Source organism: Mycobacterium neglectum, from assembly GCF_002591975.1.
GTDB classification, from domain to species: Bacteria; Actinomycetota; Actinomycetes; order Mycobacteriales; family Mycobacteriaceae; genus Mycobacterium; species Mycobacterium neglectum.
Window position 1 is genome coordinate 55,552 of the sequence record NZ_NVQE01000005.1, and the last position, 55,846, is coordinate 111,397.

At 65.7% G+C, this 55,846-nt stretch carries 63 protein-coding genes (2 of these 63 running past the window's edge); 15 read left to right on the forward strand and 48 right to left on the reverse strand.

The window, feature by feature from the left end; genetic code table 11:
• From CSQ99_RS06065 to CSQ99_RS06100, 8 genes are all read right to left on the reverse strand, one after another.
• Window positions 1-420, reverse strand: the 5' portion of a protein-coding gene (locus tag CSQ99_RS06065) for a DUF3093 family protein (RefSeq protein WP_099038155.1). The gene continues 72 nt to the left of window position 1, outside the view; 420 of the gene's 492 nt are visible here — the first part of the coding sequence; the start codon lies at window positions 418-420; the stop codon falls past the left edge of the window.
• Entirely contained in the window at window positions 417-800 is a 384-nt protein-coding gene (locus CSQ99_RS06070) for a hypothetical protein (RefSeq protein ID WP_099038156.1), read from the reverse strand. The genes CSQ99_RS06065 and CSQ99_RS06070 overlap by 4 nt, the downstream gene beginning before the upstream one ends.
• 21 nt (window positions 801-821) lie before the next feature.
• Window positions 822-1,238, reverse strand: a complete 417-nt coding sequence (locus CSQ99_RS06075) for a hypothetical protein (RefSeq protein ID WP_099038157.1) — start codon at window positions 1,236-1,238, stop codon at window positions 822-824.
• Window positions 1,235-2,215, reverse strand: a complete 981-nt coding sequence (gene hemB, locus CSQ99_RS06080; protein ID WP_099038158.1) for a porphobilinogen synthase — start codon at window positions 2,213-2,215, stop codon at window positions 1,235-1,237. Before hemB ends, CSQ99_RS06075 begins: the two co-directional genes overlap by 4 nt.
• 29 nt (window positions 2,216-2,244) lie before the next feature.
• Window positions 2,245-3,945 (reverse strand): bifunctional uroporphyrinogen-III C-methyltransferase/uroporphyrinogen-III synthase, encoded by a 1,701-nt coding sequence (locus tag CSQ99_RS06085; RefSeq protein ID WP_099038159.1) that lies wholly within the window; start codon window positions 3,943-3,945, stop codon window positions 2,245-2,247.
• Window positions 3,946-3,972: 27 nt separating this feature from the next.
• On the reverse strand, window positions 3,973-4,905 hold the full coding sequence (gene hemC, locus CSQ99_RS06090) for a hydroxymethylbilane synthase (protein WP_099038160.1): 933 nt from the start codon (window positions 4,903-4,905) through the stop codon (window positions 3,973-3,975).
• A 3-nt stretch (window positions 4,906-4,908) separates the two neighbouring features.
• Window positions 4,909-6,252 (reverse strand): glutamyl-tRNA reductase, encoded by a 1,344-nt coding sequence (locus CSQ99_RS06095; RefSeq protein ID WP_099038161.1) that lies wholly within the window; start codon window positions 6,250-6,252, stop codon window positions 4,909-4,911.
• A gap of 65 nt (window positions 6,253-6,317) precedes the next feature.
• Window positions 6,318-6,575: a glutaredoxin family protein gene (locus CSQ99_RS06100; RefSeq protein ID WP_099038162.1), complete on the reverse strand. Its 258-nt coding sequence runs from the start codon at window positions 6,573-6,575 to the stop codon at window positions 6,318-6,320.
• A gap of 38 nt (window positions 6,576-6,613) precedes the next feature.
• Here CSQ99_RS06100 and CSQ99_RS06105 point away from each other — a divergent pair, with 38 nt between their 5' ends.
• The gene (locus CSQ99_RS06105; protein ID WP_176560893.1) at window positions 6,614-7,525 is read left to right on the forward strand and encodes an HAD family hydrolase; all 912 of its coding nucleotides are present in this window, start codon (window positions 6,614-6,616) and stop codon (window positions 7,523-7,525) included.
• Between the two features lie 66 nt (window positions 7,526-7,591).
• Window positions 7,592-8,128 carry an FAS1-like dehydratase domain-containing protein gene (locus CSQ99_RS06110; RefSeq protein ID WP_099038163.1) on the forward strand — a complete coding sequence of 179 codons (537 nt, stop codon included), beginning with the start codon at window positions 7,592-7,594 and terminating at the stop codon, window positions 8,126-8,128.
• 62 nt (window positions 8,129-8,190) lie between these two features.
• Here CSQ99_RS06110 and CSQ99_RS06115 read toward each other — a convergent pair whose 3' ends face one another.
• The 9 genes from CSQ99_RS06115 to CSQ99_RS06155 all read right to left on the reverse strand — a co-directional run bounded on the left by CSQ99_RS06115 (window position 8,191) and on the right by CSQ99_RS06155 (window position 15,925).
• Window positions 8,191-9,261, reverse strand: coding sequence for a lysophospholipid acyltransferase family protein (locus CSQ99_RS06115; protein ID WP_099038164.1), 1,071 nt, complete (start codon window positions 9,259-9,261; stop codon window positions 8,191-8,193).
• A gap of 38 nt (window positions 9,262-9,299) precedes the next feature.
• Entirely contained in the window at window positions 9,300-10,376 is a 1,077-nt protein-coding gene (locus CSQ99_RS06120; protein WP_099038165.1) for an SDR family oxidoreductase, read from the reverse strand.
• 29 nt (window positions 10,377-10,405) lie between these two features.
• Window positions 10,406-10,507 carry a 30S ribosomal protein bS22 gene (locus CSQ99_RS06125; protein ID WP_003402602.1) on the reverse strand — a complete coding sequence of 34 codons (102 nt, stop codon included), beginning with the start codon at window positions 10,505-10,507 and terminating at the stop codon, window positions 10,406-10,408.
• Between the two features lie 188 nt (window positions 10,508-10,695).
• Window positions 10,696-10,953, reverse strand: a complete 258-nt coding sequence (locus CSQ99_RS06130; protein ID WP_083124197.1) for a helix-turn-helix domain-containing protein — start codon at window positions 10,951-10,953, stop codon at window positions 10,696-10,698.
• A 139-nt stretch (window positions 10,954-11,092) separates the two neighbouring features.
• Complete coding sequence (gene proC / locus CSQ99_RS06135; RefSeq protein WP_176560894.1) at window positions 11,093-11,965, reverse strand: pyrroline-5-carboxylate reductase; 873 nt, start codon at window positions 11,963-11,965, stop codon at window positions 11,093-11,095.
• A gap of 55 nt (window positions 11,966-12,020) precedes the next feature.
• Window positions 12,021-12,887, reverse strand: a complete 867-nt coding sequence (locus CSQ99_RS06140) for a thioesterase family protein (protein ID WP_099038167.1) — start codon at window positions 12,885-12,887, stop codon at window positions 12,021-12,023.
• An 18-nt stretch (window positions 12,888-12,905) separates the two neighbouring features.
• Window positions 12,906-13,751: a sugar phosphate isomerase/epimerase family protein gene (locus CSQ99_RS06145; protein ID WP_099038168.1), complete on the reverse strand. Its 846-nt coding sequence runs from the start codon at window positions 13,749-13,751 to the stop codon at window positions 12,906-12,908.
• Between the two features lie 28 nt (window positions 13,752-13,779).
• Window positions 13,780-14,904, reverse strand: coding sequence for a midas domain-containing protein (locus CSQ99_RS06150; RefSeq protein ID WP_099038169.1), 1,125 nt, complete (start codon window positions 14,902-14,904; stop codon window positions 13,780-13,782).
• Between the two features lie 55 nt (window positions 14,905-14,959).
• Window positions 14,960-15,925 carry a Ppx/GppA family phosphatase gene (locus CSQ99_RS06155; protein WP_176560895.1) on the reverse strand — a complete coding sequence of 322 codons (966 nt, stop codon included), beginning with the start codon at window positions 15,923-15,925 and terminating at the stop codon, window positions 14,960-14,962.
• Between the two features lie 24 nt (window positions 15,926-15,949).
• Here CSQ99_RS06155 and CSQ99_RS06160 point away from each other — a divergent pair, with 24 nt between their 5' ends.
• Window positions 15,950-16,735 carry a DUF3109 family protein gene (locus tag CSQ99_RS06160; RefSeq protein WP_099038300.1) on the forward strand — a complete coding sequence of 262 codons (786 nt, stop codon included), beginning with the start codon at window positions 15,950-15,952 and terminating at the stop codon, window positions 16,733-16,735.
• A 145-nt stretch (window positions 16,736-16,880) separates the two neighbouring features.
• Entirely contained in the window at window positions 16,881-17,045 is a 165-nt protein-coding gene (locus CSQ99_RS31245) for a YciI family protein (protein WP_245908742.1), read from the forward strand.
• A 54-nt stretch (window positions 17,046-17,099) separates the two neighbouring features.
• Here the strand turns inward: CSQ99_RS31245 and regX are convergent, their stop codons facing one another.
• The 6 genes from regX to CSQ99_RS06195 form a co-directional block, all read right to left on the reverse strand.
• The gene (gene regX / locus CSQ99_RS06170; protein WP_099038171.1) at window positions 17,100-17,786 is read right to left on the reverse strand and encodes a two-component sensory transduction protein RegX; all 687 of its coding nucleotides are present in this window, start codon (window positions 17,784-17,786) and stop codon (window positions 17,100-17,102) included.
• A 7-nt stretch (window positions 17,787-17,793) separates the two neighbouring features.
• Window positions 17,794-18,981 carry a sensor histidine kinase gene (locus tag CSQ99_RS06175; RefSeq protein ID WP_099038172.1) on the reverse strand — a complete coding sequence of 396 codons (1,188 nt, stop codon included), beginning with the start codon at window positions 18,979-18,981 and terminating at the stop codon, window positions 17,794-17,796.
• Window positions 18,982-19,122: 141 nt separating this feature from the next.
• Window positions 19,123-19,869: a phosphoglyceromutase gene (locus CSQ99_RS06180; protein WP_099038173.1), complete on the reverse strand. Its 747-nt coding sequence runs from the start codon at window positions 19,867-19,869 to the stop codon at window positions 19,123-19,125.
• A 10-nt stretch (window positions 19,870-19,879) separates the two neighbouring features.
• A complete protein-coding gene (locus CSQ99_RS06185; RefSeq protein ID WP_099038174.1) occupies window positions 19,880-20,395 on the reverse strand; it encodes a type III secretion system chaperone family protein in 516 nt (171 codons plus the stop codon).
• Entirely contained in the window at window positions 20,392-21,732 is a 1,341-nt protein-coding gene (gene mshA, locus CSQ99_RS06190; RefSeq protein ID WP_099038175.1) for a D-inositol-3-phosphate glycosyltransferase, read from the reverse strand. Before mshA ends, CSQ99_RS06185 begins: the two co-directional genes overlap by 4 nt.
• Before the next feature lie 36 nt (window positions 21,733-21,768).
• Window positions 21,769-23,010 carry an ROK family transcriptional regulator gene (locus CSQ99_RS06195; protein WP_099038301.1) on the reverse strand — a complete coding sequence of 414 codons (1,242 nt, stop codon included), beginning with the start codon at window positions 23,008-23,010 and terminating at the stop codon, window positions 21,769-21,771.
• Between the two features lie 170 nt (window positions 23,011-23,180).
• Here CSQ99_RS06195 and CSQ99_RS06200 point away from each other — a divergent pair, with 170 nt between their 5' ends.
• On the forward strand, window positions 23,181-23,945 hold the full coding sequence (locus CSQ99_RS06200; protein ID WP_099038176.1) for an SDR family oxidoreductase: 765 nt from the start codon (window positions 23,181-23,183) through the stop codon (window positions 23,943-23,945).
• Between the two features lie 17 nt (window positions 23,946-23,962).
• Here the strand turns inward: CSQ99_RS06200 and CSQ99_RS06205 are convergent, their stop codons facing one another.
• Window positions 23,963-25,246, reverse strand: a complete 1,284-nt coding sequence (locus CSQ99_RS06205; RefSeq protein ID WP_099038177.1) for a L,D-transpeptidase — start codon at window positions 25,244-25,246, stop codon at window positions 23,963-23,965.
• A 15-nt stretch (window positions 25,247-25,261) separates the two neighbouring features.
• On the reverse strand, window positions 25,262-26,317 hold the full coding sequence (locus CSQ99_RS06210) for a UDP-N-acetylmuramate dehydrogenase (RefSeq protein ID WP_099038178.1): 1,056 nt from the start codon (window positions 26,315-26,317) through the stop codon (window positions 25,262-25,264).
• Between the two features lie 26 nt (window positions 26,318-26,343).
• On the opposite strand from CSQ99_RS06210, the gene CSQ99_RS06215 reads away from it, so the two are divergent.
• The 4 genes from CSQ99_RS06215 to CSQ99_RS06230 all read left to right on the forward strand — a co-directional run bounded on the left by CSQ99_RS06215 (window position 26,344) and on the right by CSQ99_RS06230 (window position 29,520).
• On the forward strand, window positions 26,344-26,856 hold the full coding sequence (locus tag CSQ99_RS06215; RefSeq protein ID WP_099038179.1) for a DUF2505 domain-containing protein: 513 nt from the start codon (window positions 26,344-26,346) through the stop codon (window positions 26,854-26,856).
• 66 nt (window positions 26,857-26,922) lie between these two features.
• On the forward strand, window positions 26,923-27,711 hold the full coding sequence (locus tag CSQ99_RS06220; protein ID WP_176560896.1) for a class I SAM-dependent methyltransferase: 789 nt from the start codon (window positions 26,923-26,925) through the stop codon (window positions 27,709-27,711).
• A 34-nt stretch (window positions 27,712-27,745) separates the two neighbouring features.
• Entirely contained in the window at window positions 27,746-28,582 is an 837-nt protein-coding gene (locus CSQ99_RS06225; protein WP_099038180.1) for a carbon-nitrogen hydrolase family protein, read from the forward strand.
• Window positions 28,579-29,520: an LmeA family phospholipid-binding protein gene (locus tag CSQ99_RS06230; protein WP_099038181.1), complete on the forward strand. Its 942-nt coding sequence runs from the start codon at window positions 28,579-28,581 to the stop codon at window positions 29,518-29,520. Before CSQ99_RS06225 ends, CSQ99_RS06230 begins: the two co-directional genes overlap by 4 nt.
• Window positions 29,521-29,522: 2 nt before the next feature.
• On the opposite strand, the gene CSQ99_RS06235 is transcribed toward CSQ99_RS06230, so the two are convergent.
• From CSQ99_RS06235 to CSQ99_RS06270, 8 genes are all read right to left on the reverse strand, one after another.
• Complete coding sequence (locus CSQ99_RS06235) at window positions 29,523-31,322, reverse strand: zinc ribbon domain-containing protein (RefSeq protein WP_245908743.1); 1,800 nt, start codon at window positions 31,320-31,322, stop codon at window positions 29,523-29,525.
• Window positions 31,319-32,968, reverse strand: coding sequence for a S53 family peptidase (locus CSQ99_RS06240; RefSeq protein ID WP_099038304.1), 1,650 nt, complete (start codon window positions 32,966-32,968; stop codon window positions 31,319-31,321). Before CSQ99_RS06240 ends, CSQ99_RS06235 begins: the two co-directional genes overlap by 4 nt.
• 36 nt (window positions 32,969-33,004) lie before the next feature.
• Window positions 33,005-33,697, reverse strand: a complete 693-nt coding sequence (deoC, locus tag CSQ99_RS06245; RefSeq protein WP_099038182.1) for a deoxyribose-phosphate aldolase — start codon at window positions 33,695-33,697, stop codon at window positions 33,005-33,007.
• A complete protein-coding gene (locus CSQ99_RS06250) occupies window positions 33,697-34,107 on the reverse strand; it encodes a DUF2599 domain-containing protein (protein WP_176560897.1) in 411 nt (136 codons plus the stop codon). The genes deoC and CSQ99_RS06250 overlap by 1 nt, the downstream gene beginning before the upstream one ends.
• Window positions 34,108-34,113: 6 nt before the next feature.
• Entirely contained in the window at window positions 34,114-34,410 is a 297-nt protein-coding gene (locus CSQ99_RS06255; protein WP_099038183.1) for a DUF2516 family protein, read from the reverse strand.
• 73 nt (window positions 34,411-34,483) lie between these two features.
• Window positions 34,484-35,116 (reverse strand): heparin-binding hemagglutinin, encoded by a 633-nt coding sequence (locus CSQ99_RS31820; protein ID WP_099038184.1) that lies wholly within the window; start codon window positions 35,114-35,116, stop codon window positions 34,484-34,486.
• 77 nt (window positions 35,117-35,193) lie between these two features.
• Window positions 35,194-35,628 carry a helix-turn-helix domain-containing protein gene (locus CSQ99_RS06265; protein ID WP_099038185.1) on the reverse strand — a complete coding sequence of 145 codons (435 nt, stop codon included), beginning with the start codon at window positions 35,626-35,628 and terminating at the stop codon, window positions 35,194-35,196.
• A 91-nt stretch (window positions 35,629-35,719) separates the two neighbouring features.
• Window positions 35,720-37,057, reverse strand: coding sequence for a DUF445 domain-containing protein (locus CSQ99_RS06270; RefSeq protein WP_099038186.1), 1,338 nt, complete (start codon window positions 37,055-37,057; stop codon window positions 35,720-35,722).
• 138 nt (window positions 37,058-37,195) lie between these two features.
• Between CSQ99_RS06270 and CSQ99_RS06275 the strand changes: the two genes are divergently transcribed.
• Window positions 37,196-37,900 carry a TetR/AcrR family transcriptional regulator gene (locus CSQ99_RS06275; protein WP_099038187.1) on the forward strand — a complete coding sequence of 235 codons (705 nt, stop codon included), beginning with the start codon at window positions 37,196-37,198 and terminating at the stop codon, window positions 37,898-37,900.
• Window positions 37,901-37,904: 4 nt separating this feature from the next.
• Complete coding sequence (locus CSQ99_RS06280; RefSeq protein WP_099038188.1) at window positions 37,905-38,768, forward strand: polyphosphate kinase 2 family protein; 864 nt, start codon at window positions 37,905-37,907, stop codon at window positions 38,766-38,768.
• A gap of 46 nt (window positions 38,769-38,814) precedes the next feature.
• Here CSQ99_RS06280 and CSQ99_RS06285 read toward each other — a convergent pair whose 3' ends face one another.
• The 3 genes from CSQ99_RS06285 to CSQ99_RS06295 form a co-directional block, all read right to left on the reverse strand.
• Entirely contained in the window at window positions 38,815-39,669 is an 855-nt protein-coding gene (locus tag CSQ99_RS06285; RefSeq protein WP_099038189.1) for a 3-hydroxybutyryl-CoA dehydrogenase, read from the reverse strand.
• A gap of 170 nt (window positions 39,670-39,839) precedes the next feature.
• Complete coding sequence (aceA, locus tag CSQ99_RS06290; protein ID WP_006244614.1) at window positions 39,840-41,126, reverse strand: isocitrate lyase; 1,287 nt, start codon at window positions 41,124-41,126, stop codon at window positions 39,840-39,842.
• Between the two features lie 260 nt (window positions 41,127-41,386).
• The gene (locus CSQ99_RS06295; protein ID WP_425437785.1) at window positions 41,387-42,193 is read right to left on the reverse strand and encodes an acyl-ACP thioesterase domain-containing protein; all 807 of its coding nucleotides are present in this window, start codon (window positions 42,191-42,193) and stop codon (window positions 41,387-41,389) included.
• A gap of 88 nt (window positions 42,194-42,281) precedes the next feature.
• Here CSQ99_RS06295 and ramB point away from each other — a divergent pair, with 88 nt between their 5' ends.
• Both ramB and CSQ99_RS06305 read left to right on the forward strand, forming a co-directional pair.
• Window positions 42,282-43,697: an acetate metabolism transcriptional regulator RamB gene (ramB, locus tag CSQ99_RS06300; protein WP_099038191.1), complete on the forward strand. Its 1,416-nt coding sequence runs from the start codon at window positions 42,282-42,284 to the stop codon at window positions 43,695-43,697.
• A 13-nt stretch (window positions 43,698-43,710) separates the two neighbouring features.
• Window positions 43,711-44,262 carry a carboxymuconolactone decarboxylase family protein gene (locus CSQ99_RS06305; protein WP_099038192.1) on the forward strand — a complete coding sequence of 184 codons (552 nt, stop codon included), beginning with the start codon at window positions 43,711-43,713 and terminating at the stop codon, window positions 44,260-44,262.
• Window positions 44,263-44,272: 10 nt separating this feature from the next.
• Here CSQ99_RS06305 and CSQ99_RS06310 read toward each other — a convergent pair whose 3' ends face one another.
• From CSQ99_RS06310 to CSQ99_RS06320, 3 genes are all read right to left on the reverse strand, one after another.
• Window positions 44,273-45,205, reverse strand: coding sequence for a transketolase family protein (locus CSQ99_RS06310; RefSeq protein WP_176560908.1), 933 nt, complete (start codon window positions 45,203-45,205; stop codon window positions 44,273-44,275).
• 5 nt (window positions 45,206-45,210) lie between these two features.
• Window positions 45,211-46,104, reverse strand: a complete 894-nt coding sequence (locus CSQ99_RS06315; RefSeq protein WP_099038194.1) for a transketolase — start codon at window positions 46,102-46,104, stop codon at window positions 45,211-45,213.
• Window positions 46,105-46,227: 123 nt separating this feature from the next.
• Window positions 46,228-46,638 (reverse strand): acyl-CoA thioesterase, encoded by a 411-nt coding sequence (locus tag CSQ99_RS06320; protein ID WP_099038195.1) that lies wholly within the window; start codon window positions 46,636-46,638, stop codon window positions 46,228-46,230.
• 138 nt (window positions 46,639-46,776) lie between these two features.
• Between CSQ99_RS06320 and CSQ99_RS06325 the strand changes: the two genes are divergently transcribed.
• Window positions 46,777-47,622: a transketolase gene (locus CSQ99_RS06325; protein WP_099038196.1), complete on the forward strand. Its 846-nt coding sequence runs from the start codon at window positions 46,777-46,779 to the stop codon at window positions 47,620-47,622.
• Window positions 47,619-48,644, forward strand: a complete 1,026-nt coding sequence (locus CSQ99_RS06330; RefSeq protein ID WP_099038197.1) for a transketolase family protein — start codon at window positions 47,619-47,621, stop codon at window positions 48,642-48,644. Before CSQ99_RS06325 ends, CSQ99_RS06330 begins: the two co-directional genes overlap by 4 nt.
• Here the strand turns inward: CSQ99_RS06330 and CSQ99_RS06335 are convergent.
• From CSQ99_RS06335 to CSQ99_RS06375, 9 genes are all read right to left on the reverse strand, one after another.
• Window positions 48,620-49,396: an IclR family transcriptional regulator gene (locus tag CSQ99_RS06335; RefSeq protein WP_176560898.1), complete on the reverse strand. Its 777-nt coding sequence runs from the start codon at window positions 49,394-49,396 to the stop codon at window positions 48,620-48,622. The genes CSQ99_RS06330 and CSQ99_RS06335 overlap by 25 nt on opposite strands.
• A gap of 44 nt (window positions 49,397-49,440) precedes the next feature.
• Entirely contained in the window at window positions 49,441-50,436 is a 996-nt protein-coding gene (locus CSQ99_RS06340) for an alcohol dehydrogenase catalytic domain-containing protein (RefSeq protein ID WP_099038199.1), read from the reverse strand.
• Between the two features lie 103 nt (window positions 50,437-50,539).
• The gene (locus tag CSQ99_RS06345; protein ID WP_099038200.1) at window positions 50,540-51,439 is read right to left on the reverse strand and encodes a cyclase family protein; all 900 of its coding nucleotides are present in this window, start codon (window positions 51,437-51,439) and stop codon (window positions 50,540-50,542) included.
• Entirely contained in the window at window positions 51,436-52,155 is a 720-nt protein-coding gene (locus CSQ99_RS06350; protein WP_099038201.1) for an alpha/beta fold hydrolase, read from the reverse strand. Before CSQ99_RS06350 ends, CSQ99_RS06345 begins: the two co-directional genes overlap by 4 nt.
• On the reverse strand, window positions 52,152-52,490 hold the full coding sequence (locus tag CSQ99_RS06355; RefSeq protein ID WP_099038202.1) for a DUF4286 family protein: 339 nt from the start codon (window positions 52,488-52,490) through the stop codon (window positions 52,152-52,154). Before CSQ99_RS06355 ends, CSQ99_RS06350 begins: the two co-directional genes overlap by 4 nt.
• A 29-nt stretch (window positions 52,491-52,519) precedes the next feature.
• Complete coding sequence (locus CSQ99_RS06360) at window positions 52,520-54,016, reverse strand: tripartite tricarboxylate transporter permease (protein ID WP_099038203.1); 1,497 nt, start codon at window positions 54,014-54,016, stop codon at window positions 52,520-52,522.
• A gap of 4 nt (window positions 54,017-54,020) precedes the next feature.
• Window positions 54,021-54,602 (reverse strand): tripartite tricarboxylate transporter TctB family protein, encoded by a 582-nt coding sequence (locus tag CSQ99_RS06365; protein ID WP_099038204.1) that lies wholly within the window; start codon window positions 54,600-54,602, stop codon window positions 54,021-54,023.
• Window positions 54,599-55,621, reverse strand: coding sequence for a tripartite tricarboxylate transporter substrate binding protein (locus CSQ99_RS06370; RefSeq protein WP_099038205.1), 1,023 nt, complete (start codon window positions 55,619-55,621; stop codon window positions 54,599-54,601). The genes CSQ99_RS06365 and CSQ99_RS06370 overlap by 4 nt, the downstream gene beginning before the upstream one ends.
• 138 nt (window positions 55,622-55,759) lie before the next feature.
• A protein-coding gene (locus tag CSQ99_RS06375; RefSeq protein ID WP_099038206.1) for a MaoC family dehydratase crosses the window boundary here: on the reverse strand, window positions 55,760-55,846 show its end. 396 nt of this gene lie beyond the right edge of the window; 87 of the gene's 483 nt are visible here — the last part of the coding sequence; its start codon lies off the right edge, out of view; it ends in the stop codon at window positions 55,760-55,762.

A 55,846-nucleotide genomic window follows, 5' to 3' on the forward strand; every position in this document is an offset into this window, starting at 1 on the left:
GCGTGCCCAGGCCTGGGCGGCGCGATCGTTGGTGAGCTTGAGGCCGATGCCCTTGCGCCCGCGCGGCACGCCGGTGAGTTCACCGAGTGCGCGCGAGGACTGCCATTTCTGCGTTTCGGCGCCGCTGGCCTCGGGATAGATCCGCACGATGTCGTCGATGCTGATGCGTTCTTCGCCCTGGCGCAGATGATCCGGCGTCAGTTCCACCGAGGTGTGGATCCGGGCCGCCTTGATCTGGATCCACAGGAATCCCGTCACGAGAACGAAGAAGATGCAAGGCACCATCCACTGGATGCCGTAACCGGCCGAAAGCTGGATCAACGCCATCGCTATCCCAGCGGCGGGGCCCGCCAGGATCCACCACCAGGTGGCACCCGGCTCGTAGTACAGGATCTGGGGCGGCGAACCGGTGTCCGTCATTTCAATTCCTCGTTGTCGAACCACTGCTGCGCGGGCGGCCGCATCATCAGGACAGCGCCGACCATGGTCAGAATCATGATGAGCAGCCACACCGGCCCGCGGCTGTACAGGGCAAAGAGCGCAAGGATGACCACGACCGCCAGGGACAGCGCTATTGCCGCCCGCCGAAAGCTTGCATCGCCGAGGCGGGCCCGCCCGGCCAGAAAGCCGAGGCCCAGACCCGACGCGGCGAACAACGCCCCCATCCCGCGGAACAGGGTCGGCAGGCTCTCCGGCGAGAACGCGAGCAGTAGGCCGAATGCCACCAGCAGCACCGACGCGGCCGCCCAGCACCAGAATCCGGCGCTGACGACACGCGGTCGCGACTGTGGGGCTGTCATGGTCCGGGCCAGCCTAGCGCCTCACCTCGTGAAGAACGCGTGGGCGTCCTTGCGGTGCAACAGGAACACACCGCCGGCGATCAGCACCGATCCGAGGATGCCGCTGACCGCGTAGATCACCGCCGCGGTGGTGGGTCGTTCGACCGTGAAAAGATTCGTCGCGACGTACACGATCGTCGCCACACCACCGCCGGTCAGCAGCGTGCGCGCCCAGCGATAACCGTGACGCATCAGGATCTGGAAGGTCAGCACGACCGACGCCAGGATCACCACGAAGAGCACCGACATCGCGAGCACGGCGGTCGGCAACCGATCGTTGACGGTGGCGACCAGGTCGACGATCTGGCCGGCGGCCAGCAGCGGCAGTGAGGACACCCATAGCCAGAATGCGGTGTCGACGTCCACCGGCCGGGCTTTCGGCTCGACGGACTCGGTCACGCCAGCCAGGCGGCGACGTCAGCCGCCCAGTACGTCAGGACGATGTCGGCACCGGCCCTGCGGATGCCGATCAACGTCTCCAGCGCCACGGTCGGCAGGTCGATCCAGCCATTGGCCGCCGCTGCGCAGATCATGGAGTACTCACCGGAGACCTGGTAGGCGGCCACCGGTACCGGCGAGATGTCGGCCGCCGCACGAACCAGATCGAGATAGGCCATCGCGGGCTTGACCATCACGATGTCGGCGCCCTCCTCGATGTCGAGTTCGATTTCATGGAGCGCTTCGCGGGCGTTGCCCGGATCCTGTTGGTAGGTCCGTCGATCGCCACTGAGGCTGGATGCGACCGCGTCACGGAACGGGCCGTAGAAGCCCGATGCGAATTTGGCGGCATACGCCAGGATCACCGTGTCGGTGTGCCCGGCCGCGTCCAGGCCGCCTCGGATAGCCGCGACCTGACCGTCCATCATGCCGCTCGGACCGACGACGTGCGCACCGGAATCAGCCTGTGCCACAGCAAGTTCGACGTACCGGCGGTTAGTAGCGTCGTTGTCGACCCTGCCGGTGGCATCAAGTACGCCGCAGTGGCCGTGGTCGGTGAACTCGTCGAGGCACGTGTCGGCCATCAGCACCGTGTCCTCACCGAGGTCCTTGGCGAGGTCCCGCAGCGCGACGTTGAGGATGCCGTCGGAGGATACGGCGGCGCTGGCGACGGGATCTTTGTCGGCGTCGCGTGGCACGCCGAACAACATCAGACCGCCCACGCCAGCGGTCACCGCGTCGGCGGCGGCCCTGCGCAACGAGTCACGGGTGTGCTGAACGACTCCGGGCATGGAGGGGACGGCTCGAGGTTCCTGCAAGCCGTCGGCGACGAACATCGGCAGAACCAGATGCCTTGGCTCCAGCGAGGTTTGCGCCACCAGCCGACGAAGAGCAGGTGTCGACCGGAGCCGACGGGGACGGTGACTCGGATAGGACATGTATTGCCATTCCTACATGACGTTCGCGGCTAGCGGCGACGACTCTTCTTACGCGGCGGCGGCAACGCACCTTCGGCGCGCAACCGGGCGGCGTGCTCGGCGAGCGCCTCGACCAGTGGACCGACTGCGGCGACCTCCGGCTGCACGTCGACGCGCAGCCCGAATTCCGCTGCGGTTTCTGCGGTCTTGGGACCGATGCACGCCACAATAGTGCGCGCATGCGGCTTACCCGCGATGCCGACGAGATTGCGCACTGTCGAGCTCGAGGTGAAGCACACCGCGTCGAAGCCACCGGTCTTGATCATCTCGCGCGTCTGCGCCGGCGGCGGTGCCGCACGCACCGTGCGGTACGCGGTGACATCCTCGATCTCCCAGCCGCGTTCACGCAGCCCCTCGGCCAAGGTCTCGGTCGCGATGTCAGCGCGCGGCAGCAGCACCCTGTTCACCGGGTCGAAAACGTCGTCATACGGTGGGAACTCGTCGAGCAGGCCGATCGAGGACTGCTCGCCAGCCGGCACCAGTTCGGGGTTGATACCGAAGGCACGCACCCGATCCGCGGTGGCCTGACCGACGCAGGCGATCTTCACTCCGGAGAACGCGCGGGCGTCAAGGCCGAACTCGTTGAACTTCTCCCACACCGCACGCACCGCGTTGGTGGAGGTGAACACGACCCACTGGAACCGGCCGTCGACGAGACCCTTGACCGCACGCTCCATCTGCGCGGGGCTGCGCGGCGGCTCGACGGCGATGGTCGGCACCTCGATCGGCAATGCGCCGTGGGACACCAGCTTTTCGCTCATCTCGCCGGCCTGGTCCTTGGTGCGCGGCACCAGCACGGTCCACCCGTACAGCGCGCGACTCTCCCACCAGTTCAGCTTGGCGCGGTTGGCGACGGTCTTTCCGATGGTGACCACCAGGGGTCCGGCCACAGTTCCTGCCGGTTCCGAACCGAGCAGGGTGGCCTTGTCCAGCAGCCCGGCGAGCGTCGTCTCGATCGAACGCTGTTGGCACGTGGTGCCGTTCGCGGTCACCACGGTCTGGGTGTTGTCGGCCAGCCCGTACTCGATCAGCGTGCGCGCCGCGTCGGGCAGATGAGATGCGGTGGCATGCAGGATCAGCGGACCCGGTGCCGCGGCCAGCGACTCCCAGTCGACATCGCCACGGACGTCGGCCACGGTGTGCGCCGACCCCAGCGGCAGGCCCGCATACGTGGGCACCGCCGTGGTGTCGGGCAGTCCCGGCACGATCTCGAAATCCAGGTGCGTCTTCGCCAGCGCCGTCACCTCGGTGATGACTGAATCCACCGAAAGTGGATCGCCGGCCACGAGGCGCACCACATCGGCACCGGTGCGGGCCTCGGCCGCCAGCGTCTTGGCGACCTCGGTCGGATCACCCAGCGCGGGCCGGATGTCGGGACCGCCTGGGCCCCCACGCAAGTTGGGGACGATGGGCGCGGACGGGCTCGCACCCGCGTCGGCATCGGTTCCATCGGCGTCCGTGTTGGCTTGCGGCGGCTCGGCAGGTTCGGGCCCCGACGGCGCCGGCAGATCGGAACCCGCAAGCGCGAGTACCGCTTCGGGCACGTCGGGGTCGGTGAACACCAGGGCGGCGTTGCCTAGCACGGTGCGGGCCCGCGTCGTCAGCAGGCCGGGGTCACCAGGACCCGAACCGACGAACGTGATGCGGCCCGGCTTCGGCTTGCGCCCTCGCCCGCTCCCTTGGGCTGTCATCTATCACTCACCTCTATGTCTTCATGCTCATTGCGTTTCCGCCATGAGCTCGCGCGCCCCGAGTTCGAACAACTCCTCGGCCACCGAGAGCCCTAGCTCTCGTGCCCGATCGGTCATCCCGACTCCGGACGCACGGATCACGTCGGATCCGTCCAGCGTCGCCACGCATCCGCGCAACGACACCTCTTCGAAGACACGGCCGTCCTCATCGATGGACTCGACCACGTCGGCGATCGCGCCCACCGGTGCGGAACAACCCGCCTCCAGTGCGGCGAGCAGGGCCCGCTCGGCGGTGACTGCGACGCGAGTGTCGGCGTCGTCCAACTCCGACAGCAGCGCGGCGAGCCCGGTGTCGCTGGCGCGGCACTCGACCGCAAGCGCACCTTGCGCCGGTGCTGGCAGCATCTGCACCGGCTCCAGAGTCTCGGTGACATCGGCCAATCGTCCGATACGGGCCAGACCCGCACGGGCGACGACGACGCCGTCGAGATCACCATTGCTTACCCTGTTCAACCTGGTGTCAAGGTTGCCTCGTAGGGGGCGAATTTCCAAACCGAGACCCAATGCTCTAAGCTGCGCGGCCCGTCGCGGGCTCGAGGTGCCGATGACCGACCCGGCAGGCAACTCCCCCAGCACCAGGCCGTCGCGGGCCACCAGAGCGTCGCGCGCGTCCCCTCGCGGGGGTATCGCAGCGATCGTGAATCGATCATCGGGTGCGGTCGGCAAATCCTTGTAGGAGTGCACCGCCATGTCCACCCGACCGTCGTGGATGGCCTCCCGCAGGGCGGCGGTGAACACGCCGATGCCGATATCGGCGACCGGGGCGTCGGAACGATCACCCTCGGTCGAGATGATGACCAACTCTGCGGCGTGACCTCTTGCCTCGAGCGCGTCTTTGATGAGGCCGGCCTGGGTGGTCGCCAACAGGCTGCCCCGGGTGCCTATCCGGATTACGGTCAAGCTCTACTCGGCCTTGTCGAGATCGGTTGTCAATAAAGGTAATTCGCTCGCTGCCACGGCATCGACGGCCTGCTGGTCGAGCTCGAAGAGCTCACGCAGCGCCTCGGCGTAGCTGTCGCCGCCCGGCGCGCTGGCCAGCTGCTTGACCCGCACTGTCGGGGCGTGCAGCAGCTTGTCGACCACCCGTCGCACGGTCTTGGCGACCTCGTCACGATGGGCTGCCTCCAGGCCTGGCAGCCGGTTGTCCAGCCGCAGCAGCTCGGCCTCGACCACGTCGGCAGCCCGTTGTCGCAGCGCGGTGACGGTGGGGGTGACCTCGGCCATCCGCTGTCCGGACAGGTAGTTGGCCACCTCCGCGGCGACGATGGTGCGGGCGGCCTCGGTGTCGGACGCAGCGGCCCGCGCCGACGGCTCGCGCTGGATGCGGTCCATATCGACCACGTAGACGTCTGGCAGGCCAGCGACGGCAGGATCGACGTTGCGGGGCATGCCGAGGTCGCAGATGACCTGCTGCTTGGTTGTCTGGCCGTGCGCCAGCCCCCGATGCACGTCAGCCAGCGACACCACCGGACGAACGGCACCGGTACAGCTCACGACGACGTCGGCGTCGGTCAGCGTAGGAGTCAGATGGTCGAGCGGGAACGCGTCGGCCGTGACGCCGAGCTCGCGGACCTTCTCGGCGAGCCGCTTCGCACGCGGCAGCGACCTGTTCACGATATGGATGCGCTCAACACCCGATCTGACCAGGTATTTAGCCGCCAGCGAGCCCATTGAGCCCGCACCGATGACGACCGCGCTGCGGCCTGCCAACGAGCCGAGCTTGGCTTCGGCCATGTCGAGTGCCACCGACACCACCGACGCGCCCGCGGAGTCGATACCGGTCTCGGAATGCACCCGTTTGCCGACCGAGAGGGCGCGCTGGGAGAGTTCGTGCAGCGTGCGGCCGACGGTGTGGTTCGCCTCGGCGGTCGCGTACGCACGACGCACCTGCCCGAGCACCTGCTGCTCGCCGATCACCGCGGAATCCAGCCCGCTGGCCACCGCAAACAGGTGCTCGACGGCCGCCTCTGCATAGCGCACGTAGGCGTATTTGGTGAGATCGCCCAGGCCCATACCGGAGTGCTCCGAGAGCACCTGCCCGATCACCGAGAGCCCGCCGTGGAAGGCCTCGACGACTGCGTAGACCTCGACGCGGTTGCAGGTGGACAGCACCATGGCCTCGGTCACCAGCGACGACTGCAGGACCTTCTCGACGATCTTGGCCTGTTCGGCCTCGTCGGTGCTCAACTGCTCCAGGACTGACACCGGCGCGCTGCGGTGCGAAACTCCGAAAAGCAGCACGCTCACGGCTTCATCACCACGTCATCCAAGGTAGCCGTTGACCAGCTGGCCTACCAAATTTGCTCAACTCTTTATCGATCCCTCAGATCAGCCCGCAACCTGGGCTCATCGACTTCCCAGTAGCTGTGCTCCGCCCCATCGAGCAGCACCACCGGCAGCCGATCGCCGAACTCCGCCCGCAGCACCGGGTCACCGGTGGCCGCGGCGGCGTCGACATCGGTGATCGTCAGCGCGAAGCCCAGCTCGTCGGCGAGTTCGGCAAGCCGCGTGGCGGCCCCGGTGCAGATCGTGCAGCCCGCACGTGTGAGCAATTCCACCTGCCTATCCATCACGCAAGTATCTCCGCACGGTGACTTAGGCTGAATTCGTGTCCGATTCCGACGTCATCGAGCCTGCGGAGCCGTCCCTGGGTGCAGACGCCGATGATCAGCAGCTTGCGGGTGAGGCCAGCGCGGGTGCGGCAGTCTTCGACCTGGGCGAGCCCAGCGCAGCAGGCGCCCCGCCACCCGATCTGACCGCGGCGGCCTTCTTCGACGTCGACAACACACTCGTGCATGGGTCGTCGCTGGTGCACTTCGCCCGCGGACTGGCCTCCCGCAAGTACTTCACGTACGGCGATCTCGGCCGATTCGCCTACGCGCAGGCCAAGTTTCAGCTTCTCGGTCGCGAAAACAGCGATGACGTGGCCGAGGGAAAGCGCAAAGCGCTCGCGTTCATCGAGGGGCGGTCGACCGCGGAATTGATGGCCCTGGGCGAGGAGATCTACGACCAGATCATCGCCGACAAGATCTGGCCGGGTACCCGCACGTTGACGCAGATGCACCTCGATGCCGGCCAACAGGTGTGGCTGGTCACCGCTACGCCCTATGAGCTGGCAGCCACCATTGCCAAACGACTGGGACTGACCGGCGCGCTCGGCACCGTCGCCGAGTCGGTCGACGGCGTGTTCACCGGCCGGCTCGTCGGCGACATCCTGCACGGCGCGGGCAAAGCGCATGCGGTGCGGGCGCTGGCCATCCGCGAAGGCCTCAACCTGCGGCGGTGCACGGCATACTCGGACAGCTTCAACGACGTGCCGATGCTGTCGCTGGTCGGCACGGCCGTAGCGATCAATCCGGACGCCGACCTGCGTGATCTCGCACGAGAGCGCGGGTGGGAGATTCGTGATTTCCGCACCGCACGCAAGGCCGCGCGGATCGGCGTGCCGTCAGCTCTGGCGTTGGGCGCCGCCGGCGGCGCGTTGGCGGCAATCGTGTCGCGGCGCCAGGACGGCCGTTGAGAATCACGGTGCGCATACCAGCGCTGATAGGCTCGCGCCCGCAGATCACGAGATGAAGAGAACGCTATGGCTATCGCTGAAGAGATCATCGGAACCCACTACCGGTACCCCGACTACTTCGAAGTCGGCCGGGAGAAGATCCGTGAGTTCGCGCGGGCCGTCAAGGACGAGCATCCGGCGCACTTCACCGAGGACGCCGCAAAAGAATGCGGCCACGACGACCTCGTCGCGTCACTGACGTTCGTCGCGGTGGCGGGGCGGCGGGTGCAGAACGAGATCTTCAATCAGTTCGACGTGCCGGTCAACATGGAGCGGGTACTGCACCGCGACCAGAAGCTGATCTTCCACAAGCCGATCATCTCCGGCGACAAACTGTGGTTCGACTCATACCTTGATTCGGTCATCGAGTCGCACGGCGCCATTCTCACCGAGATCCGCGGCGAGGTCACCGACGACGAGGGCAACCCCGTGCTCACCAGCATCGTGACCATCCTCGGCGAGGCCGAGCAGGATGAGGCCGATGAAGTCACCGCACAGATCGCCGCCGCGCGCGACGCGGCCATCGCCAAAATGATCGCTGGGCAAAGCAATAAGAACAGCTAGGCTTTCCCCGGTCCCCAACTTCGTGGGGGCCCATCGCGTGGGCCCAGGTCGCGCCGAAATCGCTATCCGAAGAACGGATTTCGCCGGTTGGCCAACAACTGGTAGAGCGTCTGCTGGATGGTCTCGCGCACCTGGTCGGTCAGCTCGAAGGTGATCATCGGATCGTCGGCCGCTGCTTCGTCGTAATCAGCCGTGTAAATCGGTTCGCCGAACTGGATGTGCCACTTCGAGGGCAACGGCACCAACCCGACAGGTCCGGCCAACGGGAACAGCGGGGTGACGGGGAAATACGGCAGCCCGAGCAGGCGGGCCAACAGCTTGATGTCGGCGATCATCGGGTAAATCTCTTCGGAGCCGACGATCGAGCACGGCACGATCGGCGCCTTGGTCCGCAGCGCCGCCGCGACGAACCCACCGCGCCCGAACCGCTGCAGCTTGTAGCGGTCCTTGAAGTGCTTGCCGAGTCCCTTGTAGCCCTCGGGGAAAACGGCGGTCAGCTCACCGGCGGCCAACAGCCGGTGCGCGTCGGACGTGCAGGCCATGGTGTGACCGGCCTTGCGCGCGGCCTGGCCCAGCACGGGCATGTCGAACACCATGTCGGCGGCGAGCAGCCGTAGGTCGCGATTGGTCGGGTGGTTGTCGTGAACCGCCACCGACGTCATCAGTCCGTCGAAGGGCAACACCCCGGCATGGTTGGCGACCACCAAGGCGGCACCGGTCTCGGGCAAGTTCTCGATGCCGCTGACCTCAACCCGGAACCACGACTTGAAAAACACTCGCAGCAAAGGCAAGAAGATTGCGTCGTTGAGGTGGGAGTCGAACCCGAACTCGTCGACGGTGTAGTCGCCCATCATCCGCTTGCGAATGAATTCAGCGCCTGCGCCGATGCGCATGGCGAGTTCGGTCGGTGTCTCGTCGGCGCCGGCGGCGCCTAGCGCAGCGCCGCGGACCTGGTCGATCTCGCGAACGACAGCAGCGATCTGCTCGGCAGATGCGTGGGTGCCGCCGTCGGACTGCAGGGAAGGATGTCGACGCGAACTGTCCGCCCGCGCCGCAGCGGCCCGCCGCTGGGCCGCCGATCGGCCCGAATTTGAGTGCAGCGGAATGACTTTAGCCTTTGACTCGCCCGCCACCTTGATACCTTCTCCCCACCCGATACGAACTGTTGCTGCTATCTTCCCCACCGCTGCGCCGCGGACACGGCACGGCTCTCCACTGAGCGTACCCATTTTGGGTCAATGATCGGAGTCAACCCGCGACCCCGGACGTAGTCGTCGAAGGCTTCCACCGTTGTCCACTTCGGGCTGTAGCCAAGGTCATTACGCATACGTGTCGTATCCATGACCCGGCCGTAACTCAAGTAGTCGAGCTGTTCTCGATCGACCTCAGTGTAGCGAGTCGCGCGCCATAGCGAATCCACCGCCGAGAGCGCCGATCGCGGCACCGGCAGCGGCACCCGGCCCGAACGGCGGATGGCCTGGCTCATCATCATGATTCCCGCAGCGCCGACGTTGAACGCGCCCGACTTGCCTGCCATCGTCGCGCGCTCCAACGCGCCGAGGGCGTCCTGTTCGTGCAACAGCTGCAGTCGGGCGTCGTGACCGAAGACCGTGGGCACCACCGGCCCCGCGAGATACCGCGAGAGCGCGGTGTCCATCGCGGGTCCGATCATGTTGGCCAGACGCAGCACGGTGACCGTGATGTCGGGACGGCGGCGACCAAGCCCGCGCGCGTAACCCTCGATATCGATGCTGTCGCGGGCGAAGCCATCGCCCGGCGGCCGCCGTGCGCTGCTGTCCTCGGTGAACAGGACGGGATCGTGCGGGTGGGAACCGTAGATCTCCGACGTCGACTTCACGATCACCCGGCGTACCGTCGGCGCCTTCTGGCAAGCGGCGAACAGCTGGATCGCACCCATCACGTTGAGTTCCTTGAGCGCAGCCTTCCCCCCGGCACGCGGCGCGCAGGACGCCGCGGCGGCGTGCACGACAGTGTCGACGTCCCCGTTGCGGATGACCTTCGCGATGAAGGGGTTGCGGATATCTGCGCGAACGAATTCGGCGCGGCCCATCCGGCGCAGCATGTCCTTGCTCGGCGCGATCGCGTCGACGGCGATGACGTGATTGATCAACGGGTTCTGAGCCAGCCGAGCCGTCAGATACCCGCCGAGAAATCGGCATGCGCCGGTGACCAGCACAACCTTGGGGTAATGGACGGTGTCGTCTGGTGAACGACCCTCAGAATCCATCCGGTCAGCCTAGCGACCAAACGACAGGACTACTTGCCGAGTTTTCTGCGCTGAACCCTGGTGCGACGAAGCAGCTTGCGATGCTTCTTCTTCGACATGCGCTTACGCCGCTTCTTAATGACTGAACCCATGAACTCCGCTACCTAGATGTATATATGCACTTCTGTGCAGCACGCCCTGCCTGTGCACTCCGCGCACGTGACTCGACCAGCCACCTTACCTGGGAGGCCCAGGTAAACGAAAAGCGCGTGACGCAGCCGGAAGGCCGGCGACATCGGGCTCGGTGGTCAGGCGCCGCAGGGTGACGTGAGCCGACCAATCAGCCTGCGTCGAAGTACGAGCTTTCGAGCATGTCGTGCACGGCCTTGGCGTGCACACGGAATGAGCGGCCGACACGCACGGCGGGCAACTCTCCGTTGTGTACCAATCGATATACGGTCATCTTGCTGACACGCATCAGACTCGCCACTTCCGCGACGGTGAGAAATTGAGCACGAGGCGGCTGGCCGTCGGACGCGCTGCTGTCTCGCTTGCCGCTCGCCGAATCACGACCCGATGGCCCGTTCATAGACGTCATCGCAACCCATTCAGTTCAGGCACGAGCAGTTCCAGCAGCTTCCCCACCGCTGGCACCAACCCGTGCTTACACGAGGAGAATAGCGTGGCGGATGGGGTTACTGCGACGGGTGTGGGCTAATCAATTTGAATTGATTGAATTACTGAGATGTAATTCCTAGCTGCTCAGACCGTGTTTTTGCGGCCTCCACCGCCGATGCGACGGCGGCCCGCAAACCGCCCTTTTCGAGTTCTCGCAGACCAGCGGCGGTGGTACCCCCGGGCGAGGTAACTGTCGCGCGCAGCTGCGCGGCCGTGGTGTCGATCGCTGTCCCCAGCGCCACATCCCCGGATGGCTGGGCCTCATCGAGGCGCTCCAGCAGCATCGCGGCCGAACCCGCCATTGTTTGCACGACAAGATCGGTCGCGACCGACCGGGGCAGACCCGCCGCCACACCTGCGTCCACCAAGGCTTCGACCATCAGGAAGAAGTAGGCCGGGCCCGACCCGGACACGGCGGTGACGGCGTCGAGCTGGGACTCGGGCACGGTCAGGACACCGCCGACCGCGTCGAAGATCACCGACACCTCTTTGAGGTGCTCGGCGGTCGCGAAGCGGCCCGGCGCCAGCGCACTCACCCCTCCGCCGACGACGACCGGGGCGTTGGGCATGACCCGCACGACAGGTGACCCCGCAGGCAACTTGTTCTCGTAGAACGCTGCCGTGACGCCGGCCGCAACGGTCACGAAAACCTTTTCGGCGGTATCGGTTTCGGCCCTGGCTGCAGCCTCGGCGATCTCAGCGACCAGTCCCTCGACGTCGAACGGCTTCACCGCCACAATGACGTACGTCGCGGTGTCGACCGCGTCGCCCACCGTCGTGACCAACACCGAATACTTCTCGGATAGGTACTTCGCGCGGCCCGGGTCCTTCTCTGCGACCACCAGGTCCTTGACCTGCCGACCGGCGCGCAGCATGCCCGACAGCAGCGCCTCACCCATACTTCCGCCGCCGATAATCCCGATTCTGGCCATGCGGGAAAGCATTGCAGACGCGGCGGGGGGCCGGTGTCATCGCCCGCCTTCGGCCCTACTGCGTCGGCGGCACCATCGCCAGCTGGCGGCTCTGCACCACGATGTGGCCCTCACAGTCGACGACGATGTGGTCCTCGTCGAACCAGTCCTGGCCGATCTGCACCGTCGTACACAGCACCCGCAGCCAGCCGTCGGCGGGCAAAGCCCGCAGATAGGCCGTGAGTTGCACGGTGGGCGCCCAGCCGAACCGATTGACCCCGAACGTGACCGGAGCCGACACATCGCCGCACAGCAGGGCGAAAAGCACGTCGGGAGCGACGCCCTTCGGTCGCACCCAGTACTCGATGACCGGCGGGCCGCCGTCGGACCGCGGTTCCATGGTGGTCAGCGACGGTCGGATGTCGCAGCCGTGCGCCAGATGGACGATGTCGGCCATCCGATGGCCCGGCCCGATCGGCTCGAGCCCGGGCGGCGGTTCCGGCTGCATCAGCGGGATCACGGGGTTGACCGACAACAGCGGCGGTACGTGGTGTTCGGGCTCGCCGAGCGTGACCGATGCGCGCACGGCAACCCGGTCCCGCTGTCTCAGCTCGACGTCGATCAGGCTGACGCGACGGCCGCGCTTGAGTACGGAAGTGTGCACCCGCATCGGGCCGGGATCGGGCGCCCACAGGAAGTTCCCCGAGATCGCGATCGGCTGCACGTCTCCCCCTACGTCCCCTGCGCTACGCGCGTGGGCCCAGCGCGTGGGAGGTGCCCCCACGGCATGCTCCGTACGCGCGGCGTTCGCGCACAGCGCCAGCATCGCCCCGCCGTGCACCTTCTCGCCGATCGTCCAATGTTCGTTCAGCTCACCGTCATACACGCCGTCGCCGGCACTGTTGAGCATCATGGCGTCGGTGAACAGGGTCGAGCTCGGCATGGGCTTCCTAACCTCGGGTCAGCGCAACAGATTTGCGCGGGCGAACTGCAGCGACTCGGCCAGCAGCGCCTCACGCTCACCGGCCGACCGCGCCCCCGACGTCGTCACCTCGAGGATCACATGACCGGAGAAGTTGCTCGCCGCCAGCATTTCGCAGACCTCGACGGTCGGCTGGGTGCCGCGGCCAGGCACCAGATGTTCGTCCGCCGACGCGCCGCTGCCGTCGCACAGATGCAGGTGCACCAGGCCCTCGCCCATCCTGTGCGCCATGTCGAGGGCGTCGGTGCCCGCGGTCGCGGTGTGGGACAGGTCAAGCGTGTAGTGCGCGTGGTTGCCGTCCAGCGGGTCGTAGGACGGCGCGAACGCTGAGATACCCGGTCCCGGCTTACCCCCGCGCTTGCGCATGCGCTCGATCGACGTCTGGCCCGCACCGAAGAACCGGTCGGCCCGGAATGGAAACATGTTCTCCACTGCCACCAGCACATCGCTGGACGCCTCGAGTTCGGCAACCTGGTCGCTGAATCCTTCGGCATATCTGCGCTGCCACCGGAACGGCGGATGGACCACCACGGTCTGAGCGCCGAGCTGCTCGGCGGCCCGTACGCTGCGCTCCAATTTCGGAATCGGATTTGCGCCCCACACCCGCTGCGAGATCAGCAGACAGGGTGCATGCACCGAAAGCACGGGCATCTCGTACCGCTCGGACAGCTCGGCGATGGCATCGATGTCCTGGGAGACCGTCTCGGCCCACACCATCAGCTCGACACCGTCGTAGCCGAGCGTCGCGGCGTACTCGAAGGCGGCCTCGGTCCTCAGCGGGTATACCGAGGCCGTCGAAAGACCGACCTTGATTGCGGGGCGCACGTTGTCTATTCGGCGGCAGTAGTCGCCGTCAACCCGATTGCAGCAGCGCCAGCGGGCCCAACGTGACCAGCGCTCCCACCGCGACGGCGATCAGCGTGCTGCCGATGTCCTCGGTCTTGCGCACGACCCGCACCCCTACCACCAGGCCGAGAATCACCAAGACGGACAGCACCAGCGCGACGATGTTGTTCCACTTCCACAGCTGGTCGAAAGCGACGAACAAACCGGCGCCGAAGGCGACCGCCAGGACGCACTGCCCGACGATCCATACGCCGTGCATGAACGACGACATGGCTTTCGGCTGTGTCGTTTCGGCGGCATCGGCGATTCCGCTGTCCGCCGGGGCCGGCGATGTGCCGCCGCGGGCCATGTCGTCGGCGACGGTTTGACCGCCGAACAGCGTGCCCGAGGTGGTGCGTAGATAAGGACGGGTGCGGTCGGGATCCTTGGCGTCATCGTCGACGTCGCCGACCGTGGCCAAGGCGACGACCTCATCGTCGATCTCCGCGGCATCGGACGCCGACCAGTCGAGGGCGGTGTCGTCCTCGACCGGATCCGGGTCGGGGCTCATCTCCTCGGCGTCTCCGCCGAGCGCGTCGAATCGCGGCGAGGCGTAGCTCGACCGACGTGGCGGCGCGAAGAAGTCCATGTCGACGTCGGCCTGCCGCTGTTCGATATGGGCGGCGTAGTCGGAAACTGCGCCTGCGTAGTCGTCATCCGACTCGTCGACGTCCTCGTGCGCGTCGACGTCCTCGTGCGCGTCGGCGACCTCGTCCTCGTCGGCGACCTCGTCGGCGTCGACGTCCTCGTCGGCGACCTCGTCGACCGATTCGGTTTCGGTCTCCTCGTGTTCGACCGCACCATTGCTGGTCGCGGCACTGTTCAGCTGGTCGGGCTCGGCGTCGGCGAGGGCCTCGGCGGGCTGGGTTTCCGGCTCCTCGACAACCTCGTCGGCGACGGCCTGATCGGCCACGCCGTGATCGGTCACGATCGGGATCTCGCCGGTCAGCTCGGCGACGGAGATCGAGTCGGTGTCACCGCGACGGCGCCTGCGTCGACCACCGTGCGGAGGGGCACCGATGGTGCCATTACGCGCCAGCAACTCCGCGACCGAGATCGGTCGCGTGCTCTGGCTGTCTTCTGGTCCTGTCATCGTCTCTCGCCTCTGGGCCCTTGGTTCGGCGCCGTGTGAGCTTCTGCCTTGCTGGTCAGCGTCGCTGTACGGATGTCTCCACCAAGGCTGTGCCATCAGCCTCGCTGTCGAGTTTCCGCAGAATCAGCCCTTCCCGCAATGCCCAGGGACAGATATCTACGCTTTCGACATCAAGGGCCTTCATGCTCGCCTCAGCTACCAAGGCGCCGGCCACGATCTGCGGCGCCCGCTCGGCACTCACCCCTTCCAACTCCGCACGGTCAGCCGCGGTCATCCTAGAGATGAATGCTATGAGCTGCCTTAAGCCGGTGGCTGTGAGCGTCCGCTTGACCCTCGGACCTGCCCCGGAGGGGGCGGCGCCGGTCAGCCGCGCCAGCGAACGGAAGGTCTTGGACGTCGCCACCGCCAGGTCTGGGTTTCCGGCCTTGAGCATCTCGGCGCCCGCGTCGGCCAGCTCGGTCGCCAACCAGTCGCGCAGCATGGCGACGCGGCGACGACCGGGCGGATCGTCGGGCAGCCACTCGCGGGTCAGCCTGCCCGCGCCGAACGGCAGCGAGAGCGCCACCTCGGGCTCCTCGTCGACACCGTTCGACAACTCCAGGGAGCCGCCGCCGATGTCGATGTTGATGATGCGGCCGGCGCTCCAGCCGTACCAGCGACGCACCGCGAGGAACGTCAGCCTTGATTCGTCGACCCCGCTGAGCACCTGCAGTGCCACCCCGGTCTCGGCGTGCACCCTGGCGAGCAATTCTTCGGAGTTCTTGGCGTCGCGCACTGCGGAGGTCGCGAACGCCATCAACTCGGCGCAGCCCGAACTCGCGGCGATCTTGGAGAACTCGTCGAGGGTGTCGATCAATTTGTCGGCGCCCTTGCGGGTGAGCTTGCCGTTGCCGTCGATGGCTTCGGCGAGGCGCAACGAGGCCTTGGTGGAACTCATCGGCGTCGGATGGCCACCACGACGCGCGTCCACCACCAGGAGATGGACGGTATTGCTGCCGACATCCAGCACGCCTAATCGCACACATACAACGTAGTGGGTTTACCGTTGAATACTGTGAGCGCATCGCATCCCGGTGAGGTTGAACTCGACTTTGCCCGTGAGTGGGTTGAGTTTTATGACCCCGACAACCCTGAGCACTTGATCGCGGCGGACATGACGTGGCTGCTGTCACGGTGGACGTGCGTGTTCGGCACGCCCGCCTGTCAGGGCACGGTGGAAAACAGACCCGACGACGGATGCTGCTCGCACGGCGCGTTCATGTCCGACAAGAACGACATCGCCCAGCTCGATGAGGCCGTCAAACTGCTGACCGATGAGGATTGGCAGTTCCGGGACAAGGGACTCGGCAAAAAGGGCTACCTCGAGATGGACGAGTATGACGACAAGCCCAACATGCGCACCCGAAAGTACAAGGGCGCCTGTATTTTTCTGAACCGTCCCGGCTTCCCAGGGGGCATCGGATGCGCCCTGCACAGCAAGGCTCTCAAGATCGGCGTCGAGCCGTTGACGCTCAAGCCCGAGGTCTGCTGGCAGCTGCCGATCCGCCGCACCCAGGAATGGGTGGAACGACCGGACGGCACCGAGGTGCTCAAGACGTGGATCACCGAGTACGACCGCCGGGGCTGGGGCGAGGGCGGCGAGGATCTGCACTGGTACTGCACGGGCGATCCGAATGCACACGTCGGCAAGAAGCAGGTGTGGGAGTCCTACGCCCCCGAGCTCACCGAATTGCTTGGCGACAAGGCCTACGCCGAGCTCGCCGCAATGTGTAAGCGACGCAGTGGGTTAGGTTTGATCGCAGTTCACCCCGCGACGCGCGCCGCCGAATGAGCCTGTTCTTCTTCCGCCTGACGCCCCCGCGGGCGGACTTCGCTCAGACCATGACGCCCGCCGAACAGCAGGCGATGGCCGCCCACCAGGAGTACTGGCAGCTGGGCCCCCGCGAAGCTGGGGACTGCTGCGCGACGGCCGAGTGGTGGTCTACGGTCCCGTCGCCGACCCCGAGGGAGCGTGGGGTATGGGCGTGCTGCGCGCCGCCGACCGTGCCGAGGTGCTGGCCATCGCCGAGAAGGACCCGTCAGTCACAGCCGGTGTCAACACCTTTGAGGTGTACGAGATCATGGACGGCGTCACGGGTTAACGGTGATTTGGGTGCGCAAACAGTCGCTCGGCGAATGTTTGCGCACCGAAATCGCTATCCCTCCAGTTTGTAGCCCAGGCCGCGGACGGTGACCAGGTGCACCGGGTTGGCAGGGTCGGACTCGATCTTCGACCTCAGCCGCTTCACATGCACGTCAAGGGTTTTCGTGTCACCGACGTAGTCGGCACCCCATACGCGGTCGATGAGCTGACCACGCGTGAGCACCCGACCGCTATTGCGCATCAGATACTCGAGCAGGTCGAACTCCTTGAGCGGCAAGGTGATCAGATCTCCGTTGACCGACACAACGTGCCGCTCCACATCCATCCGCACCGGGCCGGCCTCGAGTACACCATCGCCGATCCCCGCGTCGTCGTTGTCGGTGCCGCGACGCAAAACCGCGCGGATCCGGGCGATCAGTTCCCGGGCCGAGTACGGCTTCGTGACGTAGTCGTCGGCCCCGAGCTCGAGCCCAACCACCTTGTCGATCTCGCTGTCACGCGCCGTCACCATAATGACGGGAACGCTTGAGCGCGAACGCAATTGCTTGCATACATCGGTGCCGCTCATCCCCGGAAGCATCAGGTCCAGCAGGACGATGTCGGCACCGGACCGCTCGAACTCCGCCAGGGCCGACGGCCCGTCGGCCACCACGGTGGCCTCAAAGCCCTCCTTGCGCAGGAGAAAGGCCAGGGGATCGGCCAAGGACTCCTCGTCCTCCACGATCAACACGCTGGTCATCTGCTAGCTAGTCCTCTCGTTCGACGTGCACTTCTAGGTCATCGTCACCCTGGGGGTATGCCGGAATCGACAGGGTGAAAGTCGATCCCGTTCCTTGTTGGCTCCACAGCCGGATGGATCCGTTGTGGTTGGCGGCGACGTGTTTGACGATCGCCAACCCGAGTCCGGTCCCGCCGGTGGCCCGGGACCGCGCCTTGTCGACGCGGAAAAATCTTTCGAACACCCTCTCCTGATCTGCGCGGGCGATGCCGATTCCTCGGTCGGTGACGGCGATCTCAATGTTGTCGCCGCGGCGGCGCCTACTGATCGACACCGCGGACCCGTTGGGTGAGTAGGCGATCGCGTTGGACACCAGGTTGGCGATCGCCGTGACCAACAACGTCTGGTCACCGAGCACGCGGAAGCCGGTCGGTGCGTCTGTGGTGATCGCGATGTCGGCGTTGTCGGCGGCCACCTTGTAGCGCGACAGTGCCTCGGCCACCACGGTGTCGACGTCGACGGATTCCAGGTCGGGCAGCGGTTCGGCGCCCTGCAACCGCGACAGCTCGATCAATTCGCCGACCATGTTGGCCAGCCGGCTGGATTCGGTCAGCATCTTGCCTGCGAACCGGCGCACCGTCTCGGGGTCGTCCGCCGACGCCAGCACCGCCTCCGCGAGCACACCCACCGCACCGACCGGGGTTTTGAGTTCGTGGCTGACGTTGGCGACGAAGTCGCGGCGGGTCGCCTCCATCCGGGCGTGTTCGGACTGGTCGTCGACATAGACGACGGCGAACCGGCGATCCTGCTCGGTCAGCAGGCGGACATGGCCGCGGACCGAAAGCCCGGAGCGGCCGGGATGGGCGCGCTTGCGCGGCGAAAGATCAACCTCGCCGTCCTCGCCCGTGGTCAGCGTGCGTTCTGCCGCAAGCCAGGCGCGGTCGTCGAGCAGTCGGTCGCGAACCAGGCCCAGTTCGCGGGCCCGGTCGTTGGTGTAGACGACGTCACGGTAGGTGTCGACCACGACGATCCCGACCGGCGACTGGGCTACGACGTGGGCCAACATCTGCGACACGGTGATGCCGTTCTGCGCCGTCGCGCGCCGCTGCCTGCGCTCCATCAGGCGAGGCACCAGCCCCGCCCCGAGCGCCACACCGATCACCAGGGTGAGAAGTGCGGCGAGGGCGGCAATCAGCGTCGCCGTTACCACACTCACGCGAAAATCGTACGCACCCGGTGAACGTCATCCCAGCAGCGTGCGGCCAAAACGGGACAAGTCACAGAAGTAATCGCCGAAATTCGAACCCCGGCTTTCCCCCGTTAACCCGCCGTTCGCCGGACAGCACCGTTTCGGTGGCTACTTCGCACCCTGCGCAGCAACTGCGGCCGCACCTGCCGCCGCGGCCTCGGGGTCCAGGTAGGTGCCTCCGGCGACCTTCGGCTTGAGGTCGGCGTCCAGGTCGTAGCGAAGCGGAATGCCGGTGGGGATGTTGAGGCCGACCACGTCTTCGTCCGACATCCCGTCCAAATACTTCACCAGCGCGCGCAACGAGTTGCCGTGCGCGGCGATCAGTACGGTCTTGCCGGCCGCAAGGTCAGGAACGATCGCCTGCTCGAAGTACGGCACGAACCGGTCCACAACGTCTTTGAGGCATTCCGTCAGCGGTCCGCCGCCGATATCGGCATAGCGCGGGTCGGTGTCCTGGCTGTACGTGCTGCCCGCCTCGATCGGCGGCGGCGGGGTGTCGTAGCTACGACGCCACTTCATGAACTGCTCGTCGCCGTACTTTTCCTTCGTCTCGGCCTTGTTCAGGCCCTGCAGGGCGCCGTAGTGCCGCTCGTTGAGCCGCCAGTCGCGGTGCACCGGGATCCAGTGGCGGTCGGCCGCGTCCAGCGCCAGGTTTGCGGTGGTGATCGCCCTACGCAGCAGCGATGTGTAGAGCACATCGGGTTGACGCTCGAGTTCGGAGATCAGCTGGCCCGCGCGCACCGCTTCGGCCCTGCCCTTCTCGGTGAGGTCGACGTCGACCCACCCGGTGAACAGGTTCAGCGCGTTCCATTCGCTCTCGCCGTGACGAAGCAGGATCAGCGTGGAATCTCCCATGCCGAAAAGACTAGTCGGCTGAGGACTCATCGTCTTCGTCAATCAGGTGAGCGAAGGCCTGCAAGTTCTTCAGCGACTCCCCGCGCGATACCCGCCACTCCCACTCTCTCTGAATGGAGGAGCGAAACCCCAACTCCAGCAACGTATTGAAGTCAGAGTCGACGGCTTCGAGTACCTGGCCGAGGACGCGGTCGATCTCGTCGGAGGTCACCGATTCCAATGCCATCCGGCCGACGAGGTAGATGTCACCGACGTTGTCGAGTGTGTAGGCGACACCGTAGAGGCGGCGGTTCCGTTTCAGTAGAAAACGGTAGACACCCTCGTGGTTTTCATCGGGCTTGCGGCAGACGAATGCCTCGACACGGACCGAGTGTTCGCCGATGGACAAGATCGTGTTGGTCTTCAGCCGCCGCTCGCCCGGCAGCTCGACGATGATGCCACCCAGTCCACCGCGCACACCATCGTGGCGGCTGCAGACGAGACCGTTCTCCTTACAGGCTTGTTCGATGACTTCGGCAGCGCTCACGCACGCACCCCGCGGCGGATCGTGAAGCGCCGCCCACTGCGCCGCGCCGTCACATCCATGCGCTGGAGCGCCCGGTAGTCGGTGATCGCGCGGCCGTAGCTGGTGAGCAGCGCGTCGACGGTGCGGGCCCACGAGAACGTGGCGGCGTGCTCGACGGCCGCCGCGCGCATCGTGTCGGGGCCAGCCGCCCGGACCTTGTCCAGCAGTGCGCCGATGGCCTGCGCCCAGTCATCCACGTCGTGGCCGTCGACCAGCGTGCCGGTGACGCCGTCGCGCACCGCGACCGGCAGCCCGCCGACCGCGGCGGCCACCACCGGGGTCCCGCAGGCCTGCGCCTCGATGGCGACGAGTCCGAAGGATTCCGAGTAGCTCGGCACGGCGACCAGGTCCGCGGCCCGATAGACGTCAACGAGTTGATCGCGCGACTGCGGCGGCAGGAACGTCACATGTGCGGTGATACCCAGTTCTTCGGCCAACTGAATCAGCGCCTCGGGTGCGGCCAGCCCACTGCCGGACGGTCCGCCGGCCACCAATACCCGCAAGCTGCCGAAGCGGTCGGTCAGCCGGGCCGCGGCGCGCAGCAGCACGTCGGGCGCCTTCAGTGGCTGGATCCGACCCACGAATGCCAGCACCTGCTCGTCGGCGCGTAGCCCTAGGGCGGCGCGGGCCGCAGCCCGGTCGCCGGGCGTGAACAGTTCAAGGTCGACACCGGGGTGGACGATGTCGATGCGCGCCGGATCGGCATGATGCAGCGAAACAAGTTGGTGCGCTTCGGTTTCGGTGTTGACGATCAGACGGTCGGCCTCATCGACCACCTGCTGCTCGCCGACCGCGCGCAGCGGCGGCTCGGGTGAGTCGCCGTCGGCCAACGCGGCATTCTTCACCGCGGCCAAGGTGTGCGCAGTGTGCACGAGGGGCACCGCCCATCGGTCCCGCGCCAGCCAGCCCACCTGACCCGACAGCCAGTAGTGCGAATGCACGACGTCGTAGTACCCGGGCTCATGCGTGGCCTCGGCCCGCAGGACCCCTGCGGTGAACGCGCACAGCTGGGTGGGCAGGTCGTACTTGTCCAGGCCCTCGAACGGGCCGGCCACGACGTTGCGGACCAGCACCCCGGGCGCGACGTGCACGACGGGTGCGTCGGCCGAGGAGGTGGCCCGGGTGAAGATCTCCACCTCGACCCCGCGCCGGGCCATCTGGAGTGCGCTCTGCAGCACGTAGACGTTCATTCCGCCCGCGTCGCCGGTGCCCGGCTGCGCCAGTGGCGACGTGTGCACCGACAACACGGCTACTCGTCGCGGAACCGCAAGACCCGTCAGATCCGTGGCGTGACGCACAAAGACATGTCTACACCGTGGCGGGGAGCCTCCCCCTTACGCACTCACTTCGGGTCGCCGGTTCAGGGTCCGCTTCATCGCGCCGATCGGATCGGCGTAGAGCCCGACGAGCGACACCACGCCCGCACCGGCCTCTTGCACCCGATTGCCGAATGCCGTCAGCCTGATCTGACGCGCAGGCATCACGGACCGTTCCGCGTAGGCGGCTTCGACCAGTTCCATGCCCTCGGGGTACTCGGTGAACGCCTGCCCGCCGACCACGAGGTCGTCGGGGTTGAGCAGGTCGCGCAGCAGGGCGACGGCCTGGCCGAGCACTCTGGCCCGCTCGGCGAGCAGGGCCTGCGCCTGCTCATTGCCCTGCCGGGCGGCACGCAGCACCGCAGGCATCGTCGATGCGGGCCCGTCGGTGGCGATGATGCGCTCCTTGCGGGCGGCGATCAGCACGGCCTCGTCACTCACGGTGGACTCCAGCTGCCCGGTGCCGCCCAGCAGTTCGGATTCAACGGGCAGCGCGGCGATGGTGCCCGGTCCGCTGGTGGGCGAATGCACCCGCCCGCCGATGGACAGCGCATAGCCGACGGTCTCGCGGGCGTAGACGTAGAGGCTTGTCCCCGCGGACGCAGGAAGCAGACGTCGACCCCCGAGCAGAAGTTCCGCACCGGCCATCGCGTCGACGTGGGAGGCCACCGACGCCGGTAAGCCGAGCGCTTCGGCGAACGCCGGGCCGACGGGAGCGTCCGACCAGCCCAGCCTCGGATGATCGAGGTAGCCCCGCGCGCTGTCGACGACACCGCCTGCGGCGACACCCACCCACAATGCCCGGCGGCGGTGCCAACGGCTCAGGTAACGGCGGGCGCTGGCCGCCAGCGATGCCAGCGCTGCGGCCTGTGGTCCCCGCGGCGTCGGCGTCTCGACCACATCGAGCGTGCGGCCGAACAGGTCGGTGGCCACGATGCTGGTCGTGCGGGCACCGATGTGGATGCCAAGGGTCAGGTAGGGCTCGTGGTTGATCTCAACCGGGACGCGCGGGCGCCCGATGGCCCCGGAGACCGCAAGATCGGCGCGTTCCCGCAGCACACCTGCGTCGAGCAGCGCGGTGACCTGACGGTTGACCGTTGCAATGCTGAGTCCGGTGACCTGGGCGATGGTGTCACGTGCGATCGGACCGCGCAGTCGTGCTGCACCGAACACGGAACCGGCGGCGGCCTCGGCTACCCGCAGCGATGGTGCGACGACGTGGTGACGTGCCAAGAGAAGTGTGGGGGTGGCAGTGCGCACGGAATTGTCCTTTGTGAAGTCGGCCGGGGGTCTGTGCCACACCCGGCGACTGTCATCAGGACAGCGGAATCAGGAGCGGCGAAGTGCGCAACGACAACAGTGCCGCGTGATGCGGGCAGCCTGACTCCTGGACACACCGAGAATTTAGCATGCCAACTAAAGTTGGGCGTATGACGACACCAGAGACCGAAAAGCGGGTCGCGGTGGTCACCGGCGCCAGCGCCGGTATCGGTGCGGCGACCGCGAGAACCCTTGCAGCCCTTGGATTTCACGTGATTTGCGCAGCGCGGCGCGCCGAGCCGATCCAGGCTTTGGCCGACGAGATCGGTGGTACCGCCATTGTGACCGACGTTACTGATCCTGACGCTGTCAAAGCCCTGGCCGACAGCCTGAACAGGGTCGACGTGCTCGTGAACAATGCCGGCGGCGCACGCGGACTCGAGCCGGTGTCAGAGGCCGATATCGAGCACTGGCGGTGGATGTGGGAGGCCAACGTGCTCGGCACGCTCCTGGTCACCCGCGCATTGCTCCCGAAGTTGATCGATTCCGGCGACGGGCTGATCGTCACGGTCACCTCGATCGCGGCCGTGGAGATCTACGACAACGGCGGCGGCTACACGTCGGCCAAGCATGCCCAGGGCGTGTTGCACCGCACATTGCGCAGCGAGTTGTTGGGGAAACCGGTGCGGCTCACCGAGGTTGCGCCCGGCATGGTGAAGACCGACTTCTCGCTGCGGCGGTTCGAGGGCGATGAGAAGCGCGCCGCCAAGGTCTACGAAGGCGTGACTCCGCTGGTGGCGGAGGACATCGCCGAGGTGATCGGATTCGTCGCGAGCCGGCCGGCCCACGTCGACCTGGACCTGATCGTGGTCAGGCCCCGCGATCAGGTGACCGGAGCCAGCGGCTCCCGCTTCAACCGAAGGTTGAAGGACTAGCAGCGCAACCGCCAGACCTAGCCGCCAGGGCGTCCGGCGGGCTCGGGCGCACCCGACGGCGTTGCGGGCGCGGTGCTGGGAATCCCTGCGGGTGAGGCCTCGTCCGACAACGCGGACATGGAAGTCCACTCACCCCACGGGATAGCCCAGTCCCAGATATCGCCGTCGGCGTAGGACAGCTGGATCCGCGTTCCGGTGACCTCGACCGGGTCGCCGTAGATGGCGCTGTTGAAGTACTGCTGAGCGTCCGATTCGGACAGGTTGATGCACCCGTTGGTGACATTGGTGTTGCCCTGCGAACCAAGGCTGGCCGGGTTGGCGTGGATGAACTCTCCGTTGTTGGAGATCCGGACGGCGAACCGCTCGCGGACGTTTGCGTATCCAGCCGCGGGATTGGTCATGTAAAAGTCTTCGTACTTCTCGGTGACCACATGGATCCCACTGCGGGTGACGTTGCGGTCCAGGTCGCCTTCGCCGTAGCTGCACGGGAAGTCCATGATCACCGCACCGCCGGCGTCGAGCACCTGGATGCGGTGCGACGATGCCTCGGCGATGACCAGCTGGCGGCGGCCGATCTCGAATGTCAGCGTCGAATCCTGGGCACCGAAGGCGCCGTCACCGAAGGGGATGCCGTAGAGCCTCGCGTCCACGTGCACCTTCGTGCCTGCCGGGTAGTAGTCACGGGTACGCCAGTGCATCCGCGAGCCGCCGACCTCGTCGGGCAGCCATGCCCAGCTGCCTTCGACCGGCGGCTCGGTGGTGACCTTGACCGCCTTCTCGACGGACGCCTTGTCGGTGATCGATGCATCGAATTGGAGAATGATCGGAGCTGCGACGCCGACGACCTGACCATCGGCGAGCTGGAAGCGGCCGCTGACCTGAGTGCTGGGGTCGACGGTGGAGAAGTTGCCTGCGACCGGGGCCGCATTGCCGTCGCGGCCGACCACCGAGCCGGACCAGGTGTACTCAACGCCGTAGCCGAGCGGTTCGGTGACGTTGAAAGCCGTGCGATCGCGGTTGAGCGCACCCGCGACAACCTTGCCTTCTGGATTCGTCAGCGCGACCCGCTGAAACCAGCCGTCGCTCACCTCGACGCCGATGGGCGCCGTCGGAACCACGTCAGCGGTGGAGTCGGCCGGCTGAAAATTCAACGACGGTGCGGGCGGCGCGATCGCCTCGCCCGCGGAGGGTGCAGACCGATTCGAACAGGCGGCCAGAGCGCCCGGCGCGATGACCCCGACCGCAAATGCGGTCAAGGCGCGCCGACGACTTATCGACGGCATCCGATCGGCTGGGCTCACGTGGATCCAGGGTACCTAGAGAGTCACCCCTATCAGAATCGGCTCGGGCGTGAGTTCGATCCCAAATGCGGTTCTGACCCCGTCGCGCACCGCCCTGGCCAGCGCAATCACATCGGCCGTGGTCGCGCCGGCGCGATTGGTCACAGCCAGCGTGTGCTTTGTCGAAAGCCGCGCCGGGGCGCCGTCGCCGGGGTAACCCTTCGGAAAACCGGCGCGCTCCACGAGCCAGCCGGCGGCCAATTTGACCCCGTCGGGCGCCGGGTAATTGGGCACGTCGGCCTCGACACTGCTCTTCAGCTGCTCGAACACTGCTGGCGGTACGACGGGGTTGGTGAAGAACGACCCGACGCTCCAGGTGTCGTGGTCGGCTTCGTCGAGGACCATGCCCTTACGCGCCCGCAGTGCCAGCACCGCTTCGCGCACGCGGGTCGCCTCAACCCGCGAATCCGGCTCTGCGCCAAGTGCATTAGCCAGTTCCCCGTAGCGAACCGGGGCGCTGCGTCCTTCGGGGTTCAATTCGAACTCCACCTCGAGCACCGTCGCCGCCGATGAGTGTTTGAGTGTGCTGGTGCGGTAGCCGAACCGCAGGGCCGACGGTGGGACCCACCGGTCCTTGCCGGTGCGGCGGTCCAGAAGGCGCACCCGCCGGATGGTGTCGGCGACCTCGGCGCCGTACGCGCCGACATTCTGAACCGGTGTCGCACCGGCGGAACCCGGGATGCCCGAAAGGCACTCCAGCCCGCCCAGCCCGTGCGCCAAAGATGTCACAACCACGTCATCCCACGCCGCGCCTGCCTCCGCGCGCACGATGTTGTCCTCGACGGTGATCTCGGTGTTGGCGAGCAGGACCACGGTGAGGTCAGTGAGGTCGTCGGCCAGCACGACGTTCGATCCGCCCGCCAGTACCAGTGCATCACTGTCGGGACCGAGCGCGCGCGTCACGTCGACAACCTTCTGCGTGGTGTCGCAGGTGATCAGGCGCCGCGCGACGGGCCCGACGCGCAAAGTCGTCAGCGGTGCCAGCGGCACCGCTTCGGAGACGGACGCGCCGCCGATGAGCGAACTGACCACGGGCGGTAACGGTAGCCTGGCCAGCTATGCCGCGTTCATTCGACATGGCCACCGAATACGAGGGCACAGTCGAACAGGTCCACCGCGCATTCCGCGAGGAGCGGTACTGGATGGCCCGGTTGACGGAGTCCGGTGCGGACGCCTACTCGCTGGACAAGCTGGTCCTCGGCGACGACGGTGGGATCGACATCGTGACGACCCAGAAGATTCTCGCGAGCCGGCTGCCCGGCGTAGTTCAGCAGTTCCACCGGGGCGACCTGGCAATGATTCGCGAAGAAGTGTGGTCGCCGATCCGCGACGGTCAGGCGTCGGCGACCATCAAACTGACCATCCACGGGGCACCCGCAAATCTCAGCGGCAGCGCAACGCTCGTCCCCGAGAAACCGGGCACCGGTTCACGGCTGGACTTCCAAGCCACCGTGGAGGTCAACATTCCGCTCGTCGGCGGCAAGATCGAGAACTTCATCGGCAGCCAACTCGTCGACCTGTTGATCCAGGAGCAGCGCTTCACCACGGTGTGGATCGCCGAGAACTCCTAGGTCTCATCACCCTGCCCTGCGGCGTGGTGCGGGGTGTCGGGCCCCAACCGGCCTAAAATTGCATTCATGGCTGCTCCCATTGGACAGCTCACGCGAGGCACCACCGGCTACAACCGACTGCGACGCAGCGACCGCTGGCTGGTGTATTCGCGACGGGTGCGCGCCGCACTGTTGTCCGCCGCCGATCCGTTGGTGGTCGACCTGGGCTACGGCGCGCTCCCGGTGACAACCCTCGAGCTGGCCGAGCGCCTGCGGATGGTGCGCGGCGACGTTCGGGTAATCGGTCTTGAAATCCATCCCGAGCGGGTCAAGGCGGCACGCGAGGCGACCGGCCACACCGTCGAATTCGCGCTGGGCGGATTCGAACTGGCCGGGCGGCAGCCGGTTTTGGTGCGAGCGTTCAACGTGCTGCGCCAATACCCGGTCCATGCGGTGGCCGAAGCGTGGTCGACCATGCAAGACCAGTTGGCTCCCGGTGGCCTCATCGTCGACGGAACGTGCGACGAGCTCGGCAGGCGCTGTTGCTGGGTGCTGCTCGACGCGGACGGTCCGCTGAGCCTCACGCTGGCCTGCGACCCGTTCGCCATCGAGCGCCCCTCCGATCTCGCCGAGCGGCTGCCCAAGGTACTGATCCATCACAACGTCGACGGCCAGCCGATCCACACGTTGCTGACGGCGGCCGACCGAGCGTGGGCCAGTGTGGCGGGACACGGCGTCTTCGGCCCGCGGATCCGATGGCGGGCAATGCTGGAACTCCTGCGCGATAGCGGTTTCCCCGTCGAGCCACCGCGGCGACGGATGCGTGACGGCGTTCTCACCGTGCCGTGGTCTGATGTCGCTCCCATTCCGCACTGACCGGCCCGCACCCGAACGTCCTAGGCTGGTCGTCATGCGCGTGGCCCTGGCACAGATCCGCAGCGGTACCGACCCCGCGGCCAACCTCGACCTGGTCGAGGACTACACACGACGCGCTGCCGACGCTGGGGCGCGGCTGGTGCTGTTCCCCGAGGCGACGATGTGCCGGCTCGGCGTGCCGTTGGCTTCGATCGCCGAGCCGCTGGACGGGCCTTGGGCGGCGGGAGTACGACAAATCGCCGAGCGCGCAGGCATCGTGGTCGTCGCGGGCATGTTCGTCCCTGCCGGTTCGCACGCGGGACGGGCGCGGGTGACCAACACCCTGATTGCGACGGGTCCCGGAGTCGATGCGCACTACGACAAGATCCACCTCTATGACGCCTTCGGGTTCACCGAGTCGAACACCGTGGCGCCGGGTAGCGAGCCCGTGGTGATCACCGTCGACGGCGGCTCGGCACCCGTGAACGTCGGCCTCACACTGTGTTACGACGTCCGCTTTCCCGAGCTATACGTCGAATTGGCGCGCCGCGGAGCACAACTCATCACCGTCCACGCGTCATGGGGCACCGGGCCCGGCAAGCTCGAGCAGTGGACACTGCTGGCCCGGGCCCGCGCCATCGACACCACCGGCTTCATCGCCGCGGTCGATCAGGCCTATCCGGGCGACGAAATCGCCGCACTCGGCCCCACCGGGGTGGGCGGCAGCGTCGTCGCGTCGCCGCTGGGCGAAGTCGTCGCATCGGCAGGTGACGATCCAGCTCTGCTCGTCACCGATATCGACCTCGAAGCAGCCCGGAAGGCGCGCGAAACCATCGCGGTCATGAACAACCGCACAGATCAGCCATGGCGTAAGGCAGAATCGCGGAGATGACAGACCCCTGGGACCGCCGGAACCAGCCGCAAGGCCCGCCGCCGCAGTATCCGCAGGGGCCGCCGCAGTATCCGCAGGGTCCTCCACAACGGCCACCGCAGGGGCCGGCGCCGGGCTACGCCGCGCCTCCTCCACCCCCGGGTACTCCGCCGCAGCAAGCGTCGGCTCCGCAACAGGAAGAGACGACGCCGCCTAAGAAGCGGACGGGATTTCTTCGCGATCCGCTGTCGATCGTCCTCACAATCGTCATTGTCGTGGCGGTGGTCGCATCCGCGCTGATCGGCATCGAGTTGTACGCACGCAGCGAGGGCGAGACCAAAGTTGCCGCCGCCGTCGAATGTCTCGTAGAGGACACGGCCGACGTGTCATTCGGCTTCACGCCGCCGTTTCTGATGCAGCACATGTCCGGCCACTACACGAACATCCACATCGAAACCGCGGGCAATCAGATCCGGGATATGAGCGGCATGAAAGCCGATGTGACCGTCAAGGACGTGCGGTTGGAGGACACCGCTGACTCCGGTGGCTCGATCGGGTCGCTCGTCGCGAAGATCGACTGGACGGCCGCTGGGATGACTCAGTCCATCCAGAACGCCATTCCGCTCGTCGGCTCGTTAATTTCCGGCGTGACGACCAACCCGTCCGACGGCACGGTCGAGTTGGAGGCAGCGCTCGGCAACATCGTGACCAAGCCTGCGATCAAAAACGGCGCCCTCACGCTAGAGGTGACGGAGTTGACCGGACTCGGCTTCACCTTGCCGCGTGAGACGATCCAGCCTGCGCTCGACACCCTCACCTCCCAGCTGACAAACGAGTTGCCGATGAACATCAAGGCCGACTCGGTGGACGTTACCGACACCGGCGTGCAGGCCCAGTTCTCGACCCAGAACGCGACGATCCCCAAGAGCGAGGACGACTCCTGCTTCTCCAGTATCTGAGGTCAGTCTGTCGAATCGCCCCATCGAAAGCTGTTGACGTACTTGCCCATATCCATGGCCAGCTGAAGATTGACACCAGACGGATGGCCCGTCCCGAAGTCCCGGGTGAATTCGTGGTACGGCCCGACCGCGGCGGCAACCAACGCATAGTCGTTCCTGATCGCGACCATGACGACGATCCGTAGATGGGTGAACGTGCTACCCGCGTCCTGCGGATACTCGTCGGCCACCATGCCGAAGCCGGGCTCGTATCCGACCATCGCATTGGGGATCTCGTAATCCATGGTCGCGTTCGGATACTTCAGGCCCATCAGCTCGTGTGCGATCTGCTTCGGCGTGCGACCCTCGGCGGGCATTCCGAACAGCGCCATGGTTCCGGTGTCGCCGCCGGTGAATTTCAAATCGACACCGTCGGTGGCGAGTGTGGCCTCATACGCCGATCCCGGGCCGGGATACTGGACCGAGAACGCGCCGTCCGGCGAGACGAAGCGCGGATTGGATTCGATCGGTTCGGCGACCGGCGGGCGTCCACAATCCGGCGGGCACACATACTTGGGTTCGACGGGGGTAGCCAGCACCGCGGCCGTAACCCCAGCCGCGGCAACGACAGCCACGCCGATACCCATTGTTGCCAGTAGGCGAGTGTTGGATGTCTCGTGTACCGCGACCGTCTCGCTGTCCGGTGCCACTCGTCGTCCGGTTCGCGACGACCGTGACGCCGCATGGGCGGCGACACCGCAATTGGGACAGAACGGCATATGGGGTACAACGGTGTCGCAGTTCGGACACAGCACCCGACCACTCGGGTCGTCCGGCTCCTGCTGTTCGTTCACCAAGGCGGTCTGCACACCGACCCTCAGTGCGATCAGCGCGAACGCGGCGATCAGGAAGTACAGCCCGAACTGCAGGCCCAGCGGGATCTGGTTGAGGTCCATCAAAGCGATCGCGGCGTACAGCCCGAGTGTCACAACCACACTGGCTGCGATTACCCGTCGACGGCCGTACCACAGCGCCACACCGACCAATCCGCCAAGCGCTGCCGATGCCAATGGCACGGCGACAACCTGAATTCCCGCCTGGAGGACAAAATTGTTCATCGGCCGGGCGCCGGCCGTTATCCCCGTTTCCAAAAGGGGAGCCAACCGGGTCAGAGACCACGCCGCGGTGAACATGGTCGCACCCAGCGCGCCGATCACGAAGCCGTCCAACGATTCCCGAGTGCCTGGTCGTACCAGCCGAATCACCACCGCCGGGATCAGCATGAGTGCAGCAAAACCGACAGGGACGGCCAGCATGGACAACGTGTCGAATACGGTCAGCTGATAGCCGGCGTTGACGAATGCCACGGCGGCAGGATCGGCGAGCAGTGCGCCGGTCACGTACGCCCATGCGACGCCGAGGGCGATCCCCATGGCGGCCGTCAGTACCAGGACAATGTTCGGCAGGTCGTCATCGATATCCGACTCGTGCAGATAGAGCATGAAGAGGATCGGAGGACCGAGCGCACCGACCGTGATCAACGGTGCCTGCCATCCGAGCAGGGCGAAGGCGGTCAGTGCGGCCAACAGCAGTCCCAGTCCCAGCCGGAACGGTCGAAGCGCACTCTTCGGCAAGTGCGGGAACAGCGACGTCGCCACCGATGGCAGCAGGGTGTGCTCACTCGGTGTCGCAGCGTACGTCCGGATCCTTCGGCGCCGCCTACCCTGCTGCGCCGCACCACAGTGCCCGCAGAACGCCGCCTCGGGTACGTCGGCGGCGCACGCCCGGCAGACCATGGTGGACGTGCCACCGAGGCTGGTCACCGCCGCGAAATCCCTTGCTGGAGTTCGAGAAAGTTCTGGGCGAGGTTGTATACGTTCGGGGTGCCCAGGCCGGACACCAGGTCATAGCCGGGCCCCGCGTAGTCGACCGCGTTGCCACCGCGGACGATATCCCGGAATCCGGGACGACTCGCACCCGCGGCGACGCGATACAGCATCGCGTTCGCGTTCCCGAGCGGACGTCCGCCATTGGCGACGAGGTACTGATTCATCAGCACGGTCAGCGCGGCCCAGATCGGCGCCGCCTGCGAGGTACCACCGCCGAGTACTTCGGTCTGCTGGTAGATGAGCCTCACCCCGGTGTACGGATCCGAGACGGCGGAGACATCAGGCGAAAGACGGCGATGCTCGGTGTCCCGTTCGGCGCTCAGACGGTCCTGCCATGGCGGACGATCGAACAATGTCGACACTCCGCCGCTAGTACCTTGCGACAACGGTGAGTCCACCCACGCGTATTCGCCCACCCACTGTCCCCGGGGGCTCGTCGACAGGGTGGTGCCACCGACCGTTGTCATCGCCGGTATCGACGAAATCGCGTCCAGGCCAATGTCATCCGGTCCGGGTGGCGCTGACCAGTCCTCGCCGCTCTTGCACTCGAGGCCCGCGGTGTCTCCGCTCGCGTCGAACGCCGACGTGCCACGTTTTTGTGCGGCGGCCAAGGCAGCCTGCACGGGCGCCAGATCTGCCGCGGTGAAAAGCTTCTCGCAACCCCACCCGATCGATAGGCTCCACACCGCTCCGGGGAACCGGCGATCGACATCTTCGAACATCCTGCCGATCTTCTCCAGTGCCCCGTCGCCCTGCACAGTCGGCCGGGCGTTGACGACGACAAGGCGCGCGTCCGGCGCAATCGCGTGTGCCACTTGGAGATCCATCGCCGTTTCGCCGTGCTGCTCCTCAGGCTTCCCGTCGATGATCTCCGGGGTGAAGCGCGGCAGGCCGGAGGTGTCGGCGAAGAGATCCAGGTCCGCCTGGTCGACGCTGTCGAAGGCGAAGATCACGATCGTCGAGCCCTTGCCGGTGAAGCCCAGTTCGGCCAGCGGGTTGGCGTTGTAGGCCTGCAACAAACCATCGGGGGTCAATCCGCCCCAGCGCACATCGAGCGGCAGCAATCCAGGACTCGCCATGCCGTGCGGCGTATAGCCGTTGATGCGGCCCACCCCAGACACGACCCCGCGCAGCGGTGACGGTATCGACGGCTGCTGCGTGGACGCGTAGAACACCTGGCCCTTGCGGCCCCGGTAATCGTGTATCGGTACGTCGAACGCCCGCGCCACATCCTCGGCGGCGCCCTCGACGATCGCCCAGCCATCGTCGGGCCGTCCGCGTATCCACAGGCCCGAATCGCCGGCCCACTGGGTCAGCGTCTCGGCCCGCGCCGGGTCCGCGAGCGTAACGGTCAGTTGCGCATCGTCGGCATGTGAGGGCCCCAGATCGCTGGAACTCGCCAACAGCGACGCGTAGGGACCCACGATCACATTGGGAGTTTGTCGAGCACAGCCGGCACCGACGCCGGCAATGATGAGCAGCGCCACCGCCGCGAGCGCCGAAAGCCCCCGCCATTGCGGCGGTGGCGGCAACCGTCTAGGTCCAATTTGGCAATCGTTTCGGCGTGGTATGCCGTGCATCATAGCCAATCAGCAAACGATTCTAAATTGCGTCATTCACTCGCGAGAAGCCCCGAAGCCGTCGAGCACCGATCGGGTTCCAGACAGTCCCAACCGGGTCGCACCGGCATCGAGCATGGACACCGCGTCGGTGGTCGTGCGGATGCCGCCGCTGGCCTTGACCTCGACACGAGGGCCGACCGTCGCGCACATCAGCGCTACGGCCCGCACCGAGGCACCGCCTGCTGGATGAAACCCTGTGGAGGTCTTAACGAAGTCCGTCCCGCCATCCTCGGCGGCCCGGCATGCGGAGACGAGCGCCTGCTCCCCCACGATGCTGAGCAACGCCGCCGACTCCACGATCACCTTCAGGACGATCTTCTGGCCGATGGCCGCCCGGACCGCGGCGACGTCCGCTGCCACGGCGGTGAAGTCACCGGACACTGCGGCTCCAACGTCGATCACCATGTCGATCTCGGCGGCTCCCGCCGCCACTGCGAGGCGCGCCTCTTCGGCCTTGATGTCCGAAAGGTGCTTACCGGAAGGGAATCCCACGACTGCGGCTATGGGCAGCTGTGCCGCGCCCGATCGATTCGCGACGGCGACCATGGACGGGGACACGCAGACCGCGTACGCCCCGAGCTCGGTGGCTTCCTCGACGAGGCGCGCGATATCGCCTTCGGTGGCTTCGGGTTTGAGCAGGGTGTGGTCGACGAGCGCGGCCACCTCCTCGCGGCCGTAGTTCCCCACTAAAACGGTTCCTCGGTGCCGCCCGGGTTACAGCGCGTCGCCACCAATGTGTCGTCGTCGACCTCAGGCCGCCACGGCTCCAGATTCCAGCTGGTCTTGCCTGGGTGGCCGAGTTCGGCCAGCTGCCAGTGGCAGATGAACTGGGCGTACATTCCGGGCATGTCGGCATCCGGTGAGAGCGCCAGCACCTCTTGCCATGCGGCCACCTCGGTGTTCACCGTCGCGACCAGCGACGCGTCCCGGCCCGCAGCCGTCGGATACACCCGCAGACTCGACAGGTCTCCCCATTTGGCCCATTCGACGTGGTCGACGTAGGGCGGCGCGGGTACTGGCTCGGCGCTGGCGGCCGGAGCGAAAGCGAGCGGCGCGAGAGCGCCGGCTACTGCCGCGATGAAACGCAGATTGCCCATTGCCGGTTAACGGGACTTTCCCTGGATCTCCAGAATCTTCGGCCGCACGTCCACCAGATAGATACCCGTCGCGACCGCGGCGATCGCGATGGCGAAAACGGAAACCCCGGCAAGGCTGGTGAGCAGGGCAAAGGCGCCCGCACCGCCGATGATCAATAACCAGACCGGCTTGGTCAGCTTGCCCGCGGCGGTATACGCATCGGGCCGCTGCATGGCGGCGTGCACAAACGCATAGAGCGTCGCGGCCAGCACTACCAGGGCCAAAAGTAAGAGGACGTAACCCGCCAAGTTTTGGAGCTGCACGCTCCAAGCGTATGCGGGCTACGTCCCCTGGTCGACTCTGAGTCGCCCAGCCGGGCGACGGCGGGCCGAAATGCTACTTCTGCGTGACCTTCTTGGCCGGCGCCTTCTTGGCCGGAGCCTTCTTGGCCGGAGCCTTCTTGGCGGGAGCCTTCGCGGGCACCTTCTTGGCGGCGCTCTTGGCAGGAGCCGCGGCCTGCTGGGCCTTCTTCGGCAGCTCGACGCCGACCAGCTTGGCGGCGCGCTCGCCGACCGCGCGGGTCTGGGTGGCGACGTTGCCCAGTGCTTCCTGGGTCAGCTCGACGGCCTGGTCCGAATAGCGCTCGACGCGACCGGCGGCGTCTTCGAGGGCCGGCTGGCTGCGCAGCCGCTCGAGAGCAGCCTCGCCACGCTCGACCAGCTTGTTATAGGAGGTCTGCGCGGCCTCGGCGTAGGTCTCGGCGAACTTGCGCAGCTCGTCGGAGCTCAGCTTCTCGCGGAGGTCACCGAACTGAGTCGGCAGCTCCTCCTGCAGCTTCGTCACGCGGGCGCGGGTCTCTTCCACGCGGGTCTCGGCATCGCTACGCGCATCGTCGGCGCGCTCACGCAGAGCCGCAACGATCTCGTTGACGCGCTCGAGAGCCAGATCAGCGGCGCCGACTGCGGCAAGCAGCGGGGCCTTCAGGTCGTCAGCGGTCGGCTGGTTCTTGGCAGCGGTCTTCTTTGCCATGTCGGTGTTCCTCTCACTTCTGTTGTGTTGCTTCGGTATTGAGATTTGGTTTGGACTAACTCGGAGTTCGAAATGTTCTATTCAGTAGTCGGCTCCTCGTCGGTCTTGACGCCTGCGGCTTCGAGCTGCAGGTCCTCGTTCTGCTGGCCCTCGTTCTGCTGAACGAACGACGTGTAGATCTCGAGCAGCACCTGCTTCTGCCGCTCGGTGATCGCCGAGTCGGTGATGATGACGTCGCGGACTTCGTTGTTCTCGCTTGGTTCCAGAATTCCGGCCCTTATGTAGAGAACTTCCGCAGACACTCGCAGCGCCTTGGCGATCTGGTTCAGCACGTCGGCGGAGGGTTTCCGCAATCCCCGCTCGATCTGACTGAGATAGGGATTGCTGACACCGGCCTTTTCGGCCAGCTGCCGCACCGATACCTGGGCGGCCTCGCGTTGCGTGCGAATGAAGGTGCCGATGTCCTGTGCAGCGTTGGACACCACAGCGGCAATTTTTTCATCCTGCGGCATGCGTGACCCCCTCATACATTTGGGTAACCGATATCGACACGGCCTACGGTACGACGGGGTGCTAACTTTTGCAAGCACCAGTTAGCGCAGGTCAGAACAGTAGCTGGGCTATCGAATAGATGGCGAGGCCCGCCAGCGCACCCACCACGGTGCCGTTGATGCGAATGAACTGCAGGTCACGCCCCACGTGCAATTCGATGCGGCGACTGGCCTCGTCGGCGTCCCACCGCTCGATCGTCTCGGTGATGATCGCTGTGATCTCCGCCCCATATTGAGCGACGAGATGTTGAGCCGCCCGAATGATCCAGTTGTCGACCTTGTCTCGCAGGTCGACGTCGTCGCGCAACGACTCGCCGATGTGTACGACGGAGTCCGCGATCCGCGTCCGCAAGGCCGACGACGGGTCGTCGACCGACTCCAGGAAGATCCGCTTGGCCGTGGTCCAGGCGGTCTCGGCGGCCTTGGCGACCTCGTCGCGGGCCATGATCTGTTCCTTGACGTTCTCGGCGCGCTGGATCGTGGCATCGTCGTGCTGCAGGTCGTCGGCGAACTCGAACAGGAACCGGGTCGCCGACCGTCGCAATTCGTGGTCGGGGTTGCGCCGCACCTTGTCGGTGAAGTCCATCAGCTCGCGGTGGATCCGGTCACCCACGAGGTGGTCGACCCACCGGGGCGACCAGGTGGGTGAGTCGCGCTCGACGACCCGCTCGATGATCTCGCCGCCGTTGAGCGACCATTGGAACGCGCGGTCCGCCAGCAGTTGAATGAGCGCTTCCTGACGCCCCTCGGCAAGCAGCGACGCGAGCACCCGCCCGATCGGCGGTCCCCACTTCGGCTCGGCGATGCGCTTGACGATCATCCGGTCCAGCACGTGCTGCACATCCTCGTCGCGCAGCATCTCTACCAAAACCCGCAACGCCGTTGATGTTTCGGCCGCGACCCGCTCGGCGTGTGCCGCGTCGGACAGCCACTTACCGAGCCGGCCCGCGACCTCTGCATCGCGCAGTTTGGTCTCGACGACCTCCGGTGACATGAAGTTCTCGCGCACGAACGCGCCGAGGCCCTCGCCGAGTTGGTCCTTCTTGCGCTTGATGATCGCGGTGTGCGGGATCGGGATGCCGAGTGGGTGCTTGAACAGCGCGGTGACCGCGAACCAATCGGCCAGCGCGCCGATCATGCCCGCTTCTGCCGCGGCGCGGACGTACCCGACCCAGGGGGCTGCTCCGTGGGACTGGGCCCAGGTGCACACCAGGAAAATGACCGTGGCGCCGAGCAGAAACGACAGCGCGACGACCTTCATGCGCCGCAGCCCGCGCCTACGCTCCGCGTCGGCCGCACTGTCGGCGCCCGCCAGTGACTCGGCAAAACTCCGCGGTGCCGGATTGGCGCCCACATCGCGCCGGCGTGGAGCGGTCGGCGGCTCCGTCATGGCGGGTGTGCTGACGTTCGGTCTGTGTGCCACACCCCCATCATCCGCCACGCGCGGAGTGCCGGGTCCAGCCAACAGCACTCGAATACAAGATCGCCCGTACTATCAAGGGGAACTAGGGGACGGAATACGGCGATCGTGGCACAACCAACCTCGTCCGTCGCGCTGAAGACCGATGGACGCAAGAGGCGCTGGCACCAGCACAAGGTGGAGCGCCGCAATGAGCTGGTGGACGGCACGCTGGAAGCGATCCGGCGCCGCGGCAGCAACGTCAGCATGGACGAGATCGCGGCCGAGATCGGTGTGTCCAAGACCGTGCTGTACCGCTACTTCGTCGACAAGAACGACCTGACGACCGCGGTGATGATGCGGTTCGCGCAGACCACCCTGATCCCGAATATGGCCGCGGCGCTGTCGTCGAATCTGGACGGCTACGAGTTGACACGCGAGATCATCCGCGTCTACGTCGAGACGGTGGCCTCCGAGCCGGAGCCCTACATGTTCGTGATGGCGAACAACTCGGCATCCAAGAGCAAGGCCGTCGCGAACTCAGAGCAGATCATCGCCCGCATGCTCGGCGTGATGCTGCGCCGCCGCATGGCCGAGGTGGGTATGGAAACCGGCGGCGCGGCGGCCTGGGCGTTCCACACCGTCGGCGGCGTGCAGTTGGCCACTCACTCGTGGATGTCGGACCCCCGCATGACCTCCGACGAGCTGATCGACTACTTGACGATGCTGTCCTGGAGCGCGCTGTGCGGCATCGTCGAGGTCGGCGGGTCACTTGAGAAATTCCGGCAAGCCCCGCATCCTTCGCCGGTTTTGCCGCGGCGCCTGCTTGACTGAGCGGATGAGCGAGACCGACCTCCCGTCTTTGTGGACTCACGAGCCGCATACCCATCTCGAGTTCCGTCACGGCGACAAGGTCGCCGACATCGACACCAGCGCGACCCCGGGCTTCAAGGGCAAGAAGGCCGATGCGCCCCAGTTGCAGGCCGAGCGCAACGTGCGGTTCGCCGCCCTGCAGGAGATGCTGTACGCCAACAGCCGCTCCGGCGACACCCGAGCCATACTGTTGGTGCTGCAGGGGATGGATACCGCGGGAAAGGGTGGCATCGTCAAACACGTTGTCGGAGCGGGAAATCCGCAGGGAATCCGATACACGAGCTTCGGCAAGCCGACCGCCGAAGAGCTGGCGCATCACTATCTATGGCGCATCCGTAATGCGCTGCCCACCGCGGGCCACATCGGGGTCTTCGACCGCAGCCATTACGAGGACGTGTTGATCGTCCGGGTGCACAACCTGGTGGCGCCCGATGTGTGGGGGGCGCGCTACGACGAGATCAACGCCTTCGAGAAGGCGCTCGTCGACGGGGGTATGACGCTGATCAAGGCGGCGATGTTCGTCTCACTCGACGAGCAGAAGGCCCGACTCGGCGAGCGGCTGGAGCGTCCCGACAAGTACTGGAAGTACAACCCGGCCGACGTCGACGAACGCCTGAAGTGGCCGCTGTATCAGGAGGCATACCAGGCGCTGCTGGACAAGACGTCGACCGACTACGCGCCATGGCATGTGATCCCGTGCGACCGCAAGTGGTACAGCCGCCTGGCCATCACCGAACTGCTGATCGAGGCTCTTGAGCAGATGGACTTGTCTTGGCCCCCTGCTGATTTCGATGTCGACATGGAGAAGCAGCGGCTAGCACAGGCCTAGCTAGCTTCCCGTCTCGCCGAGCGCACGGTCGACAACTGAGCGCGACTCAGTACGTGTAGAAGCCCCGACCTGACTTCTTACCCAGCTGTCCCGCCTCGACCATCCGCAAGAGCAGCGGCGGCGGAGCGTAATTCGCGTCCTTGTACTCGTCGTACATCGAGTCGGCGATGAGCTTCATGGTGTCGAGCCCGATCAGATCCGACAGCCGCAGCGGTCCCATCGGATGCGACAGCCCGGCCACCACAGCCGTATCGATGTCCTCAACGCTTGCGACGCCCGCCTCTGCCATCCGGATCGCCGCCAACAGATACGGCACCAACAGCGCGTTGACGATGAAGCCCGAGCGATCCCCGCAGCGCACCACTTTCTTGCCAAGCACTTCGCTCGCGAACCGCTCGGTGCGCGCCGCAGCTTCAGGCGAGGTGACCAGCGTGCTGACGAGTTCGACGAGCGGCAGCACCGGCACCGGGTTGAAGAAGTGCAGTCCCAGCACGCGGCTCGGATTCTGCGTCGCCGCAGCGATTTTCATGATCGGGATGCTCGACGTGTTCGACGCCAGCACCGCGTCGGGATCGGTGATCACCTTGTCGAGATCGGCGAAGATCTTGCCCTTGACGGTTTCGTCCTCGACGACGGCCTCGATGACCAGCTGGCGATCGGCCAGGTCGGCCAGGTCGGTGGTGAACTTCAGCCGCCCGAGCGCCGCATCGCGATCGTCTTCGCTCAGCTTGCCTTTGGCCGCCGCACGCTCCAGCGACCGGGTGAGCCGCGTGTGGCCCGCGGTCACCAATTCGTCAGTCGGCTCGTAGACGGTCACATCCGCGCCGGCCTTGGCCGATACCTCAGCGATACCCGAACCCATCTGCCCGGCGCCGATCACGCCGACCCGCTCAATGTTCATTGGTGCTCACGTTCTCCTCGTAACTGCGTCAGGCCCCGCCCAACGGTTGTGGGCGGGGCCTGCGCTGTCAAGCCGACTGCTTTTGGCGCGGCTTAGATCTAGTGGCTCCGGCTAATTGGTTCCACTTCGCAAGCTCAGTGGCTCCGGCTAATCGGTTCCACTTCGCAAGCTCAGTGGAACTGACCCTCTTCGGTCGAGCCCGCGAGCGCGGTGGTCGAGCTTGTCGGGTCAACCGTCGTGGCGATCCGGTCGAAGTAACCGGCGCCGACCTCACGCTGGTGCTTGGTGGCCGTGTAACCGCGCTCCTCGGCGTCGAACTCGCGCTCCTGCAGCTCGACGTACGCGCTCATCTGGTTGCGGGCGTAGCCGTAGGCCAGATCGAACATCGAATAGTTCAGGGCGTGGAAGCCGGCCAGGGTGATGAACTGGAACTTGAAGCCCATCGCGCCCAGCTCCTTCTGGAACTTCGCGATGGTCGCGTCGTCCAGGTGCTTGCGCCAGTTGAACGACGGCGAGCAGTTGTAGGCCAGCATCTGGTCGGGGAACTCGCTCTTGACTCCCTCGGCGAACTTCGCCGCGAGCTCGAGGTCCGGGGTACCGGTCTCCATCCAGATCAGGTCGGAGTACGGCGCGTACGCCTTGGCCCGGGCGATGCAGGGCTCGAGGCCATTCTTCACCCGATAGAAGCCTTCCTTGGTCCGCTCACCGGTGATGAACGGCTGATCGCGCTCGTCGACGTCGGAGGTGATCAGCGTGGCTGCCTCGGCGTCGGTGCGGGCGATGACGACAGTCGGGACGTCGGCCACGTCGGCCGCCAGTCGAGCCGAGGTCAGGGTGCGGATGTGCTGCTGGGTGGGGATGAGCACCTTGCCACCGAGGTGCCCGCACTTCTTCTCCGAGGCCAGCTGATCCTCCCAGTGCGACCCCGCGACACCTGCGGCGATCATCGCCTTCTGAAGCTCGTAGACGTTGAGCGCGCCACCGAAGCCGGCCTCACCGTCGGCGACGATCGGAGCCAGCCAGTTCTCGATCGAGGTGTCGCCCTCGACCTTGGCGATCTCGTCGGCACGCATCAGCGCGTTGTTGATGCGGCGAACCACCTGTGGCACCGAGTTGGCCGGGTACAGGCTCTGGTCGGGGTAGGTGTGGCCGGACAGGTTCGCGTCACCGGCGACCTGCCAACCCGACAGGTAGATGGCCTTCAGGCCGGCGCGGACCTGCTGGACCGCCATGTTGCCGGTCAGCGCGCCAAGCGCGTTGACGAACTCCAGGTCGTGCAGCTGGCTCCACAGCACCTCGGCGCCGCGGCGGGCCAGCGTGGCCTCCTCGACGACCGAACCCTGCAGGGCCACGACGTCGGCCGGGGTGTAGGTGCGCTCGATGCCCTTCCACCGCGGGTTGGTGTCCCAGTCCTGCTGGATTTCTTCCGGTGACTTCGGTGTACCGACGGTCGACATGTGGCTGCTCCTTCGAATCGCTGTGCATAGCCGGCAGTGCTCGGCTTGCTAATGCTCAATCAAACTTGGCTGTTGCGCTATTACGAGGATGCATCACGACATATGTGCAGGTCCACTCGTTTTGATTGCCAATTTTCGCCAACCCGTCTCGGCAAATTGCGAAGGTTGCGAAGGCAGCTATTACCTGAAACGGTTCAGTAGCTACCCGCCAGTAGGCGATTTGCGCACGTCAGTACGGCCGTACTGTTAGGCGAAGGGAATCAGAGCGCGAAGATGGATGCGATGGCCTTGGTCTCGTCGCCAACCGCATATGTGAGCGTTGTAACAGTGCGATCCGCCAATTCGGGACCGAACTTGTCCGTCGTACCGGGCCGGTGGACATGGGTGATGATCTCGAGCTTGTCGCCGAGAGCCACCGGAGCGTCGTGCTCGATGGTCACCCGCAACGGTGCAGTCAGAAGCTCGGGCACCTTGACGAGGTAGTCCTCGATCACCGACCAGTACACCGAGTTGTTCATGTGGTCGAAAATGTCGATGTCGCTGACACGGAGCGGATAGTCGCGTATCTCGTCGGCGTCCTCGCGGTTGCCCGCCTTCAAGTAGGCCTTCCAGCGCAACCTGTCGATATCGGTGGTGCGCCGCAAACCCTCGAGAAAGTCATCGGAGATGCGCGCCGGGCCCTGCGTCTCCTGGTTGATGTTGATCCAGAACGCCTCCGATTCGATGAGGCCGCCCTTGCGGCCGTCGACGCGGACGCGCATTTCGCACCACCGGTTGGAGGTCCCCGAGCACCAGCGGCGCAGCCGCAGCATGTCCTTGAACTCGATCGGCCTGATCAGGTCGACCATCGTGCGGCGGACGATCCACAGTGGATGAGTTTCCTCATAGCCCATTTCGCGCAGTTGGTCGGAGCCGATGTCCTGGATGTGCCGGGTGGCGGCGTCGAACTTGAGCCTGCCCGCCCGATCGACGTCAGCGACCCGCAGCGGCCATTCGACGTCGAACACATCGGGGTGCGGATCGGGCACAGGCATCATCACCTTCGCCAGACCAATGCTGCCTCCCATGACGCACGATCCTGCCATAGCGCGCGATCTGCCAAGAATGCGAAGGTGTTCTTCGCAACTGTGCTAGTCCGTCGGTACCCTCGTTGATGTGGCAAAAACGTTCGTCGGTTCGCGCGTCCGACAACTACGCAGCGAACGGGGCTTCAGCCAGTCTGCGCTCGCCCAGACGCTGGGAATCTCACCGAGCTACCTGAACCAGATCGAGCACGACGTGCGGCCGTTGACGGTGGCGGTGCTGCTGCGCATCACCGAGGTGTTCGGTGTGGACGCGACGTTCTTCGCCTCCGAGGACGACACCCGGCTGGTGGCCGAACTTCGCGAGGTGACCTTGGATCGCGACGTGGCGCTCGACGTGGACCTCGCCGAAGTCGCCGACATGGTCAGCTCGCATCCCGCGCTCGCACACGCGATGGTCAATCTGCACCGGCGCTACCGGTTGACCACAGCGCAGTTGGCGGCGGCCACCGAGGACAGGCACTCCGACAGCAGTGGCAGCGGTGCGATCACGATGCCCCACGAGGAGGTGCGCGACTACTTCTATCAGCGCCAGAACTATCTTCACGAGCTCGACACCGCCGCCGAGGACCTCACGATCCGGATGCGGATGCACCGCGCGGAGCTCACCCGAGAGCTGGCCGACCGGCTGACCAGGGTGCACGGTGTGCACATCAAGCAGCGAATCGACTTGGGCGGCACGGTGTTGCACCGCTACGACCCGGCCTCCAGGACGCTGGAGATCAGTGGTCACCTGTCGTCGGGACAGACGGTCTTCAAGATGGCCGCAGAGCTGGCCTACCTGGAGTTCGGCGAGCTGATCGACAAGCTGGTGGACGAGGGCAACTTCACCAGCGAGGAGTCCACTGTGCTGGCGCGACTCGGCCTGGCGAACTACTTCGCAGCCGCGACGGTGCTGCCATACCGCCAATTTCACGATGTCGCGGAGAAGTTCCGCTATGACGTCGAACGTCTCTCGGCGTTCTATGCAGTCTCCTTCGAGACGATCGCACACCGGCTGTCGACTCTGCAGCGTCCCTCCATGCGGGGTGTTCCGCTGTCGTTCGTCCGAGTGGACCGCGCAGGAAACATGTCAAAGCGTCAGTCCGCCACAGGCTTTCACTTCTCGTCCAGCGGTGGCACCTGCCCGCTGTGGAACGTTTACGAAACGTTCGCGAGCCCCGGCAAGATCGGAGTTCAGGTCGCGCAGATGCCCGATGGGCGCAACTACATGTGGGTGGCCCGCACGGTCGAGCGCCGCGCCCACCGATATGGCCAGCCTGGTAAGACGTTCGCGATCGGCCTTGGCTGCGAGCTGCGGCATGCGCACCGGCTGGTCTATTCGGAGGGGCTGGATCTGTCGGGCGACAATTCGACGCCGATCGGTGCGGGCTGTCGCGTCTGCGAGCGCGACAACTGCCCGCAGCGGGCGTTCCCGGCACTCGGCCGGGCGTTGGACATCGACGAGCACCGCAGCACGGTGTCGCCCTATCTGGTCAAACGGTCCTAGTAACCTGGCTAAGGTGAGCGCCATCGAGCCCGCGCGCATTGCGCCCGGCGGATTCAAGGAACTCGGACCGATCAATTGGGCCATCGCCAAGCTCGGCGCCAGGGCGATTCGCGCACCGAGGTTCAGCCTCGTCAATGTGCTTGGCCAGCACCGGCTTCTGTTCCTGGCCTGGTCGCCGTATAGCGCAATGCTGTTGGGAGCGCTGTCCAAGCTGCCGGTGAAGGACGCCGAGACCGTCATCCTGCGGGTCGGCCACCTCCGCAATTGCGAATACGAACTGCAGCAGCACCGTCGGCTGGCCCGCAGCCGCGGTATCGGCCCCGAGGTGCAGGCCAAGATCTTCGAGGGTCCCGACGCCGACGGTCTGACCGACCGTCAGCGCGCACTCATCACCGCCACCGACGAGTTCGTCGTCACCCGCGGCGTCTCGGCGGAAACGTGGGCCGTGCTGGCCAGACACCTCACCAAGCAACAGCTCATCGAGTTCTGCATGCTGGCCGCCCAGTACGACGGGCTGGCGGCCACCATCACGACGCTGAACGTACCGCTGGACTTTCCGGACTAAGCGCCACGCCTTATCCCGCAGGTGATTCCGTGAAGATCTGCAAAAGGCGGTTCGCCAGCGAATCGGACGACAGGCCGTGCTTTCCGAGTAGATCGTCATTGGGCGCCGACTCGGACCAGACATCCTCGACAGCGATGTGCTTGAAGTTGCGCATCAACGAGTAACGGTTGAGGACCTCGGCTACCAGGCCGCCAAGACCACCATATTTGTTGTGGTCTTCGACCACCACCAGTGGGCCTCCAGAGCCGATGCCGTCCACCAGCGACTGTTCATCGAGCGGTTTGATGGTCGGCACATGCACGACGGCGCAATCGATTCCACGTCCCGCGAGCTGCTCGGCCGCACCGAAAACACGTGCCGATTGCGCTCCTGTGGAGACGAGCGTGAGATCCCGGCCCGCGCGGACCCGCCGCACTGCACCGACTCGGAAAGCATCAGACGCCGGAAAATCGACCGGCACGTCGTCGCGGGCGATGCGTAGGTAGACCGGCCCGTGGTGTCGCGACGCCCACCTGACGGCCTGCGCGCACTCATCCGCATCGGCGGGCGCGAGCACGGTCATGTCGGGCATGGAACGCATGATGGCGAGATCGGCGACGTCGTGGTGAGTCTTGCCGGTGAGTCCGGTCAAGAGGCCGGTATAGGCGGCGGCGATCTTGATGTTGGCCTGGGTCTGGGCGGCGAGCATGCGGATTGGGTCGAGCGCGCGGTGGGTGAAGAACACGCCGAACGAGGACAGCCAGGGGATGAAACCGCCGTCGGCAAGGCCGACCGCCACCCCGATCATGTTCTGCTCCGCGATACCGAGCTGCACGAACCGCTCGGGATGTGCACGAGCGAACATATCCGCCTTGGTGGAGTTCGCAAGGTCGCCGTCGAGCATCAGGATCCGGTCGTCGGACTCGGCGACCTCGACGACCGCGCGCCCCCACGCCTCACGCATCGCCGTCACGTCGCCACTCCCTCGGGGGCCGCGATCTCGATGCCGAGTTCCGCTGCCGCAAGTGTCAACTCGTCCTCGGTGGCCAGCCCGGTGTGCCAGTTGATCGTGTTCTCCGCAAAGGAGACTCCTTTACCCTTCGTCGTGTTGGCGAGAATCACCGTTGGCATGTCAGCCGGCCCCCGCGTCGCTTCGCCAAAGATGGCCAACACCGCTGCCATGTCGTGCCCGTCCACGCTCAACACCCGCCAGCCGAAGCCGGCGAAGACCTCTGCCAGATCCACACCGCGCCACGGATCCCGCCGGTCTCCGCGGTCCCCGTCGTCGCGATCCCAACCAAACTGCTGGAGACCGTTGTGATCGACGATCGCCACCAGGTTGCCCAGCCTGTAGCGCGGCGCCGTGTGAACGGCCTCCCACACCATCCCCTCCTGCAGTTCGCCGTCGCCGAGGAGCACCCATGTCGTTCTTCCTTCGCCGCGGCGATGGGCAGCCATGGCCATTCCGACACCGACCGACAAACCTTGTCCGAGCGACCCGGTCGACATGTCGAGGCCAGGCAGCAGTCGCATATCGGGGTGCCCCTGTAGCCGGGATTCGATCTTGTCGAAGGTCGACAACTCCGCCTCGGGGAAGTACCCGCGCATGGCGAGGACCGCATATAACCCCATGGCGGAATGGCCCTTGGACAGGATGAACCGGTCCCGGGCCGGATTGGACGGGTTGTTCGGATCGATGCGCAGCGTATGGAAATACAACCCCACCAGCAGGTCCATTGCCGAGAGTGGGCCTCCGACGTGACCGGCCCCGGCCCGAGCAACGGTGCTGATCACCAGCCACCTGCCCCGGCGAGCGATCGCCTCCAGCTCTCGGACCTGGTCGGCGTGGTCCGCTCGCGTCATAGCCGCCTCCGTCGAGTCCAAGGATCAGGTGGCGGTCATGTTACTACTAGTTGGAAACTATGTCCGCTGGGTGGCGGAACGAATCTGAAAACGCGCTGTACATACGCCGAAAATGAGGGCCCGTCAGTCGCCGCCGACGAGATCGCGCAGCGACGCCAGCGGATCCTCAACCAATCGCCCGGCACGCGTATCCATCAGCCCAAGAACCATGTCGAGGTGAGCGGCCTCTCCAGCATCTGCACCGTAAATCCGCTGATTGCATCTGAAACTCTTTCCAGAACCGAATTGGTAAGTGGCCGTAGCGCGCACAGCTTCGCCGAAACAAAGAGGCTTGACGAACGAGATATCCATCGAGAGCACGACCACGACTCGGCCTGCGGCGACGAGCACCGCCGGACCGGCCCCCAGGTCGGCGAATGCGTTCACCCGGGCGGCTTCCGCATAGCGCAGGTAGGCGAGGTGGTGCACCTGGCCGTTGATGTCCAGGTCACTGAACTGCACTTCGCAGGCTCGCTCGTACGGCCGATCGAACATCCGCCCTCCTTCCACAGCACCTACCTGGTAGGACGCCCCAACCCTACTGCGCTTATCGCCGGCGTGTTACTGTTTAATGGACAGTATGTCCACTGGACAGTAATTTGCCTCCCCCTCGTGGTATCAGAAGGAAGCAGGATGGTCGCCACTCCACTCTCCGACGATGAAATCGCGCGCCTGGAGGACCGGGCGCAATTCATCAGGCTCGAGGTTGTACGCCTCGTCGACATCGCCAAGACCGGCCATTACACGTCGGCCTTCTCCTGCGCCGAGATCTTTGCGGCGCTCTATTACGACGTGATGCGCCTGCGGCACGGCCAGCCCGACTGGACCGATCGCGACCGACTGCTCCTCGGCAAGGGCCACGCCGCCGTCGGCCAGTACCCGATTCTCGCGGACTGGGGGTTTCTCGACGCCGACACTCTGGACGGCTACACCCGACTGGGCAATCCGCTTGGCGACCATCCCGATATGACTCGCGTGCCGGGTGTCGACTTCTCGTCGGGATCCCTCGGCCACAACCTGTCGGTCGGACTTGGCATCGCGCTCGGCGGCCGCCTCAACGGTCAGGACTTCCACACCTATGTGGTGCTCGGTGACGGCGAGCTCGAGGAGGGCCAGAACTGGGAGGCGGCGATGCTGGCGGCGCATCTCGGCGTCGACCGGCTCGTGGCGATAGTCGACCGCAACCAATACTCGCTCGACGGTCTCGTCGACGATATGAACGCCGTCGAGCCACTGGCCGACAAATGGCAGGCGTTCGGTTGGAATGTGCGGGCTGTCGACGGACATGACGTCGGAGCGCTGGCCTCGGTCCTGCGCGAGGTACGCGACCAACCGAACGGCACCCCGACGGTGATACTCGCGGCGACGGTGAAGGGCAAGGGCGTCAGGTTCATGGAAGAGAATTTCGGATGGCATCTGGGCTGGCTCGACAGGGAGGACCAAGCGGACGTGGTGGCAGAGCTGAAGGGGAGCCGATGACCGGATTCACCGCCGACCACGCCATCGGTAGTCGCGGAAACTCTTGGCAAATCATGGATCTGCTCGACCAGGCGCCCGGTTTCGCCGCGCTCTCCCAGGCGCTGATCGAACTGACCGATGAGGGTGTTCCCATCGTCGTCGGAACCGCCGATCTCAAGTACTCCAACGGCTTGGTCCGCTATCAGGAGCGTCATCCAGACCGATTCATCCAGTTCGGTATCTCCGAACAGAACATGGTGTCGGCGGCGGCAGGCATCGCCACCACCGGCAACCAGCCGTGGGTGGCGACCTTCGCGAGTTTCCTGGCGCTACTGTGTGCCGAACAGATTCGGACCGACACTGCGTATACCCAGCTGCCGGTCCGCATGGTCGGCCACCATGCAGGTATCACGTTGGGCTTCTACGGCACGTCGCATCACGCCACCGAGGACCTGGCGATTATGCGCAGCATCGCGAACCTCACCGTCCTCGCGCCCGCCGATCCTGTTCAGCTGCATGCCCTGGTGAAGCTGACCCGCGACATTGCCGGACCGGTGTACCTGCGGATCGGCCGCGGCCGGGATCAGCAGATCTACGACCCTGCCGACCTCGCCGGGTTGCGCATCGGACAGGCAGTCCGGCATGGCCAGGATGCGGCGGTGACGGTCGTGGCGACCGGGTCGATGGTGCACCCGGCGATCGAAGCCCGTGCGGCACTTGCCGACGAGGGCATGGACGTCTGCGTTCTCGACATGCATACGATCAAGCCGCTCGACCGGGCGGCGATCGAGCGCGCCGCAGCGGTCTCCGAGCTCATCGTGACGGTGGAAGAGCACAACGTACTGGGTGGCCTTGGTGGTGCGGTCGCCGAGGTGATGGCCGAAAGCGGTTCGCGTGCCAGGCTTTTACGGCATGGCTTCCACGACGAGTACAGCCTGATCGGCCCTCCCTCGCACCTGTACCGCCACTACGACCTCGACGCCCACGGCATCGCCCATGTCGTCCGCCGTGCGTCGGTTCAGCCCGCCCGGTCGGGTGCATAGCCCATGCTCGCAGAAATTTCCGCCGCGCCGGCGCGCACGAGATTCTTCAAATGCGTCTTCGACTGGCCGAGCAGGTCGCCCCGCAGCCCGCTGACCGATAGGGCCGCGATGACCTCACCTCGGAAGTCGAACACTGGCGCGCCGATGGCGGCGATGCCGACGGTGACGTCGCCGTCGCTCACCGTGACCCCGTCGGCCCTTTCCCGGCCAAGCACGTCGAAGAGCCGTTGACGGGTCGCGGGGGTCGACGGCGTCAAGCGCACCAGGGGGCCCGCCGAGACATACTTTTGCCACTCCTCCTGAGGGGCGAAGGCCAGCAGCGCCCGAGGAGCCGCACCCGCGTGCAGCGGCTGCGAGCCGCCAAGTTGCAGCGCGAGGGAGGCGACCCGCTCGCCCTCGATGCGCTCAACGCATACCGCGAGGTCACCGCGCCGCACCAGGAGGTAGACCGTCAGTCCCGTTTCGTCGCGGATCCGGTTCATCACCGGCAGCGCGCGTTCACGCTCGTCGAGGCCGGCCATCATGGCGGCGCCGAGTCGCAGAGCGTGTATCCCGAGGCGGTAGGTGCCGCGCGAGCCTGCCGACTCGACGAACTCCAATTTCTCGAGGCTGCCGAGCAACCGATACAGCGAGCTCCGCGGCTCGCCAGTCTTTTCGGACAGCTGTGCGATCGTCAGCTTGCGCTCCTGGCCGAGCAGGTCGAGTACCTCGACCGCCTTCTCCACCAGTCGCAACCCCACTGGTTGAGCCACTGCTTGCCCCCTGCTCTCGAAACCTTTTGGCATGAACCCTGGCATCAAACGCCCGGGCCCACGACCACCTTCAGGGCATTGCGCCCGCGGACCGTGTCTACGGCCTTTGCATAATGAGACAACGGAACGGGTTCTTCCACAATCAACTCGCTCGTGATTGTCCCGCTCTCCAGAAGTCGCAGGGCGCCGGGGAAGGTGTGCCGCGTCGTCATACTCCCGACGATTGTCAGTTCCCGAGCGAAGACCTGGTAGGGCGACAGCGGAACGACGGCGTCGCCCGGCGCCACGCCGAGCTGGAGAAACGTCCCGCCTCGCTGCAGGCGCCCGAGGCCGTCCTCGATCGCCGTGGGCGCGCCCGATGCGTCGATGACGAGGTCCCAGTCATCCTCCTCACCGAGGTCCGAGGGACCGAACACCTTCGAGGCGCCGAGCTTCTGGGCGACCGCCCGACGGTCCGCGTCGAGGTCGACCGTGTCGACCGAGTGCGCTCCCAGGTAGCCCGCCACCTGCACCGCAAGCAGCCCGACGGGGCCCGCGCCGTATATGAGGACCCGTCGGCCCGACGTTCTGGGCACCATGTCGAACGCATGGAGCACGCATGCGAGCGGTTCGGCGAGCACGGCCGCGGTCGAGGACACCGAATCCGGGATGACGTGGCAATTGCGTGCGGCCACCAAGACCCGATCGGCCGCTCCGCCGTTGAGAGTGATACCGACCGCGTTGCGGTGTTCGCAGAGGTTAGGCCGCCCCCGGCGACACAGCAGGCAAGTCATACACGGAACACCCGGGTCGACAACGACCCGCTCGCCCACTCGCGGCGACACGACCCCGGTGCCTCGGGCCACCACCGTGCCCGTCACCTCGTGGCCGGGCACGATCGGGAATCGCGCCGTGGCGAAGTCGCCGTCGAGCATGTGAATATCGGTCCCGCACACCCCGGTGAGCGCCACCTCGACGACGACGTCACCCGCGCCAGGCTCGGGATCCGGCAACTCGGCGATCTGCACCACCGTCGGCGCCTCGATGACGACAGCCCGCATGTCCGACCTTCCACTCTTAAATCTCGTTTAGCGGACTCTACGTCCGTTCAATGGAACTATAGTGCAATAGGCTTGCGCGTTGGACATCTCTCGCACCACTCCTTCAGAACACCGCGACCGGATTAACCAGACACCCCGTCGCACCCGTGACGACCAGAGGGTTCACCGTCAGGAGAAAGTCGCGGCGACCTTCTTCGCGGCTCACTTTCACCAGAGGTTCCAGCAGCGGTGAGTCGATCGCGGCGACGCCGAACGCGTGGATCACCGAGTGGACTCCGAACGAAAGCCCATCCCGGTTGGGCGCCGTGTCGAACATGTCCCACAACACCACCGCGATGTCGCGCTCACGGAAGAACCGCACGCATCCGGCGTCGAGACCGGGACGCCGCGTGGCGTCAGCCGACCACGGACCGTGGTCGTTCTCGTAGGCGCCGCGTCCGCAGAAGATTGCCACCGCGTCCCCGGGTCCCGGCTCGATACCTTGCGCGCGGCAGATCGCCTCGAGTTCGTCCCATGTGACCGGATCATCCTGCTCGACGTAGCCCACGCCGCGATGAAGAGGGACGTCGATCAAGAATCCTCGCGTGTAGATGCCGTCGCGCCAGTGCTCGATGGAACCCCACCGGGCACCCGAGAGCGAGATCTCTCGGTCCGGATCTCGGCCGCCCCACAGGCCGTCGGAGTCCCACACGTGGCAGAGCGCGTCGATATGTGTGGCGCTCTGGCCGTGATAGGCCATACCTTGAAAGTCCTTGGCGGCTCCCCCGCCCGCCGCGTGCCCGACGCGCTCCATGTACAGCATCGCCGGCGTGCGGTTGTTCGGCGCCGGTTGTGTCGGTACGGCCCGGGACAACGATACCGTTCGGCCCGATCGCACCAACCTGCTTGCCGCAACGCGCTTTTCAGCCGTGATCAGGTTGACGGCGCCGCGCTGGTCGGAAGCCCCCCAGCGATGCCAATTTCGGTGGTCACGCAGATAAGTTCGGAGTTCGTCATCGGTCATGGACTCGACCGTTCGACCCAGTCCAGATGTTCTTGCACGTAACGCCGGAACTCATCTGGACGCTCCAACGGGGCCATGTGGGGCCCGTCCATCTCGACATAGCGGGAATTGGGTAGACGCTCGGCCAACGTGGCCAATTCCTTCGGCGGGGTGGAAACGTCGCGCGTTCCTGCCAAACAGGTTGTCGGCACGTCAATTTCACAAAGTCGATCCAAAACGTCGTGATGCGCGATTGCCCGCCAGATATCCGCGAATGAGCTGGCGTCGATGCTGCGCAGACACCGACGGGCATAGGCCAACGCCTCGGGTTCCTCTGCACGGGAAAGAAACTCGGCGGTGAACCATCGCTCGAGAGTGGTCGCGACCATCGTCGCCGTTGGTTGGGCTTCGGTGGCATCCGCGCGCTCCAACAGAACCGCTGTGGGCGTCTGCGCCGTGGTGCACGCCAGAACGAGTGACCGAACCAGGTCTGGGTGATCCAGCGCAAGGTGCTGGGCGACCATCCCGCCCATGGACAACCCCACGACATCGACCGGCGAACGTACCCATCCGGCGACCTCGTCGGCCATGTCGCACAACGTCATACCCGGCCGCTGTCGCCGCCGACCACCATGGCCGGGCAAGGTCGCTGTGATCGTGTGTTCGATCCCGAGAAGATCGCCGCATGCCGCGTCGAGGCCTGCCGCGTGGAGGACGAGGACGGGCGGCGCAGTCATTGGTCGGTGCTCTGCAGCTTCGCCGGCGTGATGTCCCGGTACACGTTGCGAAGATGGCTGGTGAAATGCGCGCTGACCCGGCGGGTCCACTCCGTCGGCGGGATGAGCCGCTGATAGGCAGGACCGTCCAGCACGTCCGGTGTCTCAAGTTCGTAGGTCGCGAGGTACTTGGGTCCACCCTCGAGCGCCTGAAACCTCCTGCCGTTGAAGAAGCCCTCGCAGGCGAGCCGCTCCGGCAGATGCTCCTCCTCGTACCACCGGTTGAACTCTTCTTCGAACTCCGGCTCGATATCGATCATCACAAACAGCAGTCCCGACCCGCGACTGATACCCATGTCAGCTCCTTTGCCTTGCGTTGGCGGACTCATTCGACAAGCACCCCCGTGCGTACGCCCGTCTTGCGTCCAATGACGCTGGGAAGGATCAGGATTGCCGCTGCAATACCGAAAACGACCAGGGCAATCGGGCGGTGCAGAAAGATCGTCCAATCGCCACTGCCCATCGACGAAGTCCGATTCAAATTGGCCTCCAGCATTGGTCCAAGGATCAGCCCAAGGATCAGGGGCGCGGCGGGAAAGCCGTACCGCGCCATGAAGAATCCGACGAACGCGGCAGCCACCGCGATCCAGGCACCCCACATGCGCTGCTCGATGGCATAGGCGCCCAGCAGGCTCGCCACAATGATGATCGGGTACAGCAACGAGTACCGCAGTCGCAGGATCGACGCGAACATCGGCGCCATCGGTAGGTTCAGAATCAGCAGCAGGACGTTGCCGATGTAGAACGATGCAAGCAGACCCCATACCAGCGGCGCCTCCTTCTCCATCAGGAGCGGACCGGGTTGAATGCCGAACAGAATGAATGCACCCAACAGCACTGCGGTGGTACCCGAACCAGGGATGCCCAGCGCGAGCGTCGGCACAAATGCCCCGTTGACCGCGGCATTGTTCGAGGCCTCCGGGCCAGCTACACCTTCGATGGCGCCCTTCCCAAACTCGTTCTTGCGCTTCGAGATGCGCTTCTCCAAGTCGTAGGAGATGAACGACGCAATCGTCGCGCCGGACCCCGGCAAGATCCCGAGAAAGAAGCCCACGAATGTGCCGCGGGCGATCGGTCCGGCCGATCGACGCAGATCGTCGCGGGACAGCAGCAGATCGCGCAGTCGCGTTCGGATGGGTTCCCTGCGCTCCAGCCGGGCCTGTCCCATCACCTCCGATAACGCGAACACACCGATCACGACGGCGACGAAGCCAATGCCGCCGAGAAGTTCAATACTGCCGAACGTGAACCGTGGCACCCCTGACTGGGGGTCGAGCCCCACCGTCGACAGGGCAATACCCACAAAGCCCATCGCGAGGCCTTTGAACACCGCAGAACCCTGGGCAAAGCCGACGACCCCCGCGAGGCCGAGCATCACCAGGGCGACCATCTCCGGAGGCCCGAACTTCACCGCGTACCTCGCGAAGACGGGGGCCGCCGTCATCAGCAGCACGATGGTGATCGTGCCGGCAATGAAAGATCCGATGGCTGCGATCGCGAGCGCCTGACCGGCTCTCCCACGCCGGGCCATCTGGTAGCCGTCGAAGGTTGTCACGACGGTCGACGCCTCACCCGGCGTGGACACCAGAATCGAACTGATCGTGCCGCCGTACTGAGTGCCGTAATAGAGACCCGCGAGCATGATCAGCGCGGTCACTGGTTCCATTCCGAGCGTCAACGGCATCAACAGCGCGACACCGGTCGCAGAACCGAGCCCCGGTAACAGCCCGATGATGGTGCCGAGTACGACCCCGATCAGGCAGAACAGCAGATTGTGCGGTGTGAGCGCGGTTTGAAATCCGGTGAGGACGTGATCCCACATACCTCTACATCACCCCCGCGAACACGCCCCATGGCAGATTTACCTCGAGGAAGTCGTCGAAAATGAACCACGACGCGACGAGCAGCAGCGCCGACACCGACACCGAGGCGACCCAGGATTCCCGCTCGACAAACTTCATCATCACGAACCCACCAAGCACGAGTGCCGGGATGAGGCCGGCGTAGGGCGCGAGAAGTAGCGATCCGACCATTGCCGCGAAGATGAACCACGGTCTCAGTGGATGTTTCGCCTCGCGCTCCGCGAGGTCCGCTTCTTCGGTGCCGGCGACCACCGAGGGGTCGGGGGACGCGGGCACGTCGCTTCCCCCGACCCTGACCGGCATTCGCGCAGCCACCTCGGCTGTGTCGCCAATAGGGCCATCCTTGTTTTGCGACACCGACCGGAGGTCTGACACCACCAGGAGGACGCCGAAGACCACGATCCCGACTCCCATGACTGTCGGCATCAGTCCTGGTGCCATTCGTCCGTCGTCAGTCAGCCCGTAGGCCAGTCCACCTACTGTGAACCCCAGTCCCAGGAGGGTGACGATGCCTCCCGGGAGCCAGGCCCCGACGGACTTGCTCATTGACCGAAGGCCCCGCTCTCCTCCAGCACCTGGTGAACCGTTTCGTCCTGCTCTTTGAGCATGTCGCTGAATTCGCTTGGTCCCGAATAGGCTTGGGTGGTCAACGCGCTTTCGAGGTAGTTCTGATACGACGGAGTGTCCTGCCACTTCTCCATGCAGTCGGCGTACCAGTCGCGCGCCTCGTCGGACATATCGCCGGTACCGAGAAGGCCACGCCACTGGGTGAACGCGATGTCGTACCCCTGCTCCTTTGCCGTGGGGACCTCGGCCATGACGCCACTGGTGTAGCGCTCCGGACCGAAGATGGCCAGACCCCGGACGTCGCCCGACTCCACCTGCCCGACGATGTCCCCGGCACCGCCGATGGCGGCGTCAATGTCGTTGCCCAGCAGCGCGGACGTGGTTTCACCGCCACCGTCGAAGATCACGGGTTCGAACTTGACGCCGCCCTGTTTCTCCAGCAACGCCCGAGCGACATTGTCGGGTCCGGACAGACCGACGACGCCGATGGTCACATTGCGAGTCTTCGCCGCTTCCACCAGGTCTCGTAGCGACTGCATGGGTGAGTTGGCCGGAACCGCGAGGCTGACCTGGTCGTCGGCGATGTGGGCGATCGGCGTGTACGCCTCCCAGGTGAAGGATGTGTCGACGAACATGGGCAGCGTGGTGAGTTCGGTGGTGGTGGCCATCACAGTGGTGTCGCCACGCTGCTGCTGGAAGTGGGAGTAGCCGATAACGCCGCTGCCACCCTCGTGGTACTCGATGTTGCCGGTTACCCCCTCATCGCAGGCTTCAAGGCCCTCGAGCATGGCGCGCGCCACCTTGTCGGTACCGCCGCCCGAGCCGAAGGCCGAGATCATGGTGATCTGCCCGTCCGGCTTCCAACTGCCGCCGTCACCTTCGGAGTCACCGGCGTTGTTGCCGCCACTACACGCCGACAGCACGAGGGCTGACGTGACCAGGATTACCGCGCCGGTACGAGACCGGTGGGACTTGGTGACCTCATTCATCGCGTTCATCGCACACTCCTTGCTGTCGCACCTCTTTGGGCGAGTTGGCGGCGCACACGCGCGCCGTGACCGGTCCGGGGTTTCGGGCCGCTCGTCTGAGTGGGAACGGGCGCACCTGTCCTTCACCGACGGTGGCGCATTCGGTGCTCACTTGAATCGGGGGGATCCTTCGCGGGTGTAGATCATCGCGTTGCGCTTGTAGGTGATGACGGTGGTCCCGTCCTGTTTGAAACC

Coding starts and splice junctions, on each gene's coding strand:
- CSQ99_RS06110 (WP_099038163.1), top strand. CDS start 7,592: ATGGCTATCGCTGAAGAGATCATCGGAACCCACTACCGGTACCCCGAC.
- CSQ99_RS06130 (WP_083124197.1), bottom strand. CDS start 10,953: ATGACGTCTATGAACGGGCCATCGGGTCGTGATTCGGCGAGCGGCAAG.
- CSQ99_RS06350 (WP_099038201.1), bottom strand. CDS start 52,155: ATGACTGCGCCGCCCGTCCTCGTCCTCCACGCGGCAGGCCTCGACGCG.
- proC (WP_176560894.1), bottom strand. CDS start 11,965: ATGGCCAGAATCGGGATTATCGGCGGCGGAAGTATGGGTGAGGCGCTG.
- CSQ99_RS06120 (WP_099038165.1), bottom strand. CDS start 10,376: ATGGATTCTGAGGGTCGTTCACCAGACGACACCGTCCATTACCCCAAG.
- CSQ99_RS06200 (WP_099038176.1), top strand. CDS start 23,181: ATGACGACACCAGAGACCGAAAAGCGGGTCGCGGTGGTCACCGGCGCC.
- CSQ99_RS06265 (WP_099038185.1), bottom strand. CDS start 35,628: ATGCCGCAGGATGAAAAAATTGCCGCTGTGGTGTCCAACGCTGCACAG.
- CSQ99_RS06325 (WP_099038196.1), top strand. CDS start 46,777: ATGGTCGCCACTCCACTCTCCGACGATGAAATCGCGCGCCTGGAGGAC.
- CSQ99_RS06240 (WP_099038304.1), bottom strand. CDS start 32,968: ATGCACGGCATACCACGCCGAAACGATTGCCAAATTGGACCTAGACGG.
- CSQ99_RS06345 (WP_099038200.1), bottom strand. CDS start 51,439: ATGACCGATGACGAACTCCGAACTTATCTGCGTGACCACCGAAATTGG.
- CSQ99_RS06125 (WP_003402602.1), bottom strand. CDS start 10,507: ATGGGTTCAGTCATTAAGAAGCGGCGTAAGCGCATGTCGAAGAAGAAG.
- CSQ99_RS06310 (WP_176560908.1), bottom strand. CDS start 45,205: ATGCGTGAGGCGTGGGGGCGCGCGGTCGTCGAGGTCGCCGAGTCCGAC.
- CSQ99_RS06270 (WP_099038186.1), bottom strand. CDS start 37,057: ATGACGGAGCCGCCGACCGCTCCACGCCGGCGCGATGTGGGCGCCAAT.
- CSQ99_RS06225 (WP_099038180.1), top strand. CDS start 27,746: ATGCGCGTGGCCCTGGCACAGATCCGCAGCGGTACCGACCCCGCGGCC.
- CSQ99_RS06280 (WP_099038188.1), top strand. CDS start 37,905: ATGAGCGAGACCGACCTCCCGTCTTTGTGGACTCACGAGCCGCATACC.
- CSQ99_RS06355 (WP_099038202.1), bottom strand. CDS start 52,490: ATGGGTATCAGTCGCGGGTCGGGACTGCTGTTTGTGATGATCGATATC.
- CSQ99_RS06150 (WP_099038169.1), bottom strand. CDS start 14,904: ATGACAGGACCAGAAGACAGCCAGAGCACGCGACCGATCTCGGTCGCG.
- CSQ99_RS06315 (WP_099038194.1), bottom strand. CDS start 46,104: ATGACGCGAGCGGACCACGCCGACCAGGTCCGAGAGCTGGAGGCGATC.
- CSQ99_RS06340 (WP_099038199.1), bottom strand. CDS start 50,436: ATGCGGGCTGTCGTCATCGAGGCGCCGACGGTGGTGCAGATCGCCGAG.
- CSQ99_RS06250 (WP_176560897.1), bottom strand. CDS start 34,107: ATGGGCAATCTGCGTTTCATCGCGGCAGTAGCCGGCGCTCTCGCGCCG.
- regX (WP_099038171.1), bottom strand. CDS start 17,786: ATGACCAGCGTGTTGATCGTGGAGGACGAGGAGTCCTTGGCCGATCCC.
- CSQ99_RS06360 (WP_099038203.1), bottom strand. CDS start 54,016: ATGTGGGATCACGTCCTCACCGGATTTCAAACCGCGCTCACACCGCAC.
- CSQ99_RS06070 (WP_099038156.1), bottom strand. CDS start 800: ATGACAGCCCCACAGTCGCGACCGCGTGTCGTCAGCGCCGGATTCTGG.
- CSQ99_RS06230 (WP_099038181.1), top strand. CDS start 28,579: ATGACAGACCCCTGGGACCGCCGGAACCAGCCGCAAGGCCCGCCGCCG.
- CSQ99_RS06285 (WP_099038189.1), bottom strand. CDS start 39,669: ATGAACATTGAGCGGGTCGGCGTGATCGGCGCCGGGCAGATGGGTTCG.
- CSQ99_RS06365 (WP_099038204.1), bottom strand. CDS start 54,602: ATGAGCAAGTCCGTCGGGGCCTGGCTCCCGGGAGGCATCGTCACCCTC.
- CSQ99_RS06180 (WP_099038173.1), bottom strand. CDS start 19,869: ATGGGAGATTCCACGCTGATCCTGCTTCGTCACGGCGAGAGCGAATGG.
- aceA (WP_006244614.1), bottom strand. CDS start 41,126: ATGTCGACCGTCGGTACACCGAAGTCACCGGAAGAAATCCAGCAGGAC.
- CSQ99_RS06215 (WP_099038179.1), top strand. CDS start 26,344: ATGCCGCGTTCATTCGACATGGCCACCGAATACGAGGGCACAGTCGAA.
- hemB (WP_099038158.1), bottom strand. CDS start 2,215: ATGTCCTATCCGAGTCACCGTCCCCGTCGGCTCCGGTCGACACCTGCT.
- CSQ99_RS06085 (WP_099038159.1), bottom strand. CDS start 3,945: ATGACAGCCCAAGGGAGCGGGCGAGGGCGCAAGCCGAAGCCGGGCCGC.
- CSQ99_RS06330 (WP_099038197.1), top strand. CDS start 47,619: ATGACCGGATTCACCGCCGACCACGCCATCGGTAGTCGCGGAAACTCT.
- CSQ99_RS06100 (WP_099038162.1), bottom strand. CDS start 6,575: ATGGATAGGCAGGTGGAATTGCTCACACGTGCGGGCTGCACGATCTGC.
- CSQ99_RS06295 (WP_425437785.1), bottom strand. CDS start 42,193: ATGGGAGGCAGCATTGGTCTGGCGAAGGTGATGATGCCTGTGCCCGAT.
- CSQ99_RS06140 (WP_099038167.1), bottom strand. CDS start 12,887: ATGCCGAGCTCGACCCTGTTCACCGACGCCATGATGCTCAACAGTGCC.
- CSQ99_RS06220 (WP_176560896.1), top strand. CDS start 26,923: ATGGCTGCTCCCATTGGACAGCTCACGCGAGGCACCACCGGCTACAAC.
- CSQ99_RS06320 (WP_099038195.1), bottom strand. CDS start 46,638: ATGTTCGATCGGCCGTACGAGCGAGCCTGCGAAGTGCAGTTCAGTGAC.
- CSQ99_RS06370 (WP_099038205.1), bottom strand. CDS start 55,621: ATGAACGCGATGAATGAGGTCACCAAGTCCCACCGGTCTCGTACCGGC.
- CSQ99_RS31820 (WP_099038184.1), bottom strand. CDS start 35,116: ATGGCAAAGAAGACCGCTGCCAAGAACCAGCCGACCGCTGACGACCTG.